49 protein-coding genes, 1 tRNA gene and 1 riboswitch (1 of these 51 running past the window's edge) are annotated in these 57,671 nt (G+C 63.8%); of the genes, 30 read left to right on the top strand and 20 right to left on the bottom strand.

The window, feature by feature from the left end:
• The 3 genes in view from IHE39_RS23995 to IHE39_RS23985 are tightly spaced (each overlapping or abutting the next) and all read right to left on the bottom strand, a layout consistent with a single transcriptional unit that may run on beyond the window.
• A protein-coding gene (locus tag IHE39_RS23995) for an HlyC/CorC family transporter (RefSeq protein ID WP_192568214.1) crosses the window boundary here: on the bottom strand, positions 1-94 show its beginning. It extends 815 nt beyond the left edge of the window; the window shows 94 of its 909 coding nt (coding positions 1-94); the start codon lies at positions 92-94; its stop codon lies beyond the left edge, outside the window.
• Positions 91-1,203, bottom strand: a complete 1,113-nt coding sequence (gene aroB / locus IHE39_RS23990; protein ID WP_192568213.1) for a 3-dehydroquinate synthase — start codon at positions 1,201-1,203, stop codon at positions 91-93. The genes IHE39_RS23995 and aroB overlap by 4 nt, the downstream gene beginning before the upstream one ends.
• A complete protein-coding gene (locus IHE39_RS23985; protein ID WP_184774498.1) occupies positions 1,200-1,823 on the bottom strand; it encodes a shikimate kinase in 624 nt (207 codons plus the stop codon). Before IHE39_RS23985 ends, aroB begins: the two co-directional genes overlap by 4 nt.
• A gap of 132 nt (positions 1,824-1,955) precedes the next feature.
• On the opposite strand from IHE39_RS23985, the gene IHE39_RS23980 reads away from it, so the two are divergent.
• The 5 genes from IHE39_RS23980 (at position 1,956) to IHE39_RS23960 (ending at position 5,853) form a co-directional block, all read left to right on the top strand.
• Positions 1,956-2,105 (top strand): histidine kinase, encoded by a 150-nt coding sequence (locus IHE39_RS23980; protein WP_115730645.1) that lies wholly within the window; start codon positions 1,956-1,958, stop codon positions 2,103-2,105.
• The gene (locus IHE39_RS23975; RefSeq protein WP_192568212.1) at positions 2,102-3,013 is read left to right on the top strand and encodes a site-specific tyrosine recombinase XerD; all 912 of its coding nucleotides are present in this window, start codon (positions 2,102-2,104) and stop codon (positions 3,011-3,013) included. Before IHE39_RS23980 ends, IHE39_RS23975 begins: the two co-directional genes overlap by 4 nt.
• 98 nt (positions 3,014-3,111) lie before the next feature.
• Positions 3,112-4,062 carry an acetyl-CoA carboxylase carboxyltransferase subunit alpha gene (locus tag IHE39_RS23970; protein ID WP_184774494.1) on the top strand — a complete coding sequence of 317 codons (951 nt, stop codon included), beginning with the start codon at positions 3,112-3,114 and terminating at the stop codon, positions 4,060-4,062.
• A gap of 280 nt (positions 4,063-4,342) precedes the next feature.
• A complete protein-coding gene (locus IHE39_RS23965; RefSeq protein ID WP_192568211.1) occupies positions 4,343-5,614 on the top strand; it encodes a L,D-transpeptidase family protein in 1,272 nt (423 codons plus the stop codon).
• A 5-nt stretch (positions 5,615-5,619) separates the two neighbouring features.
• A complete protein-coding gene (locus IHE39_RS23960) occupies positions 5,620-5,853 on the top strand; it encodes a sulfurtransferase TusA family protein (RefSeq protein ID WP_184774490.1) in 234 nt (77 codons plus the stop codon).
• 21 nt (positions 5,854-5,874) lie between these two features.
• Here IHE39_RS23960 and IHE39_RS23955 read toward each other — a convergent pair whose 3' ends face one another.
• Both IHE39_RS23955 and IHE39_RS23950 read right to left on the bottom strand, forming a co-directional pair.
• Entirely contained in the window at positions 5,875-7,008 is a 1,134-nt protein-coding gene (locus IHE39_RS23955) for a GTP-binding protein (protein WP_192568210.1), read from the bottom strand.
• Positions 7,005-8,153, bottom strand: coding sequence for a D-alanyl-D-alanine carboxypeptidase family protein (locus IHE39_RS23950; RefSeq protein WP_192568209.1), 1,149 nt, complete (start codon positions 8,151-8,153; stop codon positions 7,005-7,007). The genes IHE39_RS23955 and IHE39_RS23950 overlap by 4 nt, the downstream gene beginning before the upstream one ends.
• A 226-nt stretch (positions 8,154-8,379) precedes the next feature.
• Between IHE39_RS23950 and IHE39_RS23945 the strand changes: the two genes are divergently transcribed.
• The 8 genes from IHE39_RS23945 to IHE39_RS23910 all read left to right on the top strand — a co-directional run bounded on the left by IHE39_RS23945 (position 8,380) and on the right by IHE39_RS23910 (position 23,376).
• Positions 8,380-9,543: a M20 aminoacylase family protein gene (locus IHE39_RS23945; RefSeq protein WP_192568208.1), complete on the top strand. Its 1,164-nt coding sequence runs from the start codon at positions 8,380-8,382 to the stop codon at positions 9,541-9,543.
• A gap of 151 nt (positions 9,544-9,694) precedes the next feature.
• Positions 9,695-9,771 (top strand) — tRNA-Arg (locus tag IHE39_RS23940).
• A 339-nt stretch (positions 9,772-10,110) separates the two neighbouring features.
• Positions 10,111-11,436, top strand: coding sequence for a DNA cytosine methyltransferase (locus IHE39_RS23935; RefSeq protein WP_192568207.1), 1,326 nt, complete (start codon positions 10,111-10,113; stop codon positions 11,434-11,436).
• Positions 11,437-11,649: 213 nt separating this feature from the next.
• Entirely contained in the window at positions 11,650-13,557 is a 1,908-nt protein-coding gene (locus tag IHE39_RS23930) for a hypothetical protein (RefSeq protein WP_246485611.1), read from the top strand.
• Positions 13,554-15,059 carry a hypothetical protein gene (locus IHE39_RS23925; protein ID WP_192568205.1) on the top strand — a complete coding sequence of 502 codons (1,506 nt, stop codon included), beginning with the start codon at positions 13,554-13,556 and terminating at the stop codon, positions 15,057-15,059. The genes IHE39_RS23930 and IHE39_RS23925 overlap by 4 nt, the downstream gene beginning before the upstream one ends.
• Positions 15,056-20,494 carry an ATP-binding protein gene (locus tag IHE39_RS23920; RefSeq protein WP_192568204.1) on the top strand — a complete coding sequence of 1,813 codons (5,439 nt, stop codon included), beginning with the start codon at positions 15,056-15,058 and terminating at the stop codon, positions 20,492-20,494. The genes IHE39_RS23925 and IHE39_RS23920 overlap by 4 nt, the downstream gene beginning before the upstream one ends.
• Before the next feature lie 9 nt (positions 20,495-20,503).
• Positions 20,504-20,935: a very short patch repair endonuclease gene (locus tag IHE39_RS23915; protein ID WP_192568203.1), complete on the top strand. Its 432-nt coding sequence runs from the start codon at positions 20,504-20,506 to the stop codon at positions 20,933-20,935.
• A gap of 704 nt (positions 20,936-21,639) precedes the next feature.
• Positions 21,640-23,376 carry an LVIVD repeat-containing protein gene (locus IHE39_RS23910; RefSeq protein ID WP_192568202.1) on the top strand — a complete coding sequence of 579 codons (1,737 nt, stop codon included), beginning with the start codon at positions 21,640-21,642 and terminating at the stop codon, positions 23,374-23,376.
• Positions 23,377-23,450: 74 nt separating this feature from the next.
• On the opposite strand, the gene IHE39_RS23905 is transcribed toward IHE39_RS23910, so the two are convergent.
• From IHE39_RS23905 to IHE39_RS23885, 5 genes are all read right to left on the bottom strand, one after another.
• Positions 23,451-24,200, bottom strand: a complete 750-nt coding sequence (locus IHE39_RS23905; RefSeq protein ID WP_192568201.1) for a F0F1 ATP synthase subunit A — start codon at positions 24,198-24,200, stop codon at positions 23,451-23,453.
• Positions 24,201-24,498: 298 nt separating this feature from the next.
• Complete coding sequence (gene lpdA / locus IHE39_RS23900; RefSeq protein WP_192568200.1) at positions 24,499-25,896, bottom strand: dihydrolipoyl dehydrogenase; 1,398 nt, start codon at positions 25,894-25,896, stop codon at positions 24,499-24,501.
• Positions 25,897-25,900: 4 nt separating this feature from the next.
• Entirely contained in the window at positions 25,901-27,187 is a 1,287-nt protein-coding gene (locus tag IHE39_RS23895; protein WP_192568199.1) for a dihydrolipoamide acetyltransferase family protein, read from the bottom strand.
• Positions 27,188-27,189: 2 nt separating this feature from the next.
• Positions 27,190-28,203, bottom strand: a complete 1,014-nt coding sequence (locus tag IHE39_RS23890) for an alpha-ketoacid dehydrogenase subunit beta (RefSeq protein WP_192568198.1) — start codon at positions 28,201-28,203, stop codon at positions 27,190-27,192.
• A gap of 3 nt (positions 28,204-28,206) precedes the next feature.
• Positions 28,207-29,442, bottom strand: a complete 1,236-nt coding sequence (locus IHE39_RS23885; protein ID WP_115730631.1) for a 3-methyl-2-oxobutanoate dehydrogenase (2-methylpropanoyl-transferring) subunit alpha — start codon at positions 29,440-29,442, stop codon at positions 28,207-28,209.
• A 186-nt stretch (positions 29,443-29,628) separates the two neighbouring features.
• A riboswitch (TPP riboswitch) is annotated at positions 29,629-29,745 on the top strand.
• A 217-nt stretch (positions 29,746-29,962) separates the two neighbouring features.
• Here IHE39_RS23885 and thiC point away from each other — a divergent pair.
• The 6 genes from thiC to thiD are packed head-to-tail and all read left to right on the top strand — an operon-like array spanning position 29,963 to position 35,087.
• Positions 29,963-31,789 carry a phosphomethylpyrimidine synthase ThiC gene (thiC, locus tag IHE39_RS23880; RefSeq protein WP_192568197.1) on the top strand — a complete coding sequence of 609 codons (1,827 nt, stop codon included), beginning with the start codon at positions 29,963-29,965 and terminating at the stop codon, positions 31,787-31,789.
• Entirely contained in the window at positions 31,786-32,772 is a 987-nt protein-coding gene (gene thiO / locus IHE39_RS23875; RefSeq protein WP_192568196.1) for a glycine oxidase ThiO, read from the top strand. Before thiC ends, thiO begins: the two co-directional genes overlap by 4 nt.
• On the top strand, positions 32,756-32,953 hold the full coding sequence (gene thiS / locus IHE39_RS23870) for a sulfur carrier protein ThiS (RefSeq protein WP_192568195.1): 198 nt from the start codon (positions 32,756-32,758) through the stop codon (positions 32,951-32,953). Before thiO ends, thiS begins: the two co-directional genes overlap by 17 nt.
• Positions 32,954-32,956: 3 nt before the next feature.
• The gene (locus IHE39_RS23865) at positions 32,957-33,730 is read left to right on the top strand and encodes a thiazole synthase (RefSeq protein WP_192568194.1); all 774 of its coding nucleotides are present in this window, start codon (positions 32,957-32,959) and stop codon (positions 33,728-33,730) included.
• A complete protein-coding gene (locus tag IHE39_RS23860) occupies positions 33,727-34,332 on the top strand; it encodes a thiamine phosphate synthase (RefSeq protein WP_192568193.1) in 606 nt (201 codons plus the stop codon). Before IHE39_RS23865 ends, IHE39_RS23860 begins: the two co-directional genes overlap by 4 nt.
• Entirely contained in the window at positions 34,329-35,087 is a 759-nt protein-coding gene (thiD, locus tag IHE39_RS23855) for a bifunctional hydroxymethylpyrimidine kinase/phosphomethylpyrimidine kinase (RefSeq protein WP_192568192.1), read from the top strand. Before IHE39_RS23860 ends, thiD begins: the two co-directional genes overlap by 4 nt.
• Positions 35,088-35,103: 16 nt before the next feature.
• Here thiD and fghA read toward each other — a convergent pair whose 3' ends face one another.
• From fghA to IHE39_RS23825, 6 genes are all read right to left on the bottom strand, one after another.
• Positions 35,104-35,937: an S-formylglutathione hydrolase gene (fghA, locus tag IHE39_RS23850; protein ID WP_192568191.1), complete on the bottom strand. Its 834-nt coding sequence runs from the start codon at positions 35,935-35,937 to the stop codon at positions 35,104-35,106.
• Positions 35,938-36,188: 251 nt separating this feature from the next.
• Positions 36,189-37,316 carry an S-(hydroxymethyl)glutathione dehydrogenase/class III alcohol dehydrogenase gene (locus IHE39_RS23845; RefSeq protein WP_192568190.1) on the bottom strand — a complete coding sequence of 376 codons (1,128 nt, stop codon included), beginning with the start codon at positions 37,314-37,316 and terminating at the stop codon, positions 36,189-36,191.
• Positions 37,317-37,371: 55 nt separating this feature from the next.
• The gene (locus IHE39_RS23840; RefSeq protein WP_192568189.1) at positions 37,372-38,019 is read right to left on the bottom strand and encodes a glutathione S-transferase family protein; all 648 of its coding nucleotides are present in this window, start codon (positions 38,017-38,019) and stop codon (positions 37,372-37,374) included.
• Positions 38,020-38,028: 9 nt separating this feature from the next.
• Positions 38,029-39,795, bottom strand: coding sequence for a Rieske 2Fe-2S domain-containing protein (locus tag IHE39_RS23835; protein ID WP_192568188.1), 1,767 nt, complete (start codon positions 39,793-39,795; stop codon positions 38,029-38,031).
• Between the two features lie 41 nt (positions 39,796-39,836).
• A complete protein-coding gene (locus IHE39_RS23830; RefSeq protein WP_184774105.1) occupies positions 39,837-40,742 on the bottom strand; it encodes an aromatic ring-hydroxylating oxygenase subunit alpha in 906 nt (301 codons plus the stop codon).
• Between the two features lie 26 nt (positions 40,743-40,768).
• Positions 40,769-41,635 carry an aromatic ring-hydroxylating oxygenase subunit alpha gene (locus IHE39_RS23825; protein WP_192568187.1) on the bottom strand — a complete coding sequence of 289 codons (867 nt, stop codon included), beginning with the start codon at positions 41,633-41,635 and terminating at the stop codon, positions 40,769-40,771.
• Positions 41,636-41,878: 243 nt separating this feature from the next.
• Between IHE39_RS23825 and IHE39_RS23820 the strand changes: the two genes are divergently transcribed.
• From IHE39_RS23820 to IHE39_RS23800, 5 genes are all read left to right on the top strand, one after another.
• Positions 41,879-42,649, top strand: a complete 771-nt coding sequence (locus tag IHE39_RS23820) for a GntR family transcriptional regulator (RefSeq protein ID WP_192568186.1) — start codon at positions 41,879-41,881, stop codon at positions 42,647-42,649.
• Between the two features lie 46 nt (positions 42,650-42,695).
• Positions 42,696-43,790, top strand: coding sequence for a BMP family ABC transporter substrate-binding protein (locus IHE39_RS23815; RefSeq protein ID WP_184774108.1), 1,095 nt, complete (start codon positions 42,696-42,698; stop codon positions 43,788-43,790).
• A gap of 128 nt (positions 43,791-43,918) precedes the next feature.
• Positions 43,919-45,460, top strand: a complete 1,542-nt coding sequence (locus IHE39_RS23810) for an ABC transporter ATP-binding protein (protein ID WP_184774110.1) — start codon at positions 43,919-43,921, stop codon at positions 45,458-45,460.
• On the top strand, positions 45,444-46,511 hold the full coding sequence (locus tag IHE39_RS23805) for an ABC transporter permease (RefSeq protein ID WP_184774111.1): 1,068 nt from the start codon (positions 45,444-45,446) through the stop codon (positions 46,509-46,511). Before IHE39_RS23810 ends, IHE39_RS23805 begins: the two co-directional genes overlap by 17 nt.
• Entirely contained in the window at positions 46,511-47,431 is a 921-nt protein-coding gene (locus IHE39_RS23800) for an ABC transporter permease (protein ID WP_192568185.1), read from the top strand. Before IHE39_RS23805 ends, IHE39_RS23800 begins: the two co-directional genes overlap by 1 nt.
• A gap of 33 nt (positions 47,432-47,464) precedes the next feature.
• Here the strand turns inward: IHE39_RS23800 and IHE39_RS23795 are convergent, their stop codons facing one another.
• The 4 genes from IHE39_RS23795 to IHE39_RS23780 form a co-directional block, all read right to left on the bottom strand.
• Positions 47,465-48,937 (bottom strand): M81 family metallopeptidase, encoded by a 1,473-nt coding sequence (locus IHE39_RS23795; protein WP_192568184.1) that lies wholly within the window; start codon positions 48,935-48,937, stop codon positions 47,465-47,467.
• Positions 48,938-48,978: 41 nt separating this feature from the next.
• Positions 48,979-49,806, bottom strand: a complete 828-nt coding sequence (locus IHE39_RS23790) for a carbohydrate ABC transporter permease (protein WP_192568183.1) — start codon at positions 49,804-49,806, stop codon at positions 48,979-48,981.
• Positions 49,803-50,672, bottom strand: a complete 870-nt coding sequence (locus IHE39_RS23785; protein WP_192568182.1) for a carbohydrate ABC transporter permease — start codon at positions 50,670-50,672, stop codon at positions 49,803-49,805. The genes IHE39_RS23790 and IHE39_RS23785 overlap by 4 nt, the downstream gene beginning before the upstream one ends.
• 76 nt (positions 50,673-50,748) lie before the next feature.
• On the bottom strand, positions 50,749-51,984 hold the full coding sequence (locus tag IHE39_RS23780) for an ABC transporter substrate-binding protein (protein WP_115730611.1): 1,236 nt from the start codon (positions 51,982-51,984) through the stop codon (positions 50,749-50,751).
• Between the two features lie 191 nt (positions 51,985-52,175).
• Between IHE39_RS23780 and IHE39_RS23775 the strand changes: the two genes are divergently transcribed.
• From IHE39_RS23775 to IHE39_RS23750, 6 genes are all read left to right on the top strand, one after another.
• Positions 52,176-52,946: an SDR family oxidoreductase gene (locus IHE39_RS23775; RefSeq protein ID WP_192568181.1), complete on the top strand. Its 771-nt coding sequence runs from the start codon at positions 52,176-52,178 to the stop codon at positions 52,944-52,946.
• Positions 52,947-52,950: 4 nt separating this feature from the next.
• A complete protein-coding gene (locus tag IHE39_RS23770; protein WP_192568180.1) occupies positions 52,951-54,021 on the top strand; it encodes an ABC transporter ATP-binding protein in 1,071 nt (356 codons plus the stop codon).
• Positions 54,018-54,899 carry a MurR/RpiR family transcriptional regulator gene (locus IHE39_RS23765; protein ID WP_184774123.1) on the top strand — a complete coding sequence of 294 codons (882 nt, stop codon included), beginning with the start codon at positions 54,018-54,020 and terminating at the stop codon, positions 54,897-54,899. Before IHE39_RS23770 ends, IHE39_RS23765 begins: the two co-directional genes overlap by 4 nt.
• A 1-nt stretch (position 54,900) precedes the next feature.
• On the top strand, positions 54,901-55,374 hold the full coding sequence (locus IHE39_RS23760; protein ID WP_192568179.1) for a nuclear transport factor 2 family protein: 474 nt from the start codon (positions 54,901-54,903) through the stop codon (positions 55,372-55,374).
• Positions 55,375-55,545: 171 nt separating this feature from the next.
• Positions 55,546-56,385: a MurR/RpiR family transcriptional regulator gene (locus tag IHE39_RS23755; protein ID WP_210322527.1), complete on the top strand. Its 840-nt coding sequence runs from the start codon at positions 55,546-55,548 to the stop codon at positions 56,383-56,385.
• A gap of 34 nt (positions 56,386-56,419) precedes the next feature.
• Entirely contained in the window at positions 56,420-57,529 is a 1,110-nt protein-coding gene (locus tag IHE39_RS23750) for an ABC transporter substrate-binding protein (RefSeq protein WP_434781339.1), read from the top strand.
• The last annotated feature ends 142 nt before the right edge of the window (positions 57,530-57,671 follow it).

Raw genomic sequence — 57,671 nt, 5'->3', positions numbered from 1 at the left:
CGTAGCCCAGCGATGCGAGCAGACGGTCGCGAAACACCAGGGCCAACAAGATCAGCCCCGCCAGAATGCCTGCGACGATCCAGCCAGCGCTCATCCCGGATGGTTCTCCTTGAGAAACGACACGACCTCCGAGGCCGGCACGTCCTTGGCGATGAAGGACTGGCCGATGCCGCGCGTCAGGATGAAGGTCAAGGCGCCGCGCGACACCTTCTTGTCCTGGGTGATGTAGCCAAACAGTGCCTCGGCATCGGGCAGCGCGCCGGGAATGTCGGCCATGCGCCATGGCAGGCCGACGGCGCGCAGATGCGCCTCGACACGCGCCGCATCGTCGGGGCTTGCCAGGTTGAGCCGGGCCGAGAAGCGATGCGCCAGCGCCATGCCGATGGCAACGCCCTCGCCATGCACCAGCCGCGCGCCGTCATAGGCTGTGGCGGCTTCGAGCGCATGACCGAAGGTGTGGCCGAGATTGAGCAAGGCGCGGTCGCCGGTTTCGAACTCGTCGCGGGCAACGACATCGGCCTTGGCACGGCAGGACTGGGCAATGGCCTCGATGCGGGCCGGACCGCCTGAAAACACCTCCTGCCAGTTGTTTTCCAGCCAGGAAAAGAAGTCGGGGCGGTCGATCAGGCCATATTTGGCGACCTCGGCATAACCGGCGCGGAACTCGCGCAATGGCAGCGTGTCGAGCGCTGCGGTATCGGCCAGCACCAGCCTGGGCTGGTGGAAGACGCCGATCAGGTTCTTGCCGCGCGGGCTGTTGATGCCGGTCTTGCCGCCGACCGACGAATCGACCTGGGCCAGAAGCGAGGTCGGCATCTGCACGAAATGCATGCCGCGCCTGACGATGCCGGCGGCAAAGCCGGTGAGATCGCCGATGACACCGCCGCCAAGCGCGATCACCGCATCGCCGCGTTCGAGCCGGGCGGCGATGATCTGGTCGACGACGGTTTCGAGCGAAGCAAAGCTCTTGGTCTTTTCGCCTGCCGGCAAGGTGATCACCGCAGGCGCATTGCCGGCAGCGCTCAGGCTTTCGACCAAAGGTTCAAGATGGGCGGCAGCGACGTTTTCGTCGGTGACAACAGCCGCACGCGCCTTGGGCAGGCGCTTGTGGATCAGCTCGCCGCCACGTCCGATCAGGCCGGGACCGATCAAAATGTCATAGGCGCGCTCGCCAAGTCCGACTTCGACAGTGACGACGCTCATTCGTGATCCTCCGAGCCTTCCGAAACGTGAATCCTGCCGGGCACGCCGAAATGGCTGCACAGCGCTTCGATGACCTCGCTGGCGATCGCTTCCTTGCGGTCGTCGCGCGTCGCCACCATGAGGTCTGCAAGGCCATAGACCGGGTAGCGCTCGTCCATCAGCTTGGAAAGCACGGCGCGCGGATCGGCGTTCTGCAGCAGCGGCCGGTTCTGCTTTTTGGAAACCCGTTCCATCAGCAGGTCGAGCTCGGCCTTGAGCCAGATCGACACGCCGTGGCCTGAGATCGCCGCGCGGGTCTGCGCGTTCATGAAGGCGCCGCCGCCGGTCGACAGCACCTGCGGACCGTTCTCCAAAACGCGGCCGATGACGCGCTGCTCGAGCGCGCGGAACTCGACCTCGCCATAACGTTCGAACAGTTCGGGAATGCTCATCCGCGACACGCTTTCGATCTCGTGGTCGCTGTCGATGAAGCCGAGCCCGAGTGCCTGCGCGACCTTGCGGCCGATGGCGGTCTTGCCGGCCCCCATCAGGCCGACAAAGACGATCGAGCGCGTGCCCAGCCGTTCAAGCAGGGCAGCGACGGAGCCTTCGGGAAATGGTGTCTGCGCGTCGGGTGTCATGGCGTGCCTTTCGCCGGCGTATCGACATGAAAAGCCCCGTTGCGTCAAGCGCATGAGGCCAAACGCGCCCTTGAATTGCCTGAAGCGGCGTCCCATAAGGGCACAGGATAGGACAGACGGGCAAACACATCGATGCCGACACTTTTCCGGTTCCTTGTCACGCTCGCTGTTCTGGCGGGCATCGCTTACGGCGCCATGTTTGCGCTGGTGATGTTCGTCGAGCCGAAGAAGGCCGAAATCACCGTGCGCATTCCACCGGAAAAGCTCGCGCCCAAAAAATGAAAAGCGGCGCGCGCATCGAGGCCTTCCTTGAAATGATGAGCGCCGAGCGCGGGGCTGCCGACAACACGCTTTCGAGCTATCGCCGCGACCTCGAAGACGCCTCGGAATTTCTGGGCGGCCGCCTCGCCGAGGCCGACGCCGCAGCGATCCGCAGCTATCTCGACGACATTGCCGGGCGCGGCTTCGCGGCGACCTCGCAGGCGCGCAAGCTCTCGGCGCTCAGGCAGTTCTTCCGCTTCCTTTATGCCGAAGGGCTGCGCAGCGACGATCCGACCGGCATCCTCGACAGCCCGAAAAAGGATCGGCCGCTGCCCAAGACGATGAGCGAGGCTGAAACAGGCCGGCTGCTCGACCGCGCAGCGACCGAGGCAAGTGAAACAGCCGATGGCGACAGCCTGGCAGCGACCCGGATGCACGCGCTTGTCGAGGTGCTCTACGCCACCGGCTTGCGCGTCTCCGAGCTGGTCAGCCTGCCGCTGACGGTTGCCATGCGCGACGAACGCTTTTTCGTCGTGCGCGGCAAGGGCGACAAGGACCGCATGGTGCCGTTGTCATCCAAGGCGCGCACAGCGATGCGGGCCTGGCTCGACCAGCGCAATCGTGATCCAAGGCAAGCCGACAGTGTGTTTTTGTTTCCCGCTTCATCACAAAGCGGCCACCTGCCGCGCCAGGTTTTTGCCCGCGACCTCAAGGGCCTTGCGGCGCGGGCCGGCATCGCTTCGGCGAAAATCTCACCGCACGTGCTGCGCCATGCCTTTGCCAGCCACCTGCTGCAAAATGGTGCCGACCTGCGCGCCGTGCAGCAATTGCTCGGCCATTCCGACATTTCGACCACCCAGATCTACACCCATGTTCTGGAAGAACGGCTGCTGAAACTGGTCAACGAGCATCATCCGCTTGCCGATTAGAGCCCATATCGCTATGTGAGTGCCACGTTCCACTGGCGCGGTGCCACATTCCCCGGCCCCCGGTGCCTCAAATTTTCAGCGTGGTAGTCCGCTCGCCAATGTACAATTACCTCGATTTCGAAAAACCGGTCCAAGATCTCGAAGGCAAGATCCTCGAGCTCAAGAAGCTTGCCGAAAATGGCGAGGCCGTCGATGTCGGCGACGAGATCAAGCGGCTGGAGAAGCGCTCGCGCGATGCGCTGCGCGACGCCTACAAGGCGCTGACGCCGTGGCAGAAGGTCCAGGTGGCGCGCCACCCCGACCGTCCGCATTGCCTCGACTACATCAACGGCCTGTTCACCGACTTCACGCTTCTGGCCGGCGACCGCAATTTCGGCGAAGACAACGCCATGGTCGGCGGCTTCGCCCGCTTCCGCGGCGAGCCGGTGCTGGTGCTCGGCCAGGAAAAGGGCAACGACACCAAGAGCCGCCTCAAGCACAATTTCGGCTCGGTCCGCCCCGAAGGCTACCGCAAGGCGGTGCGCCTGCTTGAAATGGCCGACCGTTTCAACATCCCTGTCGTCATGCTGGTCGACACCGCCGGTGCTTATCCCGGCGTCGGCGCCGAAGAGCGCGGCCAGGCCGAGGCCATCGCACGCTCGACCTCGACCTGCCTTGGCCTCAAGGTGCCGTCGATTGCCATCGTCATCGGCGAAGGCGGCTCGGGCGGCGCCATCGCCATTGCCGCGGCCAACCGCGTCTTCATGCTCGAACATGCGATCTATTCGGTGATCTCGCCGGAAGGTGCAGCCTCGATCCTGTGGCGCGACACGACGCGCTCCAAGGACGCGGCGACCAATATGAAGATCACCGCGCAGGACCTGCTCTCGCTCAAGATCATCGACAAGATCATCGAAGAGCCGCTCGGTGGCGCGCACCGCAACGCCGAAGCCGTCATTTCGGCCACCGGCGACCTGATCGCCAGGACGTTTGGCGAATTCAACGGCTCCAACATCGACTTCCGCGAGCAGCGGCGCGAGAAATATCTCGCCATCGGCCGCAGCCTCTGAGCATCGGCCCGAGGATCGCCAACGATTTTTCCGAAAAGGCGCGATACGCAGCCAGTGATTGCATAAACTGTGGCCTCGACGGGCCACGGCACGGTTTCGCCACAAAATTGCCGCCTCGCCCGGTTCAATGAACTTGCCGTGATTTTTCGCGCGTGGGACGGGCCAGGAACTTGCGGTAAGGATTTTTCAAGGTTAACGACCCTAAGGTCGAGGCAGTACCAGGACGGGCCGGTCGTTGGCGCATGTGCCATGACTGCAATCAGAGACGACATTTAGACCGATGATCGCCAATATCGCACGCGCCGGATTGCTTCTCGCTGCCCTTGCGGTAGCCGGCTGTTCGGAATCTTCCGTGACCGACTTCGTGCCGCAGCACGCCAACAGGCAGCTGCCGGCCAAGATCGTGGCCGAAATGAAGGCCAAGGGCATGACACGCACCTCGCCGGTCTTGGCGCGCGTGTTCAAGGAAGAGGCCAAGCTGGAAGTCTGGAAACAAAAGACCAACGGCCGCTACGACCTGATCGCCACCTACGACATCTGCAAGATGTCGGGCAAGCTCGGCCCCAAATTCACCGAAGGCGACCGCCAGTCGCCGGAAGGTTTCTACACCGTGCGTCCGGGCCAGATGAACCCGAACTCCAGCTACCACCTCGCCTTCAACATCGGCTATCCCAACAGCTATGACCGCGCCAACGGCCGCACCGGCTCGAACCTGATGGTGCACGGCGCCTGCTCGTCGTCGGGCTGTTTTTCGATGACCGATGCGCAGATCGAAGAGATCTATGCCTTCGCCCGCGACGCCTTCAAGGGCGGCCAGACCGAGTTCCAGGTCCAGTCCTATCCGTTCCGCATGACCCCAGCCAACATGGCGCGTTACCGCAAGGACCCGAACTACCAGTTCTGGGCGATGCTGAAGGAAGGCTACGACCACTTCGAAATCACCAAGGTGCCGCCGAAGGTCGACGTCTGCGAAAAGCGCTATGTCTTCAACCAGATCCCCGAAGCCGGCACAGCGTTCAATCCGACCGGCGCCTGCCCTGCGGTGACCCAGCCGCAGGCGCTGCAGACCGCCTACCAGGCCTATAAGAGCAAGTATGACGCGGCCTTTGCCAGCGCCACCGGCGCTGACATTCCAGCACCCAAGCCGACGATTGCCGGCCTCAAGGAAGCGGCCATCGTTTCCGACTGGACCAAGCGCCGCGCCCGTGGCGAGCGCGTGACCATCGAACCGCCTGCCATGGCCCAGGACGGCAGCATCGTCCAGACCACCGCACGCATGGGCCGCATCGATTCGGCCGAAGGCCGCCGCATGGCAGCGGCTGACGCCGCAGCGGACGCCAAGAAGAAGGCGGCCGAAGAAAAGGCCCAGGCCGTCGCTGCCGCCAAGGCTGCCAAGCTTGCCGCCCAGCAGGAAGTCGTGACCGCCACCGTGCCGCAGCAACAGCCTGTGGTAACAGAAGCGCCGACGCAGGCCGCCCAGGTCGCCCCTGTCGAAGAGGCAGGTGCCGCCACCAAGCTCAAGAAGAAGCTGCTCGGCCTGTTCGGCAGCTGACCAGCGTGAGCGAAACCACCGACATTTACGATCTCAGGGGGCTCAACTGCCCCCTGCCCGTGCTCAAGGCGAGGCGCCGCCTCGCCGACATGGCATCGGGCGAGCTGTTGTGGCTCGAAACCACCGACCCGCTCGCCGTCATCGACATCCCGGCCTTCTGCCAGGAGGCCGGCCATAAGCTGGTCGAAACGGCGCCGGTCACCGGCGGCCACCGCTTTCTCGTCGAACGCGGCAGCTGATTTTCGGCAAAATCTGGGAAACTACAGCCCGGCGATCGCCAGCGGGTTGTTTTCCATCGCCTGACGGTCCGGCGTGTCGATGGCAGGCTTGTTGACGAAGGCTGCAAACAGCCGTTCGACATAGTCGCGCGGCAGGTCGATGCCGATCAGCACCAGCCTTGTGCCGCGCACGGCATCGGGCCAGGACGGCAGGCGTGCCGGCGGATGCAGAAGCTTCTGCACGCCATGGATGACCAGCGGCCGCTCCCGGTCCTCCATCAGCTCGACGATGCCCTTGATGCGCAACAGCCTGTCGCCCTGGGTCGACAGCAAAAGGTCGAGGAACATCTCGACCGTCGAAAACGGCAGCGGCCCGGCATGGGTCAGCGAAAACGAGCCGATGCGGGCATCATGGCCGTGAGCGTGCTGATGATCGTGATCATGGCCGTGGTCGTGGTCGTGGTGGTGATGATGGTGATCGTGCTCGCCGTGATGGTCATGCGCATGCGCCTCGCCGAGCCAGCGGCGCACATCGGCGGTCTTGCTTTCGGGGTCGTAGAGCCCGCATTGCAAAAGCCTGGCCACAGCGGTGTCGACCGCGCGGATTTCGGCGCCCGGATTGATGCGCAGCAGCCGCGCCTCAAGCGCATCGAGCCATTCGGCATCGTCGACGAGATCGGCCTTGGTCAACACGATGCGGTCGGCCACCGCCACCTGCTTGACCGCCTCGACATGGGCGTCGAGTGTCGCTGAACCATTGACCGCATCGACGACGGTGATGACGCCGTCGAGCCGGAAGGCATGGAGAAGGGCCGGATGGCCCATGATCGACTGCAGCACCGGCACCGGATCGGCAAGCCCGGTGGTTTCGATCACCACCCGCGAAAGCCTGGCGATGCGGCCGGTCTGCAGCCGGTCGACGAGATCGGCCAGCGTGTCCAAGAGTTCGCCGCGTACCGTGCAGCACAGGCAGCCGTCGGACAGTTCGATGACCCCGTCGGAGGCCTTTTCGACCAGCAGGTGGTCGATGGCGACGTCGCCGAACTCATTGATGATGACGGCGGTGTCGGTGAGCTCGGGATCCTTGAGCAGGCGGTTGAGCAGCGTCGTCTTGCCGGCGCCGAGAAAGCCGGTCAGCACCGATACCGGGATCGGAAACGCGGCTAGCGAATTCACGAGCGCGCCTGGACGTTGGCAGCGAGAGGTGCTGCACCGACCGGGGCCGGCCGGTCGGGACGCCAGGTCGGCAGCGGCACGCCGGTGTCGACAACAATATCGCCGCCGCCCAACGCCTTGGGTTTCGGCCCGGTGGCGCCGCCGAGGCTGACGGTGACCCAGTTACGCTGGCGCGTCATTTCGGGAATGATCGAGACCTTGTCGGGCGCAGCTCCCGCTTCGGTCGGTGCCGGACCGTCTGAAGCCGCATGCTTGGCCTTGGGCGAGCAGACCTCCTCGCGCATGCTGGTCGCCACGTCGCGGCTGTCGCCATAAGGCGCAAGCCCTGTAACACTGACCGAGGCGCCGTTGCGGACAAAACCGGTCTGCAGCATCTTTGCCGCTTCTTCGGCGCGCTTGTCGGGTGAATCGGCACCAAGCACGATGGCCGCAAGCGTCCTGCCGTCGCGGGTGGCGGTGGCGATCAGGTTGAAGCCGGATTCGCAGACGAACCCTGTCTTCATGCCGTCGGTGCCGGGGAAGCGGCCGACCAGCGGGTTGAAATTCTTGAGCTTCGCCTTGCCGGCAATGATGCCTTCGATGTCGAAATAGGCGGCATATTCAGGATATTCGAGGCGGATCGCCCTGACCAGCACCGCGAGGTCGCGCGCCGTGGTGTATTGCTCGGGGTCATGCAGGCCGTTGGCGTTGACCCAGTGGCTGCCCGACATGCCCAGGCGCTGCGCCTCGGCGTTCATCCTGGCAGCAAACGCCTCTGGGGTGCCGCCGACATTTTCGCCGATCGCCGCTGCCACGTCATTGGCCGACTTGACCATGATGATCTTGAGCGCGTTGTCGAGCGTCAGCACCGAACCCGGCTTGTAGCCCATCTTGGCCGGCGGGAAAGCCGCCGCCTTCCTGGAGATCTTGATCGGCGAATTGAGCGCCAGCTCGCCGGCCTTAACGGCGCGGAAAGTGGTGTAGGCGGTCATCAGCTTGGTCAGCGAGGCCGGATGCCAGCGCTTGAACGCCTCCTGGTGCTCGATGACGGCACCCGAATTGACGTCGAACAGCATCGCCGGATTGGCCGACACGGGCGCAGCGCTGAGCACGGTTGCGGCCGCCAGGCCAAGGAGCATGCTTTTGACGAACCTAATCTTCATCATCAAATCCGAAATCGCCTCTTGCCGATCATAGCCGGCCGTCCATAAGATTTCCGTAAACCGGGATGGCAACGCGCTGGCCGGTACGAAAGACCATGGCCACGGCGTCGCCGCCGCTGCTAAATAACCTATGTGACGCCAAGATGGCAGAGCTTGGACGATCACAATTGCGAATCCGGACCCTGGTTCCACACCCAGTGGGTCCACCACACAGGAAGTCGAGACAACCATGCCGATCCTGAACCGAGCCGCCGAACTGCAGGACGAGATCGCCGGCTGGCGCCGTCACCTGCACCAGAAGCCGGAGCTCAATTTCGACGTCTTCGAAACCGCCGCTTTCGTCAAAGCCAGGCTGGAAGAATTCGGCTGCGACGAAATCGTCACCGGCCTGGGCAAGACAGGCGTCGTCGGCATCATCAAGGGCAGCCTCGGCGCCGGCGGCGTTGTCGGCCTGCGCGCCGACATGGACGCGCTGCCGATCGAAGAGATCACCGGCAAGCCTTACGCTTCAACCGTACCTGGCAAGATGCATGCCTGCGGCCATGACGGCCACACCGCCATGCTTTTGGGCGCTGCCAAATATCTCGCCGAAACCCGCAATTTCGCCGGCTCCGTCGCGGTCATCTTCCAGCCCGCCGAAGAGGGCGGCGGCGGCGGCAACGAAATGGTCAAGGACGGCATGATGGAGCGTTTCGGCATCCAGAAGGTGTTTGGCATGCACAACATGCCGAGCCTGCCGGTCGGCCAGTTCGCCATCCGTCCGGGCGCGATCATGGCGGCGACCGCCGAGTTCACCATCACCGTCAAGGGCAAGGGCGGCCATGCCGCCATGCCGCACCGCGCCATCGACCCGATCGTCGCCGGCAGCCAGCTGGTGACCGCACTTCAGGCGATCGCCTCGCGCAGCACCGACCCGGCCGAGGCGATCGTCGTTTCGGTGACCAAGTTCAACGCCGGCACCGCCTACAACATCATCCCCGAACAGGCGATCATCGCCGGCACCGTGCGCACGCTGAAAAAGGAGATCGCCAAGCTCGCCGAAGAGCGCATGAATGCCATCTGCCGCGGCATTGCCGAAGCCACCGGCACGGCGATCCATCTCGACTATGACGCCAACTATCCCGTCACCTTCAACCATGAAAACGAGACGGTGTTTGCCGGCGATATCGCCGCATCCGTCGCCGGCGAGCCGCAGGTCCACCGGGCGATCCAGCCCCTGATGGGCGGCGAGGACTTTTCCTACATGCTCGAAGCCCGCCCCGGCGCCTTCATCTTCATCGGCAATGGCGACACCGCCAACCTCCACCACCCCGCCTACGACTTCAACGACGAAGCCATCCCCCACGGCGTCAGCTACTGGGTCCGCCTCGCCGAAACCGCCCTGGCGGCCTGACCGTCGCCGCCCAAACACATCCATGGCCGCCTGCCGGCCCTGGACGCGGCAACAGCATTTGGCTAGGCCGGCCGCCGCCAAAACGTTTCACAACCGGCCCGCCAAAAACCGTTGGCGAATCCGCTCGAAGCCGCTATGTGTGCAGCCGAGTGGTCCCGTAGCTCAGTAGGATAGAGCGGCAGATTCCTAATCTGTAGGTCACAGGTTCGATTCCTGTCGGGATCACCACTCGAAAATCAAGAGCGCAGCGAATTTTTAGCCTGGTGATTTTCCGGGACGGCTACCAAGGCAATGCCATACGGTCTGATTGACCGACTTGGAATCGAACCGCTCGTAGCGCCGCAATGTCAGCAAGACCCGGCAAAAGCCTTGGAACAATCCAAGAACAGCCTTCCTAATCTTGGGCGGGAAGTGTATTCTGTCGGCGGCACGGTTGTGCTCGAGCGCTAACTGGCTTTACCCTGCGATTCGTTTGCCTGGGAAGCCGCTGCCGATCGAGGAAGACAATACTCGCGAGGCTGTATAGCGTGTGCAAATACATGAAGGCGCGTGGGGATATTGCCGGGAATGAGCCAATTTAGTTTTGCCGATTTATTCTCCGGTTGCGGCGGCCTTTCACTGGGACTGTCGCTTGCAGGATTGTCCGGGCGCTTCGCAATCGAGCGCGATCCAATGGCATTTGGTACGTTCTCGGCGAATTTTCTTTCGGGGCTCGGTAAGGCGGGCGACTTCGACTGGCCTGCGTGGCTCGAGCAGAAGGCCTGGGACATCGAGGAACTGCTCACCCTGCACAGAAGCGAGCTCATCTCATTGCGCGGTACGATCGACGTCCTTGCAGGCGGGCCGCCTTGCCAGGGATTTAGCTTTGCGGGCCGCCGTCAGGAGGAAGATCCTCGCAACCTCCTGTTCGAGAAATATGTGGAGGTCGTTCGCGCTATCAGGCCACAGGTCCTTGTGCTGGAAAACGTACCCGGCATGAAGGTCATCCATAGCCGGCGAAATGTCGTTGACCTTGTTCCTCACGCCGAGGAACCGGCGCGGCAGTCGTTCTTCGAGCGCCTTGTCGAGAGCCTCGACGGCGCTGGCTATGTCGTCGAGGGCGAATTGGTCGACGCCTCGCACTTTGGGGTACCACAGCGACGCAACCGGCTCATTGCAATCGGCATCCGCAAGGATCTCCTGGCCTGGGTTGATGGCGGCGTCCAGCGAGCCTTCGACTTGCTCGAGGCGGCTGGTGCGGCCCAACTCGCGGAGCTTGGACTCAGGGCGCCCGTGACCGCTGAGGAGGCGATTTCAGACCTTGAGCTCGCGCGGACGAGCATCTTGCCGTGCGACGATCCGGAATCCCCGCGCCACTTCAGCGAGGGGGCCTATCTCGCACCGCGCACCCGATTTCAAGAGCTGATGCACAAGGATGCGCCACGAAAGATGAACAGCATGCGCCTTGCGCGGCATCGCGATGACGTCCGCGATCGATTTGCAAGGATCATCTCGGAATGCCGGAAGGGCGTCCGCATGGATGACGCCAGCCGCAAGACCTACGGGCTGAGGAAGCACCGTATCTACCCAATGGCTGCCGGTGACGCTGCGCCGACCATCACAACGCTGCCCGACGACATCCTGCATTACTCCGAGCCGCGCATCCTCACCGTCCGCGAATGTGCTCGCCTACAGTCATTTCCTGACTGGTTCCGTTTCACCGGCAAGTTCACCACGGGCGGTGCCCGGAGGACCAAGGAATGCCCGCGCTACACCCAGGTGGGCAATGCAGTTCCACCCTACCTCGCCCGCGCACTAGGCATTGCGTTGAGTGCGCTGCTGCAGGAAATGTCCGAGCGCAGGCTAGCGTTCGAATGCGCGAGCACGAGACTGCCACTCGCGGCAACAGCGTAGCCAGGGGGTGGCATGACGGACGGGGAAGCAAGGGGGGAGTTCCCTGCAAAGCTAGTAAACTGGGCTGGCCATCGGGCAGGTGGTGTCCGGCGCCTGTTTGACGACGACAGTGGCCGGCCTGGCGACATCATATTCGAGACAAACCTCCTGCATCGCCTCGAGGCGTGGGCAGGCGCCTTCGGTAGGAAGGAGCCCGGTGTACCGCGAGTCCTGTTGCTCGTCGGTGGCCCAGGCAACGGAAAGACCGAGGCCATAGAGTCGACGATCCGCTGGCTCGATGCGTCGCTTGGCGCCGGGTCGAGACTGGTCGACGCCTTGCGGCTCGCCTTCTCCCCGCCGGATGGTATCGTTCCAAGAGTGGTCGACTTCAAGCTCGGCAACCTGCCTGGCCTCGATGGTCGCGGAAACCTGATCGTCGTACAAGATGCATCGGTCGTGACAGGCCGGGAAACACGCACGGCAGCGCAAATGCTCCTCGCGGAATTGAAGGCGACGATGTCGGACGATACGGGCGGCGTATATTTGTGTTGCGTCAACCGTGGTGTCCTCGACGATGCCTTGATCGAGGCGATCGACGCGGGAGCCGATTCTGTGCGTGACCTGCTGGAGGCCGTGTCGAGAGCGGTGGGCTTGTTCCCGGACGCCCCGCCATGCTGGCCCTTGCCGTCGTACCCCACCGTGGCGGTCTGGCCGATGGACGCCGAGTCTCTGCTCGTCAACCCTGTTGCGGGTGGCCCGGCACCCGCCAGTGCCTTGCTGCAGGTCGCGCTGGACGAGCGGAAATGGGCGCCCCTTGGCAGTTGCGAAGCTGGCCCGTCTTGCCCTTTTTGCTCGAGCCGGGAGCAGCTGTCTCGCGACCGCGAGCTTTCCGCGCTACTGAAGATGTTGCGGTGGTACGAGGTCGCGAGTGGCAAGCGATGGAGCTTCCGCGATCTCTTCTCGTTAGCATCATACCTCCTGGCAGGGCATCAGGCATCATCCCGGAATAGCGGGCTCGCGCCATGTAGCTGGGCCGCACGGCTCGTGCAGCTGGACGACCTTTCCCGGCGAAAGGGCAAGCCATCGAAGGATACCTCGTCCGCCTTGTTCCATCTGGTCGCAGCCCAGTACCAGCACGCGCTATTTCATCGATGGGACCGTGAGGCTGGTCCATCACTGCTGCGGGATATCAAGGAGCTGGGCCTCGAGGATGACAACACGGCGATGGGCCTGCACTGGTTCTTAATGTCACGGCGCGTGCAATATCTTCCGGCAACGATCGGCGTGTCGCTGGAGGGCATGGTTGACATCATGGATCCTGCTCTGACGGATCCCGACACTGAGGTCCAGGCAACCCAGCGAACGACATGGTGGCTGCGCGATATCGATGTGCGGTTCAGCCGGTCAGTCAGCGAAGGGCTGGAATATGTGAGGAAGTCCCAGGTAATGTCGAAGGTCGAGCTGGAGCTGCTGGACCGAATTGCCGCTCTGGACGCCGTCCTGTCCAACAGCGCGATCCGCAGGAAGCGCCCGCAGGCGGCGAGCCGGGTGCAACGGATCTGTCGTGACTTTGCATGCCGCATGGTCAGGCGCACCCTAGGAGCTCGGACTTCGTCAGTCCTCGACGCAGGTATCCTCGCCGACTTCCAGGCGGTCATCGAGGACGTTGGTGGGAACGACCTCTACGACGTTGCCCGGGAGGTGGAGCGGCTACTCAACACCAACCAGGATTTTGAGATTTCCCTCACGACGACGTTCGGCCAACCACTTCCCTCGCCGATGCAGCGCGCAGTGCTCGTTGTGCCCGCGCGACCAGTGAAGCCGCTGGACGAGGACCCTGTGGACCGACCACGCAATCCGATCTCTTTCCTCAAGGTCGGTGCCGGCAGGTCATCACGGCCGATCGCCCTGACTTACGACCTGTTCAAGGCGGTCAAGGAGCTTGAGCGCGGCATGTCGATCGCGTCGCTGCCGAGGACCGTGCTCGCCTTGCTCGACACGACGCGGGCGCGACTGTCTGGTTCGATCGTCCGAGACCGCGAGATTCTCGACCGGGCGCGCATCCGCATCGGATCCGGTGGCGTCGTGATCGAGGAACGGCGACTTGGCTTCGCCTCCCACCGAGAGGGGGCAAGCCGATGACGCTTGCCAAGTTTCGCGAAGAGCCGTGGAAGACGTCGCATCGCGTCTATTCCTCCTCGGCGCTGGCGATGACGCCAGCACCCGAATACGCTAGCTCGGAAGTCATCCTCTCGTCCCTGTACCGCGTCGTCGGCTTTCCCGGATTGTCCGAGGGTGCAGTGCCGCAAGCTGGCCGGGACGTTGACAAAGACATCCAGAAGTTCCGGAACAATCGCAAGGAGCGCAAGGGCGCGGCGCTCGATGCAGATTCCTTCCATATGATGCTGCACTCGGCGCTCGAGAGCCCTAAGTTGCCGAACCAGTCGTCGAAGCGGTTCCTGCAGGTGACGCCCCTGGTCCCCCAGGCAACGGCATTCTCGGGTTCTGCCCGCCTTGCGGGCAATCCCTGGTCTGCAGGTACGCTTGTGCGCCGGATGGTATGGCTCGGCGCCGCGAGCCCCGAAGACGCCCAGGCAATCTGGAGCGAGCTGTTCGCGGCACTGTCGGTCGATGCGGACGATGATGTGTTTGCGCGGTTCCTCCAGCAGGAGATAGCCGTCTGGACGTCAGGCTCGACATGGCGCGCGGCAGAGCCAGAAGAAAACGCGTCACTGGTCGACGCCGATCGCGACGGCCTGTCCTATCCGGCACGGCAATTTGCCAAGGACCTCGTTGCCGTGCTGCGAGCGAAAGGCGCAATGACGCGCCGGCAATGGACCAGCCTCCTCGAGGCGGTCCTCCGCATCGGCGCCGTGTCCCATGTCGTGTGGTTGTGCGAGCTACATGATCGCACTTGGTCGTGCCTTCGTGCATCGGCCGCCGGCAATGGGCCGCGCACGGTTGAAGAGGCACGCGTAGCCATGTTCCCGGGCGCATTTTCCTATCTCTCCTACGGCGACCGTGCCCTGCCGACCATCAAGGACTGGGCATCGTCGTTCCTTCAGGCTCGTGTTGGGATGAACGCGACCCTCTGGGGTATCCAGGAGGTCAGCGGCGATGTCGCAGGCGGCCTAGGATCGGCTGAGCAGTTGCTGGCTCTTTGCGATGCTGCCCGGAGCGCCGCAGGGGGGCTAGCCGCCCTTGGTATAGTCGACATCGTCGCGGAAATCCAAGAGCGGGAGAATCGGGCAATCCTTTGCCGGAAAGGCATCGGCTCGAACATCATGGAGTTCGCACGGCACGTCCTCGGACAGCGCCAAGCCGCTAGCGAGATCCTGCGGGGTTACGATCAGGGCTATGTCCTTCGGAAGAAGAACTCCAGCAAGTCGAGCCCCTGGATCGTCGGGCTTGGGCCGGTCGCCGTCCTGACGCTTGTACATTGCTCGCTCGCAGGAACGGCAGGACCGCGCTCGGTCCGGCGGCTTGCACAGCACCTTGCTGAATATGGCATTTCCATTGACCACCGCGACATCGCGTTCAACGACCTGGGCCACCAGCTTCGCATGCTGGGCCTTGTGCTCGACAGCCCCGACGCCGAGAGCGGGATGCTGCTCGTGCCCCCGTTCGTGGAGCAAAACGCATGAACCGCCTTGCCATGGCGTTGGCGGATATCATCCGCGGCAGGATAAACCGCGCAGCGGTCGAGGCGGGCGCCGAGGTCCGGTTTATCTTCCACGGACCGCCGCTCGAGATCTTGAGCCCGGCGTTCGACTTGCTTGTGGACGGGACGCTCGACGGCCGCCTACCTGTCCCGATCCTCCTGCAGGTCCCGTCACTTGCGCCGGACCAGGCGAATCCCGCGGTTGGGTCTGCAGGCCGCTGTGATGAGACGCACCTCCTCAACCTGCGGAATTCGCCGTCCAAGCCTACCTATATCGCGCTCGTTCCGCCCGGGCAGCATAGCAACAAGTCGGTTTCGAGCACGACCGACGAGTTCGGGATGCTCGCCTCGAACAACTCTGGCAACGTTCCCTTCGAGGACTGGTGGTCGGACGAGTTCCTCCAGGAGCTGGTTGGCATAGGCATCGCGCAAGCGGGCGTGCCAGAGGTGGATCGCGAAGGCGCCCGCGCGGTAGTCGAGCATGCCTCAGGGGCTGGCGACGAAGTCGACATCGACCGCACCCAGCGGGCCGCTGCCTGGCGTGTCGTATCGCGTCTTTTCTCGGCCAATCCCATTGGCGATGGCCTATCACCGGCTTCGCGCGTCAGCCTTGCTGTCGGCGTGCCACCGATGCGGGACGGCAGTCTTTCGTCCAAGGAGCAGTTAGCAACCCTCGACAAGATCGCGGATGCCCTTGGCGACGGCTTCAATGCGGGAATAGCGCGCGCGCAAGAAGGCGCAAGCGACGAAGACGCGGCAAACCTCGGTGAGTTCCTTGCGCATCTCAAGGCAATATGCGACCGCCCGACGGCGTTCGAGCGCGCCGCCGCTGCATATTATGCACCAGTTGGAGGCCTTGAGGTTGGCCCGGCACCGGACTGGTGGACCGCGCTGACTGTGGAGAAATGGTCCGAGCTGCTAGCCGAGGACGCCACGGCAACCGGTGACATCAACATGATTTGCTCGAATGGGATCATCCCGCTCGGCAAGGGTATGCCGGTGCTGGTCGAGTCCGAGGTTGCCCTTGAGTTCGAGACCGTAGGTCCCGATGCGTCAGACGCGGTCGTCACGATCGAGCGAACGCCAGGGGGGACGGCCGGCAAGCAAATCGGCCAAGTTCGCGCTGACAGCGGCAAGGCATTCCTCGACGCCGCCCCGCCGGTCCACCGAACCCCAATGCGCTATGTCGCGTCAGCGGAGCATTTCAAGCCTGGCGCGATCAAGGTCGTTTCCCTGGCAACCTGGGCTCCCGGGATCTTCGTGACATGCCGCCTTGCCCGCAAACTCACGCCCCCGAAGCGACGCAAGGGACGCGCCGGGCCCGAGTTCGAGGCGGGCTTGCTGCTCCCAGGCGCAGGGCGATACGAATTGCTCGTGTTCGCCTCGCCAGGTGTAGAGCTCGAGGATTCAGCCGCCGGCAACCCCGATGATGCTGCCGAACGCGGTGACGCGGCAACGGTGCTCGCGGTCCGCACGGTCAAGCCACGGCAGTTTCAGGTCGAAGTAGAGCTAGACGGTAATTATCAGGTCGATCTTCGATTCGACCGGGAGTTGGCCGACGGGAGGGTCTCGCGAGAAACCTGTCGCGTGTCCCTCTCGATCGAGGAGATCCAGCAACAGGGTTGTCGGAGCGAGTTCGAGCGACTAATCCGTGCCAACCGGCGCACGATCCAGCCTACCGAGGCGCGTGCAATCGTGCAGCTCAATCGTAATGCGCGTTGCTCGAGCCTCCAGGACTGGATGCTTTCGGCCGAGCTTGCCGACAGGTCGTATATGCCGATCATCATGGCCGACGACTATGTTGAGTCCTGGGTCCAGCCCAGCTGGACCGAGCCAGCAGGGCCAATCTTCTCGGGCGGCCGCTTCCTCAAGGATCCCCGGCCGGCGCCATCGGATTTCCACCCCCCCGCAGGGTTTGTCGAGGCACGGGTGGCGATCGCCGCACGGATCCGAGGTGGGGATGACGAAACAGGGCTTGTTGAATCTGCCCAGCTCGGCAAATGGCTGAATACGGACACCGAGTTCAGCAGGCTTGTCGAGCAATACCTGGGCGCCTATCAGTCCTGGCTGGCGGCCGAGCCCGATGTCGCGTGCTGGGTGGACGTCGTGGCGATCACGTCGCTCCAACAAGACGGTCGCACCTTGTCGCGCGTCCCGGATGCCATCTTGCTGTCGCCGCTCCATCCCGTGAGGATTGCTTGGCAAGCCATCGCACAACAGGTGCTGGTCGAAGCCGACGAGGCGGAGAAGCCTTGCCCGGCTGCAAGCGTGCTGGACCCAGACTGCGTCCCCGACATCCTCTCGATGGCCTTGCGTTCGCCCAGCGGGATCGACCATGTCGACTTCGTAGCGGTCGAGAACGGCACCGACTATTGGTCGGTCCTCTGGAATGGCCAGCAACTACGCGGCCTTCCCAAGCGGTCTCAGATGGCGCCGTTCGGCGACGGGTTTGGGATCTCGGTGGGCGGCATCTCGGTTGGCTTCAGTGCTGCCCAGGTAGGTCGCGCGCTTGATGACGTGTCGGATCTCCTGGCTGCCAAGCCAGTGATAGGAGTCGCGGTGACTAGCGCCGGTGGCACCACGGATGCCTGCAACGAAGGCCTTATCGGATGGTGTGGCGCCCGATACCAGCAGGACGAGCGACGTCCGGTGCGACAATCCGTCGGTCCTCGCCTGGTCAACATCTTCGATGATCGCGACTTGGCTTCCCGGCCAGACGACGCCCGCATCGCCAACCTCTCGGAAGACACTGGGAACAAGGTCCGATGGTTCGATGGCCAGCCGCCCGACATCGTGCCCGACCTCGGGATCATCGCCCAGCTCGATATGTCCGAGCCCGGCACCACAAAGGTCCAGAACCGCACTCCGCTCGGCCACGCGGCGCTGATCCGCCATCGTATCCGACGCCAGTTGCGCGGTGCCTTCATCAGTGAATCCCGCCAGGGGCAGCAACCTGGCATGTCCGGCGATCCGCTCGCTGACAAGCTCGCTGCTTGCGTAGCTGCGATGGAAAACCTGGGCCAAGAACGGACTGGGCTGAGTTTTGCGCCCAACGTGAACGCCATCCACGACATGCTGGAGACCCGCAAGACAGACTTCGTCGCAGTGTCTTCCTCGGCCATTGACCCGGCATGCTTCCTTGGCGGATGGCTTGAGGGAAGCTATCTCTGGGACTACGACCTGCCTTCCTATTCACACCGGGCGGGTGACACGAACGGATACTATCTGCTGTCGCGAGTGAAAGATGCCGACCGCGAGGCGCTCGCGAAGGCCTTGTCCCGGCTGCCCGGATGTGGGGATATGCCGCCTGGCAAGGTTCAGGACGTGCTCCTTGAGGTCGCGCGCCGTGGCATTCCGACCATCCGGGGGCTGGCAGGCGACGATTCAGGGGCGACCGGCGACCTAGGGCTCTTTCTCGCCGTCCGCCTGTTGCAGGACCGCTTCCGCGCAACGAGCGAGGTCGAAAGCCTTCTGCCCGTCATTGGCGGCACCGGCGACGATGCGCAAATCGCGATCATCGTGCCGGTCGATCCGTTTCGCGGCTACATCTCGGACATCGCACGGACATTGCGTAAGGGGAGGGAGACGAGTCTTGCGCGCCCGGACTTGCTTGTCATCGGCGTTCGCCTTTCCGGCGACAAGGTTCGCATCCACCTGACCCCGGTCGAGGTAAAGTGCCGCCCTGGATCCAGCTTCCCTGCGGCCGAGGTCGCCGATGCACTCGACCAGGCCAAGACCATGTCGCGGCTATTGTCATCGATGCTGCCGCATGAGGGGCAGCCGCGTGCGTGGTCCCTGGCGTTCCAGCACCTGCTCCTCTCGGTCGTTGGCTTTGGTATGCGCGTCTACAGCCAGCATCCCGATGTCGTGGATCAGGAGCTGTGGTCGATGTTCCACGAACGGATTGCCGCAGCCATTCTTGCAGAGGATTGCCCTGTCACGGTCGACCAGCGCGGTAGGCTCGTGGTCATCGATGACAACCCGCGTAGCAGCGCGCGAGACCGGGATGGCGACGGGTTCGACGAGACGATTACGATCGGCCTGGAGGACGGCGGCTGCATGGTCGCCGGCGCCCCGGCTGCCTTCTATGATAGTGTAAGGGCGAAGGTCGGCGAATGGGGCCTCTTGCCTTCGGTTGACAATCCCATTCCCCCGACCGCCAAGCTCGAGCAGACAGCCGCGCGCGATGCCCCGCAGGCGTCGTCACCAGCGGCCAAGCAGGTTCCGCCTAGCACCGGCGACGATGCTGTCACTGAAAACGTGGAGCCTACGCCAGCTGGGGATGCGAGGGGCATCGCGGTGGAGGTCGGCCGGACGGTCGACGGGTTCCAGCCGCGCGATATCGATCTGAATATCACAGACACCCGGCTGAACCATCTCAACATGGGGGTGGTCGGCGATCTCGGGACCGGGAAGACGCAACTCCTGAAGTCGCTAATCTTGCAGATATCGGCGGCGACGGAGGCAAACCGCGGCATCCGGCCGCGCTTCCTGATCTTCGACTACAAGCGAGACTATAGCAGTCCAGAGTTCGTGGCTGCCACCGGTGCGCGTGTAGTCCGGCCGGAACGCCTGCCAATTAATCTCTTCGACACGAGCATGATGGAAGAGACGACTGCGCCTTGGCTGCATCGCTATCGTTTCTTTGCGGACGTGCTCGACAAGATCTACTCGGGCATCGGCCCGGTCCAGCGCGACAAGCTCAAGAAGGCGGTTCGGGCCGCTTATGACTCGGCGCTGCCCGGACAGCAGCCAACACTGTACGACGTTCACGCCATCTACGGGGAGATGCTGGACGGCAAGTCGGACTCGATCATGGCGATCATCGACGACCTTGTAGACATGGAGGTATTCGCGCCAAATACGCGTGAGACGATCCCGTTCAACGACTTTCTCAACGGCGTAGTGGTGATATCGCTTGATGCGCTCGGCCAGGACGACCGCAGCAAGAACATGCTCGTCGCAGTTATGCTCAACTTGTTTTATGAAAACATGCTCCGAACGCCGAAGCGCCCCTTCCTCGGCACCGATCCGCAGCTACGTGCCATCGATTCCTACATGCTCGTCGACGAGGCAGACAATATAATGTGCTACGAGTTCGACGTGTTGCGGAAGCTCCTTCTTCAGGGTCGCGAGTTCGGCACCGGCATCATCCTCGCCTCGCAATACCTGCGGCACTTCAAGGTGAATGCGACCGATTATCGTGAGCCGCTGCTGACGTGGTTTATCCACAAGGTGCCGAACGTCACGCCAGGCGAGCTTTCCGCCCTCGGGTTGACAGGTTCGCTGGCGGACCTCGCCGAGCGGGTGAAATCCCTCCAGAATCACCAGTGCCTCTACAAGTCCTTCGACGTGCCAGGCGAGATCATACGAGGGCTGCCGTTCTTCGAGCTCGTCCAGCGACACGACAAGGGCTGAGGGGTGTGGATGGCCGACTTCCTCACACCTGCCGATCGATCGACCCGGATGTCGCGCATCAAATCGCGAGACACCTCGCCGGAAATCTCGTTGCGCAAGGCGCTGCATGCCTCTGGCCTTCGCTTCCGGCTCGATAATTGCAAGCTGCCCGGCAAACCAGACTTGGTGCTGCCTCGATACAAGGCCGCCGTCTTCGTCCATGGGTGTTTCTGGCACCGCCACGAGGCCTGCAAGGTCGCGACGACGCCCAAGTCGAATACGGAATTTTGGGTCCAGAAGTTCGAGCGGAACGTAGCCCGGGATAATCGAGTCATCGACGAGCTGCGAGCGCTCGGGTGGCGCGTGTTCGTGGCATGGGAATGCGAGCTCGATTCCGGCCGCAAGGCATCGGCCAAGGCGCTGGAGCTTGCCAGCACCATCCGTGCCTGCAGCCCAGGCTAGGGAATGGCACGGCCACTGGCCACTAGGTCTGTACTTCCTTTCGTGGATCCCACGCCTCGCGCGGCGTTGACATTCATCGACCTTTTTGCGCGCTGGCTGGGAATGTCTTGTGCGATCGAGCAGGATCCGCTTGCCTTCGCGACCAGCTTTTGCAAGGCCGCTTTCGTTGCATGCGACAGGCAAGCAGCGAAACGCTGACCACTTGCTGTAGAAATGAGGACTACGGTTGAGACGAAGAGCCAGGCTGGTAGACGACACAGTCGCTGGCGCATCCCGCGCTTACACGATCATCACGTAAGCCAACCGGACCGGCAGGTTTTGTGGCTTTGAGCAGGACTGTTCGACGACCAACTTGGGGCGCACAGCAGCCGCCAATCAGGCCTGACAAGACTGGAACTGGCCAGAAAGCCGACTGCTTCGTCGCCGAAGTGAACAGATCCGTAGGCGCGCCGACGCTGATCAGCCGTGACAGGTTCGAATCCTGTCGGGATCACAACTTTATTTGCCCCCGACGGATGCGGCGTGGCCCTAGCAGCCTCTTTCTGCATGCAATTTACCCTCCGTGCATGCAATCCCGCCTCCACCTATGCCAACCCCTCATACCCACCTGCCAAAAATTCACTTTTCTGACTGACCGAACTTTCCTCAACTGGCCAGGCTGGCCCGATGCGAGGGACCGGCGGCCAACCGTCGGGAGGGACGTCATGACACCTAGGATTATCGCGATCGGCTGTTCGGTGCTGGCGTTGACGGCCGGCGTGGCTGAGGCCGCCGACTGGGGCAGCAAGGTGCCGAGCGAGATCAACATCACCGACCCCGCCCTCAAGCAGTGGAACGCCTTGACCTATGACAAGGCGCCGCCGGCGCTGGAGCCGGGCAAGGATTATGGCATGGCGGAGGACGGCACGTTTCGCGCGCCGCGCGCCACGCCTTTGGGCGAAAGCCCAGCCTTTCCCGGCCAGCTCGAGACCTGGGACGACAACAGCTATAGCCACAATGTCGAGGAGATCGCGTTTTACCCTGGAGTAAGCTCGCCCTGGCATGCCTGGCCCGATGTCGCCGATTTCGACGGCAAGCGCTACATGTATGTGCACGACCGCGACTATATGCGCGTGCTCGACATCACCGACCCGGCCAAGGCGAAGGTCGTCTATTCCAAGGGCGGTGTGTGGGGGCCGGAGGGCTCGAGCGAGGACTGGGACGCCAAGACAGTCCAGGACTATTTCGGCGGCATCACCATCGCCTGGAGCGCGAAGCTTCAAAAGAATGTCGTCGTCGCCTCCTACGAGATCGGCCGCTTCGGCATTCTCGACAACAAGCGCACCCAGCCCGACATCGTCGCGAGCCTGCGCAACTACAATTCGCTCAAGGGCTTCAAGGTCTATGAGATGAACGGGCCGACGCCCGACGACTGGAAGCTGATCGCCACCCGCACCACCGACACCAAAAATCCCGATGCGCCGATCGGTCAGCAGCAGGGCTCGGGTTCGCTCGACGCGCCGGCCTGGTTCGGCGGCAAATACATGTATCTGTCGGCGGCTCCAGACGATTCCTACGCGCTGACCGAATATCCTGATTATCTGCACTCGCCCGGCTATCAGGTCTGGGACATGTCGGATCCGGCCAATCCGGTCTTTGTCAGCCAGGTCACGGTGCCCGGCCAGGTGGTCGGCGACAAGGCAAGCGAGGACGCGTATCTCAAGAACCCGCGCGCCGGCAATCGCACGTCGTGGATGGGTTCGCGCATGCCGCCGTTCCTGCCGACCCCTGTTGAAAAGGGCGGCAAGGTGGCCTTCGGCGCGATGGGCGGGCTCGGCCTCTACACCTTCGATCTTTCCAATCCCGACAGGCCGGAGATCAAGGGCCATGTGAGCACAGCGCCGAGCTTTGCCGGCACCGAGTTCGACAATGTCGACACCTCGCAATATGCCCGCACCGGCTATGTCTTTGCCAATGGCTATCCGATGAACTCGAACTGCTACGAGCCCTACAAGGACGTGCTGGTGATCGACGCCAAGGATGTGGCGGCCCCCAAGGTGGTGGCGACCTTGCCGCGCCCGACGCCGCCGAAGGAAGCGAAGTTCAGCGATTTCTGCCAGCGCAAGGGCAGCTTCGGGCCCAAGCGCTCCGGCACCACCCACCAGCCCGGCCATGGCCGCGACGGCATCGTGCCTTACGCCTTCTACAATGCCGGGCTGCAGATCTTCGACGTCAAGGACCCGGCACAGCCGAAGATTACTGGCTATTTCGTGCCGCGTTTCCCCACGACATCTGAAATGCCCGACTACACTTTCGACAATGCCAGCTTTGCCGTGTTCACCGAATATGACCGCAACATTATCTGGCTGTTTTCGGTCGGCGGCGTGCACGCGCTGAAGACGCCGCTGCTCGGCGAGCCCAAGATGGGCAAAAGCGACGAGGCCTGGCCGCCGCGCGACTGAGCCGATCGATCCGCTTTGGACTCAAACCCCGGCTTTATGCCGGGGTTTTTGTTTTGTCGTGCAAGCGCGCCCGGTCAGTGCCCGGGGTGGAGCGCGTCGTTGAGATACATGCAGGTCAGCATGGTGAAGATGTAGGCCTGGATCACCGCCATCAAAAGTTCGAGCGCGGTCAGCGCGACCGTCATGGCAAGCGGCAGCACGGCGGCGAAGATGCCGAGCGTGCCCATGCTGCCGAGGCTTGCGACGAAACCGGCAAAGACCTTGAGCGTGATGTGGCCGGCCAGCATGACGGCAAACAGGCGCACCGAATGGCTGATCGGCCGCGAGATGTAGGAGACGATCTCGATCGGCACGATGATCGGCGCCAGTGCCAGCGGCACGCCGGATGGCAGAAACAACCTGAAAAAACCGAGGCCGTTTTTCCAGATGCCGTAGAGCGTGACGGTGCCGAACACGATCATGGCGAAAGAGAAGGTGACGATGATGTGGCTGGTGACAGTGAAGGCATAAGGAAACATGCCGGCGAGGTTGGCGATCAGGATGAAGACGAACAGCGAAAACACCAGCGGGAAAAATGTCATGCCGCCCTCGCCGGCATTTTCGCGCAAGGTCTTCGACACGAACTCATAGATCAGCTCGGTGATCGACTGCAGCCGGGTTGGCACGAGCGCACGCGCGCTTGTCGACAAAAGCAGGAACAGCCCACCGAACACGGCGACGCCGACCATGTAAGCGGCGGAGTTGGTGAAGGCGATCTCCTGGCCGGCAAACTCGAACAGGGTGACGATCGGCTTGATTTCAAATTGTTCTATCGGTCCGGCCATGGCGCCTCTCCGGTCTGGGTGATGCGAATGCGAAAGCGCGCGCCCCGGAACCGAATCCGGAAGCCTGACAGGGTCGAGCGCACAGCGCAGTCCGCCGCGCGGCGGCTGCATGTTCTCGCGGTTTCAAGGGGTGAACAGGTTCGGGTGACAAGTCTGCGGCGCCATCTCTTGGATGGGGCCGTCCCCGAACGTACTAGACACTGGTCGTCCAGTGCGTGGGCTTGTTAGCCCAGCTCAGCTGATTGGGCAAGACAGTAAGGGACGCGGCGCAAGGCCGCGTCCAAATCGGGATAGGGCATCAGATGTGCAGCGCGTGGCCGAGCGTGCGCAGTGCTGCCTCGAGGAAAGCCTCGCTTTGGGTCGGATGGGCATGGATGGTGCCGGCGATGTCCTCCAGCCGCGCCCCCATCTCGATCGCCAGGCTGAAGGCCGAGGAAAGCTCGGAGACACCGGTGCCGACGGCCTGGATGCCGAGCACCAGATGGTTGTCCGCGCGGGCAACGATGCGCACAAAGCCGTCTTCGCCGAGCAAGGTCATCGCCCGGCCATTGGCCGAGAACGGGAATGACGACGACTTGATCTCGATGCCGAGCGCCTTGGCTTCGTCGGGCGAAAGACCCGCGGTGACGACCTCCGGATCGGTGAAGCAGACGGCGGGGATCGAACGTTTGTCCCAGCTGCGCTTGTGGCCGGCAACGATCTCGGCGACCATTTCGCCCTGGGCCATGGCGCGGTGCGCCAGCATCGGCTCGCCGGTAACGTCGCCGATGGCGTAGATGCCGCGCATCGAGGTGCGGCACTGCTCGTCGATGCGGATGAAACGGCCGTCGCGGTCGAGGTCGATCTCTTCGAGGCCCCAGCCTTCGACCAGCGGCTTGCGCCCGACAGTCACCAGCACCTTGTCGGCCGCAATCTTCTGCTCGCTGCCGTCGGCGGCCTCGACCAGAAGGGCATCGCCCTTGGCGGAAAGCCCCTTGGCCTTGGCGCCTGTCAGCACCTTGACGCCGAGCGCTTCAAGCCTTTTGGCGACGGGCCGGGTCAGCTCGGCATCATATTGCGGCAGGATGCGCGGCAAGGCTTCGATCACCGTCACCTTGGCGCCGAGCTTGGCAAAGGCGGTGCCGAGCTCAAGGCCGATATAACCGCCGCCGACGACGGCCAGCGCCTGCGGCACCTGCTTCAGCGCCAGCGCCCCGGTCGACGAGATCACCGATCCGCCAAAGGGCAGGAACGGCAGTTCGACAGGCACAGAGCCGGTGGCAATGACGATGGTTTCGGCGCGGATCACCTGCAGGCCGGTCTCGGTGTCGACCTCGACGGTCTTGCCGTCGCGGAAGCGTGCCCAGCCCTGCACCGACTTGACCCTTGCCTTCTTGAGCAGGCCGGCGACGCCTGTGGTCAGGCGGCCAACGATGCGGTCTTTCCAGGCGACGGTCCTGGCGAGATCGAGTGCCGGTGCCGACAAGGAGATGCCGAGCGGGCTTGTGCCCGACGCCATTTCCGAAACCTTGAGATATTCGTCGGCGGCATGGATCATCGCCTTGGAGGGGATGCAGCCGACATTGAGGCAGGTGCCGCCGGGCTTGACCGCTTCGACGATGACGGTGTCGATGCCGAGCTGGCCGGCGCGGATGGCGCAGATATAGCCGCCGGGACCGGCACCGATGATCAGAAGCTTGCAGGAGATTTCCTTCACAGCCTCAGCCCTCCACGAAGATCATTGCCGGTGCTTCGAGCAGCGCCTTGAGGCGCTGGACAAAGACCGCCGCGTCCCAGCCGTCGATGACGCGATGGTCGAAGCTGGACGACAGGTTCATCATCTTGCGCGGCACGAACTGGGAGCCGTCCCACATCGGCCGGATCATGATCTTGTTGACGCCGACGATCGCCACTTCCGGGTAGTTGATGACAGGCGTTGTGGCGACACCGCCCATCGCACCGAGCGAGGTGATGGTGATGGTCGAGCCGGTCAGCTCCTCGCGTGTCGCGGTGCCGGCCTTGGCGGCTTCGGCAAGACGGTTGACCTCGACAGCACAGTCCCACAGGTCGCGCGCCTCGGCATGCTTGACCACAGGCACCATCAGCCCGCCCGGCGTCTGGGCGGCCATGCCGATATGCACGCCGGCATGGCGATGGATGATGCCGGCATCGTCGTCATAGATCGCATTGAGCTGCGGCTGTTCGGCCACCGCCTTGACCAGCGCCCGCATCAGGAACGGCAGAAGCGTCAGCTTCGGCCTCTCCGGCTTCTTCGTGGCGTTGAGCCTGGCGCGCAACTCCTCGAGTGCTGTGACATCGATCTCTTCGACATAGGTGATGTGGGGGATGCGCGACTTGGCCAGCGCCATCTTTTCGGCGATGCGCCGGCGCAGGCCGATGACCTTGATCTCCTCGACCCCTGTCCTGGCCTGCAATCCGGCCACCGGGACCGCCGCACCGCGCGCGGCAAAACCGTCGAGATCTTCATGGGTGACACGGCCGGCCGGACCGGTGCCGGGGATCTGGCGCAGGTCGATGCCGGCTTCCTTGGCGCGCAAGCGCACGGCAGGCGAGGCAACAGGGCGTTCGCCTTCCGGCCTGGGCAGGCCGAGCGTTGTCGCACGTGGCACAGGCTTGAGTGCTGCCGCAGGTGCTGGTGGCTTTGCCGCAGGTTCGGCTTTCTTAGCCGGCGCGGGAGCTGCTTCCACAGCTGCCGGGGCCGGCTGCCTGGCCTCGCTTTTCGGCTCGACGGGTGCCGGTCCGTCGCCGGCAATCTTGATGCGCACGATCGGCGAGCCGACGGCGACGGTTTCGCCGATCTCGGCCCCGAGCCAGATGATTTCGCCATCGACCGGCGAGGGGATTTCGACCGTCGCCTTGTCGGTCATGACGGCGGCGATCACCGTATCCTCGCGCACGAGGTCGCCGATCTTGACGTGCCATTCGACCAGTTCGGCCTCGGCCACGCCTTCGCCGACGTCGGGAAGCTTGATGACATGTTCGCCCATGTTCAGGCCCCCATCGTTTCGATCAAAGCTTCGCCGACCCGCTTGGGGCCGGGGAAATAGTCCCATTCCTGGGCATGCGGATACGGCGTGTCCCAGCCGGTGACACGCGCGACCGGTGCTTCGAGATGGTAGAAGCAGTGCTCCTGCACCAGTGCCGCAAGCTCGGCACCGAAGCCCGAGGTCAGCGTCGCCTCATGCACGACGACACAGCGGCCGGTCTTCTTGACCGAGGCGATGATGGTGTCGAGGTCGAGCGGCAGCAGCGTCCTGAGATCGATGATTTCGGCATCGATGCCGGTCTCCTCAACCGCCGCCTGGGCGACATAAACCATGGTGCCGTAAGCAAGCACGGTGACGGCTGAACCGGCCCTGCGGATCTCCGCCTTGCCGAGCGGGGTGGTGTAATGCCCCTCCGGCACCTCGCCGAGCTCATGCTTCGACCAGGCCGTGACAGGCCGGTCGTGATGGCCGTCGAAGGGGCCGTTGTACAATCGTTTCGGCTCCAGAAAGATCACCGGATCGGGGTCTTCGATCGAGGCGATCAGCAGGCCCTTGGCGTCGAGCGGGTTCGACGGCACGACGACTTTCAGGCCCGAAACATGGGTGAACAGCGCTTCCGGGCTCTGGCTGTGGGTCTGGCCGCCAAAGATGCCGCCGCCGGTCGGCATGCGCACGACGATCGGGCAGGTAAATTCGCCATTGGAGCGGTAGCGCAATCGTGCCGCTTCCGAAACGATCTGGTCATAGGCTGGATAGACATAGTCGGCGAACTGCACTTCGACACAAGGCTTGAGCCCGTAGGCGGCCATGCCGATGGCAGCACCAACGATGCCGAGTTCGCTGATCGGCGCGTCGAAACAGCGCGAGCGGCCGTATTTCTGCTGCAGCCCCTGGGTGCAGCGGAAGACGCCGCCGAAATAGCCGACGTCCTCGCCAAAGACGACGACATCGTCGTCACGCCCCATGGCAACGTCCATGGCGCTGCGGATGGCTTCGATCATGGTCATGCGCGGCATGGTCTATACCCCCGCCTTCTGGCGCTGGCGCCTGAGATGCGGCGGCATCTCGGCATAGACGCCCTCGAACATGTCGCGCGTCGACGGCTTGCCGCCGGCATGCAGCGTGCCGTGGCTTTCGGCTTCCTTCTGCGCGGCGATGACGGTTTCGAGGATTTCGGCCTCGGCCTGCTTGTGGCGTTCGTCCGACCACAGGCCACGCTTGATCAGGTGGTTCTTGAGCCGGATCACCGGGTCGCCGAGCGGCCAGGCATCCGATTCGGTCTTGGGCCGATAGGCGGAGGGATCGTCCGAGGTCGAGTGCGCGCCGACGCGGTAGGTAACGTATTCGACAAGCGTCGGGCCGAGATTGCGCCGGGCGCGTTCGGTCGCCCATTTGGCCACCGCATGCACGGCGAGATAATCGTTGCCGTCGACACGCAGGGCCGCGATGCCAAAGCCAAGCCCACGCGCCGCAAACGTGCCGGAGCCGCCGCGGGCGATGCCCTGGAAGGTCGAGATCGCCCACTGGTTGTTGACGATGTTGAGCACCACGGGCGCCTTGTAGGTCGAGGCGAAGACGAGGGCGGCGTGGAAGTCGCTCTCGGCGGTGGCGCCGTCGCCGACCCAGCCGACGGCGATCTTGGTGTCGCCCTTGATCGCCGATGCCATCGCCCAGCCGACCGCCTGGATATACTGCGTCGTCAGATTGCCGGAGATCGAAAAGAAGCCGTGCTCCTTGGAGGCATACATCACCGGCAGCTGGCGGCCCTTCAGCGGGTCGCGCTCGTTGGAATAGATCTGGTTCATCATCTCGACCATCGGATAGCCGCCGGCGATCAGCAGGCCGGCCTGGCGGTAGGTCGGGAAATTCATGTCGCCTGGGATGAGCGCCTTGCGGAAGGCGCAGCTCACCGCCTCCTCGCCCATATGCTGCATGTAAAACGAGGTCTTGCCCTGGCGCTGCGCCATCTGCATGCGCGCATCGAAGGTGCGCAGCGTCATCATGTGGCGCAGGCCCTCGAGCTGCTCCTCGTCGCTCAGCGTGCCGGCCCAGGGGCCGACGGCATCGCCCTCGCGGTTGAGCACGCGGATGATCGAATAGGCCAGATCGCGGATGTTGCGCGGGTCGACATCGACCTCGGGTCGCGCCACCGATCCAGCCTTGGGTATAGGCACATTGGAGAAGTCGGGCGTCCCGCCCGGCCGAACCTCGGGTTCGGGCACGTGAAACTTGAGTGGCGAGGGATTGTCCGTCACGGATGTTCCTCCTGTCTCGCGCGCAGGCCAATCGGTCCTCCCTGCGCGGCAGACAATTTATGTCAGCAACGCTGACCTATTATCCCAACGCTTTCGAAACCGCAATGGCTGCTGAGGCGAGTTTGGCATTGTCGCGACAATATCGAAAGCCCGGTTGACAGCACCGGCCTTCCTCCCTCATGTTGCCGGCCTCACCAGGGGGGTCCCGACAAGGGGCTGAGATACTGCTCGCTAACGCAGCGCAGTGACCCGTTGAACCTGATCCAGTTCACACTGGCGTAGGGACGGTGCGAGGCGTTGCGGGTCGGGCATTCCGGCTTTGGCATTCGGGCTCATGCCCGGAGTCCCCCAGGCAAAACCTCACCTCCTCCTCATCGCACGAACTGGGTCTCCATGCGGCGCATCGCGTCCGAAAACCGGTTCTCGGTTTTCGGCAAGCACGATGCGCAAACCCAAGGACCCGGCGCGTCCTTGTGCGTCCTGCCGGACGCATGGCGCGCCGAAGCAAGGAGGCTCACTCATGAATGCCCACACCCCGACAGTTACATCAGGCGAACTTCCCGCATCGAGGAAGGTCCACAAAGCTGGAAAGCTCCATCCCGCCATCCGCGTGCCGATGCGCGAGATCTCGGTCCACCCGACATCGGGCGAGCCGCCCGTCACCGTCTATGACCCCTCCGGCCCCTACACCGATACCGCGGTCAAGACAGACATCGAGCGTGGCCTGGCCCGGCTGCGCGAGGACTGGATCGTGGCGCGCGGCGACGTCGAGCGTTACGAGGGCCGCGCCGTCAAGGCCGCAGACAACGGCTTTGTCTCGGGCGAAAGGCTGACGCCGGAATTCCCGGTCCGCAACGCACCGCTGCGCGCCACCGGCGGCCGTGCCGTCACCCAGCTCGCTTATGCCCGCGCCGGCATCATCACGCCCGAGATGGAGTTCGTCGCCATCCGCGAAAACCTCGGCCGCGAGCAGTTGCACACCAAGCTTGTGCGCGACGGCGAAAGCTTCGGCGCTGTCGTTCCCGACTTCGTCACACCCGAATTCGTCCGCGACGAGGTGGCGCGCGGCCGCGCCATCATCCCTTCCAACATCAACCATCCCGAAAGCGAGCCGATGATCATCGGCCGCAATTTCCTGGTCAAGATCAACGCCAATATCGGCAACTCGGCCGTCACCTCGTCGATGGCCGAAGAGGTCGAAAAGATGGTCTGGGCGACGCGCTGGGGCGCCGACACGGTGATGGACCTGTCGACCGGCCGCAACATCCACAACATCCGCGACTGGATCGTCCGCAATTCGCCGGTGCCGATCGGCACGGTGCCGCTCTACCAGGCGCTGGAAAAGGTCAACGGCATCGCCGAGGACCTGACCTGGGAGGTGTTCCGCGACACGCTGATCGAACAGGCCGAACAGGGCGTCGACTACTTCACCATCCATGCCGGCGTGCGCCTGGCCTATATCCACCTGACCGTCGATCGCGTCACCGGCATCGTCTCGCGCGGCGGCTCGATCATGGCCAAATGGTGCCTGCATCACCACAAGGAGAGCTTCCTCTACGAGCATTTCGACGAGATCTGCGACATCTGCCGGACCTATGACGTCGCCTTTTCGCTCGGCGACGGCCTGCGCCCCGGCTCGATCGCCGACGCCAACGACGCCGCCCAGTTCGCCGAACTGGAAACGCTCGGCGAGCTGACCAAGATCGCCTGGGCCAAGGATTGCCAGGTGATGATCGAGGGCCCCGGCCATGTGCCGATGCACAAGATCAAGGAAAACATGGACAAGCAGCTCGAGGTCTGCGGCGAAGCGCCTTTCTACACGCTCGGGCCTTTGACCACCGACATCGCACCCGGCTACGACCACATCACCTCGGGCATTGGTGCGGCGATGATCGGCTGGTTCGGCACGGCGATGCTCTGCTACGTCACGCCCAAGGAACATCTCGGCCTGCCCGACCGCGACGACGTCAAGGTCGGCGTCATCACCTACAAGATCGCAGCCCACGCCGCCGATCTCGCCAAGGGCCATCCGGCGGCCAAGGTCAGGGACGACGCGCTGTCGCGGGCGCGTTTCGAGTTCCGCTGGGAGGACCAGTTCAACCTGTCGCTCGACCCGGAGACGGCGCGCTCCTATCACGACCAGACCTTGCCCAAGGAAGCGCACAAGGTGGCGCATTTCTGCTCGATGTGCGGCCCGAAATTCTGCTCGATGCGCATCTCCCACGACATCCGCGCCGAGGCACAGAAGGAAGGGCTGGCGGCCATGGCGGCGAAATACCGCGACGGCGGCGACCTCTATATGGCGGTGGAGAGCGTCGAGCCGGTGGAGCCAGCGAGCCAGCCATGAAGGTGCTGATCCGCGGCGCGGGCGTCACGGGATTGACGCTCGCCCACGAGCTTTCATCGCGCGGCGCCGACGTCACCGTCGTCGACTCCAGAAGGCAGATCGCCGGCAATGCCTCATGGCAGGCCGGCGGCATGCTGGCGCCGTGGTGCGAACGCGAGAGCGCCGAAGAGGCGGTGCTGACGCTCGGACGCGGTGCCGCCGACTGGTGGGACGCCGCCCTGCCCGGCCATGTCATGCGCAACGGCACGCTTGTCGTGGCCGCCGCCCGCGATGTGGCCGAGCTCGACCGCTTCGGCCGCCGCACCTCTGGTTACCGCGCCATCGACGCCGGGGCGATCGCGGCGCTTGAACCCGACCTCGACGGCAGCTTCGTCAGCGCGCTGTTTTTTAATGAGGAAGCCCATCTCGACCCGCGCCAGGCGCTGCTTGGGCTGCAGCAAAAGCTTGCCCGGATGGGCGTGCGTTTCGAGTTCGGTTATGGCGCGGTGCACAGTCCGTCGGCCGATGTCGAGGCCGACTGCACCGGCATCACAGGCCAGCTTACAGGCCTGCGCGGCGTGCGCGGCGAGATGCTGATCCTCAGGACGTCGGAGGTGACGTTGGCGCGGCCGGTGCGGCTGCTGCATCCGCGCATTCCGGTCTATGTCGTGCCGCGCTCCGGCAATCTGTTCATGGTCGGCGCAACGATGATCGAAAGCGATGCCGCCGGTCCCATCACCGCGCGTTCGGTGATGGAGCTGCTCAACGCCGCCTATGCGCTGCATCCGGCCTTCGGCGAGGCCGAGCTTGTCGAGACCGGCACCGGCATCCGCCCGGCCTTTACCGACAATTTGCCGCGCGTCGAACGCGAAGGAAACACCATCCGCATCAACGGCCTTTACCGCCACGGCTTCCTGCTCGCACCCGCCATGGCGGTAAAGGCCGCCGCCATGATCCTGGGCACGGAGACGGAGAAGGAGCGCGCCGATGAAGCTCACCATTAACGGCGAACAGTGCGAGGTGACGGCCGCCACGCTCGCAGCGCTGCTCACTGAGCTCGACTATGAAGGCGGCTGGCTCGCCACAGCACTCAATGGCGAGGTCGTGCCGGCCAGGCAGCGCGACGGCTGCGCGCTCGCCGATGGCGACCGCATCGAAATCCTCGCACCGATGAAGGGAGGGTAAGCCATGCTCGAACTCTACGGACAACAAATCCCGTCCCGCCTGCTGCTCGGCACCGCGCTTTACCCCTCGCCCGCCATCATGGCCGAGGCGATCAAGGCGTCGGGCGCCGACATCGTCACTGTCTCGCTGCGCCGCGAGACTTCCGGCGGCAAGACGGGCGGAAAATTCTGGTCGCTGATCCAGTCGCTCGGGGTGCGCGTGTTGCCCAACACCGCCGGCTGCCACTCGGTCAAGGAAGCGGTGACCACGGCGAAGATGGCGCGCGAGGTCTTTGCCACCATCTGGATCAAGCTTGAGGTCATCGGCAATCACGACACGCTGCAGCCCGACGTGTTCGGCCTCGTCGAGGCGGCCAGGATTCTCGCTGCCGACGGCTTCGAGGTCTTCCCCTACACGACAGACGATCTGGTCGTCGCCGGGCGGCTGCTCGATGCCGGCTGCAAGGTGCTGATGCCGTGGTGCGCGCCGATCGGCTCTGCCCGCGGGCCGCAGAACCTCGACGCCTTGCGCAGCCTGCGCGGCCATTTCCCCGACGTGCCGCTGATCGTCGATGCCGGCATCGGCCGTCCCTCGCATGCCGCCACCGTCATGGAACTCGGCTACGACGCCGTGCTGCTCAACACGGCTGTTGCCAAGGCCAGCGACCCCGTCGCCATGGCTTGTGCTTTCGGCAAGGCGGTTGAAGCCGGACGGCAGGCGTTCCGCGCCGGCCCGCTCGAACCGCGCGACATGGCCGTTCCCTCCACCCCCGTCATCGGCATGGCAGCATTTTCATGAAGCTCGACCCGTTCTACCTGATTGTCGATTCCGCCGCCTGGATCGAGCGGCTGGTGCCGTTGGGCGTCAAGCTGGTGCAACTGCGCATCAAGGACATGGACGAGGCCGGCCTGCGCCGCGAAATCCGCGTGGCGAAAACCATCTGCGCGCGCCATGGCTGCCAGCTCGTCGTCAACGATTACTGGCGCCTCGCCATCGACGCGGGCTGCGACTACGTCCATCTCGGCCAGGAGGATCTGGCCGAGGCTGATGTGGCAGCGATCCGCCATGCCGGCCTGAAGCTCGGCCTCAGCACCCATGACGATGCCGAACTCGACACCGCACTTGCCGCCGCACCCGACTATGTCGCGCTAGGCCCTGTCTATCCGACCATCCTCAAGGCGATGAAGTGGGCGCCGCAAGGGCTCGACCGCATCGTCGAATGGAAAAAGCGTGTTGGCACCACACCGCTGGTTGCCATTGGCGGGCTCAATGTCGAGCGTATATCAGGCGTCTTTGCCCACGGCGCCGACATTGCTGCCGTCGTCACCGACATCACGCTCAACGCCGATCCCGAGGCGCGCACGCGTCAATGGCTGGCAGCGACGGCTGAGTGGCGATGAGCCCGCATGTGCCCCCGCATGTGCTTGTTGTCGCCGGCTCGGATTCGAGCGGCGGCGCCGGCATCGTCCGCGATATCGAGACGGTGTCGGCCTTCGGCCTGCGCTGCAGCCTCGCCATCACGGCGGTGACGGTGCAGACGCATCAGCGCGTCGAGCGTATCGAACAGATGCCGCCCGACCTTGTCGCCGACCAGATGCGCGCCGCCTTCGCCGCCGACCCTGTCGCTGCGGTCAAGATCGGCATGCTCGGAACGGCGGCTGTTATCGACACCGTCGCTTCGGTGCTGGCGAGCAGCCTGCCGGTGCCTGTCGTGCTCGACCCTGTGCTCGCCTCGAGCTCGGGGGGGCAGCTGCTCGACGACGAGGCCATCGACACGCTGAAGCGCAAGCTGTTTCCGCTGTGCACGCTTGTCACGCCCAACCTGCCCGAACTGGCGCTGCTGAGCGGCCGGCCGCTCGCCAGCGGCGAAACAGAGATCGTCGAACAAGCCGAAAAACTGTTCGCCGCCGGCGCATCCGCCATCCTGGTCAAAGGCGGCCACGCAACCGGCGCCACCGCGACGGACCTGCTGATCCAGCCGGGGCGCGAACCCGTCCGCTTCGACGCATCGCGCATCGCTGTCGCCATGCGCGGCACCGGCTGCATGCTGGCCAGCGCGATCGCGGCACATCTGGCACAATATGAAACGCTGGAGATCAGCATCGGCAAGGCGAAGCGCCATGTCTTCACCAAGCTGCTGGCGGCGAGGCCGTGACGGCGAGTTTCGCCGCTCAGCCAAGCCGGGCGGCGTGCCACCTCAGGTGATCGTCCATGAAGGTCGAGATGAAGTTGTAGGAATGATCGTAGCCATCCTGCATGCGCAAGGTCAGGCCGATGCCTGATTTCGTGCAGGCCTCTTCGAGCAGCCAGGGGCGCAGGCCCTCGTCGAGGAAGCTGTCGGATGAACCCTGGTCGACGAGGAATTCCGGGAAACGCTTGCCGTCCTCGATCAGCAACGTCGTGTCATAGGCGCGCCAGGCGGCCTCATCGGAACCGAGATATTTCTCCAGCGCCGGCTTCGACCAGCCCGCCGTCGAAGGCTGGGCGATGGGCGCGAAGGCCGAGCAGCTCTTGAAGCGCTCGGGGTGCTTGAGCGCGATGGTCAGCGCACCATGGCCGCCCATCGAATGGCCTGTAATCGCCTGGCGCGACATGTCGGCGGGGAAGTTTGCCGCGATCAGCGCCGGCAGTTCCTCGGTGACATAGGAATACATCAGATAGTTTTTCGCGAACGGCGCCTCGGTCGCGTCGACATAAAAGCCGGCACCCGAACCGAACTGCCAGTTGTCCTTCTCGTCGGCGATACCTTCGCCGCGCGGGCTGGTATCCGGGCAGACGATCATCAGGCCAAGCTCGGCGGCAAGGCGGCGGTATTCACCCTTGTCCATGACATTGGCATGGGTGCAGGTCAGGCCAGAGAGATACCACAGCACCGGCACCGGGCCGTCCTTGGCCTGCGGCGGCACGAAGACGGCAAAGGTCATGTCGCAGGCGCAGGCCGCGGATGCGTGCGCATAGACGCCCTGGATGCCGCCATGCGACTTCGACGTGGAAATGGTCTTCATCTGCTTAGCCTTCTCGTCAAACAATCCCGACCCGGCATAACGTCGGGATGCGGGACCTGCAACCGCTCAAAAAGAGATGCCGGCGGTGCGGACGAGGGTTGCAGACACCTCGGACGCACCGCCGGTCAACGCCATGACTTTGGGAACACGCGGGCCAAGCTGGGAGGCTTGAGGGCCGGCGAAAAGCCACAGCGTTTAGAGGACCGGCCATGGGAGCCTGGCCGGTCTTGGGAGCTCAGTAGACGGGGAGCTCAGTAGACCACGACGCTGCGGATGCTTTCGCCCGAGTGCATCAGGTCAAAACCCTTGTTGATGTCTTCGAGCTTGAGCGTATGCGTGATCATCGGGTCGATCAGGATCTTGCCTTCCATGTACCAGTCGACGATCTTCGGAACGTCAGTACGGCCACGCGCGCCACCAAAGGCAGTGCCCTTCCAGGTCCGGCCGGTGACCAGCTGGAACGGCCGCGTTGCGATCTCCTGGCCGGCACCGGCGACACCGATGACGATGCTTTCGCCCCAGCCGCGATGGCTGGCTTCGAGCGCCTGGCGCATCACTTTGACGTTGCCGGTGCAGTCGAAGGTGTAGTCGGCACCGCCGATCTGGTCGGCACCACGCTTGGTCATGTTGACGAGGTAAGGCACGATGTCGCCCTCGACCTCCTTCGGATTGACGAAATGCGTCATGCCGAACTTTTCGCCCCAGGCCTTGCGGTCATTGTTGATGTCGACGCCGATGATCATGTCGGCACCGGCAAGACGAAGACCCTGCAGCACGTTGAGGCCGATGCCGCCGAGGCCAAAGACGATCGCCGTCGAACCGATCTCGACCTTGGCGGTATTGATGACCGCGCCGATGCCTGTCGTTACCCCGCAACCGATGTAGCAGATCTTGTCGAACGGGGCGTCCGGGTTGACCTTGGCCAGCGCGATCTCGGGCAGCACGGTGAAGTTCGAAAAGGTCGAGCAGCCCATATAGTGAAAAATCTTGTCCTTGCCGATCGAAAACCGGCTCGAGCCATCCGGCATCAGACCTTGGCCTTGGGTCGAGCGGATCGCGGTGCACAGATTGGTCTTGCGGCTGAGGCAGGACGGGCAGGAGCGGCATTCCGGCGTGTAGAGCGGGATGACGTGGTCGCCCTTCTTGAGCGAGGTCACACCCTTGCCGACATCGACGACGACACCGGCACCTTCATGGCCCAAAATGGCAGGGAAGATGCCTTCGGGATCGGCACCCGACAAAGTGAACTCGTCGGTGTGGCAGATGCCGGTCGCCTTGATCTCGACAAGCACCTCGCCCTCGCGCGGCCCCTCGAGGTCGACCTCCATGATCTCGAGCGGCTTTCCAGCTCCGACGGCGACTGCAGCGCGGGTTTTCATTTTTTTCTCCCAGTATCAGGTAAATGTCGGGCGCTCGCCCGGCGAACTATCGAATTCAGGCAGCCTTGGCTGGTCCGGCCGGGAACACGCCCGACATCACGGCAAAACCCTTGATGCGCTTTAAACGGTCACACCAGCGACGGATCGCCGGATAGTCCTGTCTTGGTATGCCGCCTTCTTCCGACAGCATGATGTAAGGGAAGCAGGCGATGTCGGCGATCGTCGGCTGAGCCGCCGAGCAGATCCAGTTGCGCCCTTCCTGTTCGCCGAACCACAGATGTTCGTCGAGGATGCGAAACAGCCGATGCGCACCGGCCCGCGCCGCCTCGACGTCGAAGTCGTAAAACAGTGCATCATGTAGGCGCGCTGCCGAAGCCGTGCCGGTGATGCCGTCGGCAAAGGCCAGCCACTGGCTGATCTCGCCGAGCAGAGCTGGATTGTCGCGTGGGTACCACGTGCCGGACGCATCGTATTTAGAAGCGAGATAGACAAGGATCGCCTGGGCGTCGCGCAGGATGAGCCCGTCGTCGTCGATGACAGGCAGCTGGCCGAGCGGATTGATCTTGAGGAACCAGTCCGACTTGTGCTCGCGGCCGGGATAGAAGTCGACGGGAACGGTCTTCCACTCGACACCGAGCATGCCCATCAGCAGGCGCAGCTTGTAGCAGTTGCCCGACAGTTCGTAGTCGTAAAGCGTAATCATCGGTAACTCCTAGAGGTCGAGCACAAGCCGCGCCGACTTGGCACGCGACACGCAGGTCATGATCTTGGTGCCGGACTTGCGCTCGGCATCGTTGAGATAGACGTCCTGATGGTCGGGCTCGCCTTCGATGACGGTGGCCAGGCAGGTACCGCAGGCGCCCTGCTCGCAGGACGACGGCATGTCGATGCCGGCGTCGCGCATCACTTCGAGGATCGTCTTGCCGGCCGGCACCGTCAGCGTCATGCAGGAGCGCGCCAGCGCCACTTCGAAGCTGGTGGAGTCGTCGATGACATTGGTGTTCTTGAAATATTCGAAATGCACCGCCGTTTCCGGCCAGCCCATCTCGGCGGCGATGGCGCGCGCCGCTTCCAGCATCGGGCCGGGTCCGCAGAGATAGACATGCTTGTCGGGGCCATAGCCTGACAGGATCTCGCGCAGCTTCGCGCCGGTCTGGTCTGGCGAAAGCCCAAGATGCGGCTTGAGCGAGGCGCCAAGCGTCTTGGTCTTTTCGGGGAAAGCGAGCTGGGCTTGGTTCTGGGCGAAGTAGTGCAGCTCGTGGCCGAGGCTCTGGTTGTTGAGCGCCTGGGCCATGGCGAGCAGCGGGGTGATGCCGATGCCGCCGGCGATGAACAATGTCTGGATCGCATCGCGGCGCAGCGGGAAGTTGTTGCGCGGCTCGGAGATCGCCAGCACGTCGCCTTCGCGCACCGTCTCGTGCAGGCAGGTCGAGCCGCCCTTGGAGTCGCGTTCGAGCTTGACGCCGATGACGTAGCTGTCGCTTTCGCCCGGACCGTTGGTGATTGAATATTGCCGGATCAACCCGTTGGGCAGATGCACGTCGATATGGGCGCCGGGCTGGAAGGTCGGCAACAGGCCCTTGAGCGGCCTGAGTTCGAAGCCGGCAATGCCATCGGCGGCCGACCACTTCCTCGTAACCTGGACGCGGATCGTCGCCTTGCGGCCATGTGTCGTCTCTTCCGGCATCTCGGCCAGTTCTGGCGAGACCCGTTCGATGATCGGCTCCAGCGGGGCCGGTGCAGGTTCCCGCGCGGCCTCGGCTTCGACGGCGACCCGCAGGCGCGACAGAAGTTCATTGTGGTGGCGCAGCACGGCAAGACGGGCAGCGCCTTCGACCTCGCTGTCGAGCACGCCGCGGATCACCGAGCGGTTGGAATCGACCGGCTGGACGAACAACACGGCGAGTGTGCTGGCATCGCCCTCGCTCGAACGCAGCGCCACCGAAAAGGCGTTGGACGCTTCGACCGCGACCTTGGCTGCAGAGCCGTCGATGTTGCCGCTTGGCTGGAAGCGGTAGCCCGTAAGCTGCGCCGCCACCACGTCGGCGGGCGCGTTGACCGGAATGGCGCGCAGCGCCAGAAGCTTGCCTTCGGCAAACCCTGACACCTCGGGCACCTCGCCTTGCGGCTCTTCTGCCGACCACACCAGGCCGTAACGCTCGACGGCGGCAAAGGTGCGGTTGGTGATGGTGCGGGCCGGCGCATCGGCCGGGTGTGCCGGGATATAGGTGCAGCCGGCGGTGCGGTTCGAATAGCGCCAGCCATGGTACTGGCACTTCAGCTCGCGGCCGTCATTGATGCCGATCGACAGGCGCACGCCGCGATGCAGGCAGCGGTTCTCCCAGATGTTGACGTAGCCGTCGTCGGCGCGCCAGACGGCGAATTCGCGGCCAAGCAGCTGGCCATGAAAGACATGACGCAACGGAAGGTCGTGCGCCGCGGCGATGGGATGCCATCTGGATTTGGCTAGGTCGAGCATAGGTTCCTCGCTGATATCTTGTCGTTGGCGCCTTCAGGCGCTCAGGTGGCGGCCGGGATGACCCCGTAGGTCACGCCCTTCTGGCTCAGCCACCGGCGGTAGGCGATCGCCGACTTGTCGGCTCTGATGGGGGTCTCGGCGCGCGGATCGAGCGGCAGGCGCTTGGGGAACTGGTTCTCCAGGATCGGCTTGTCCTGGCCGAAGATCGTCTGCTGGAAACGCTTGATCACCTTGTCTTCATTGTCCTCGTCGAGCACGCACAGCAACATGTGCGCCCGGACATGTTCCTGGTCGACCGGCTGCAGGAACACGGCAATGACGTCGAGCCGCGTCTCGTCCATCGGGCTCGATTTGTAGAGCACCGAGCAATAGGGATGCGGCACGCGGTAGATATAATCGACATCGGCGCCGCCATCCGAAGTGGTCGATGCCATCGGCTGGAAAAAGCGGCAGCGTGTGGCCAGGATCTCGTCGCGGTCGACCGAGATCTCGACGTCGTATTCCTTCACTTCCGTGTGCGGTTCAGCACCGAGGATATCGGTGTGGACATAAGGGAAATGGCCCATGTCGAGGAAGTTCTCGATCGCCCGCGGCGCCGAGACATTGACCCCGAAGGTGGCGGCGTTGAGCTTGCGTCGGTCAGCTTCGGCATATTCGGGGATCGGGAAGATGTCGGCCGGCGGATTGCCGAGCGACGTCCAGACATAGCCATAGGCAAGCTTGACCGGCAGCGTGCCTGCGACCGCTGAAATGTCGACCGGCCCGTCGACAGGCAGATCGCGTCGCGAACGCCAGACGGCAACCTTGCCGGTGCCGTCGCAGGCCAGGCTGAGGCGCTCTTCGAGCAGGATGGTGCCGACCACCACGCCGGCCGGCACTTCGGAAAGTGCGGCAAGCGGGTGCCAAAGGTCGAGGATCACCTGATCCTTGCATCTCGTCTCGGTCATCTGAGGTTCCTCCTGAGGGCGCGGGTTCACATCCGCGCCGGTATCGCGCCGTAAGTGACTGATTTGTCGCGCAGCCAGCGCCGGTACAAGACAGCGACCGCATCGGCGCGGATCGGCGTTTCAGCACGCGGGTCGAGCGGCAGGCGTTTCGGCAGCTGGTTTTCCAGGATCGGTTTGTCCTGGGCAAAGATCAGCTGCATGAAGTTGCGGATTCCGGCCTCGTCGCTGCCGTCCTTGAGATAGCAAAGGAAGGGATGGGCGACGCAATTTTCCTCGTCGACGGGTTGGACGAACAAGGTGATGACGTCGAGCCGCTCTTTCTGCACCGGATTGCTCTTGTAGAGCGCCACCGTGTAGGGGCGGATCACCTTGTAGATATAGTCGACGACAAAGCCTTCCTTGGCCGTCGGCGACGCCACCGGCTGGTAGAATTTGCATTCGGTCGCGACCAGTTCGTCGGCAGCGGTCAGCTCGACCTTGTAGGGCGCGACTTCGGTATGCGGCTCCTCGCCGAGCCAGCCGGTGTGGACGAACGGGAAATGGCCCATGTCGAGGAAATTCTCGACCGTTCGCAGGCCTGAAACCTTGACCGCGATCGACCCGCCGGTGAGCAGGTAACGGTCTTCCTCCTCGGCCTCCGGCACGAACACGATGTCGCGCTCCGGCTTGCCGAGGCAGGCCCACAGGAAGCCATAACGCTTGGTCGCATTGACCAGCGCCCCGGTGTCGTTTCGCAACACTTCCTTGTTGTATCGGCCACGGCAATAGACGGTCAGGTCGACGCCAAGCAGCCGGGTCTGGAACGGCTCGTGCGCCGACAGGTTGGTCAGGTCGGCGATCACATGCCAATCGTTAAGAAGGACTCTGTCGCTACAAAGGGCAGCTATGCTCATCGCACCCTCCCTGGCTAGCACTTCCCCGTGAACCTAGCTCTGTTATGCCCATATTGGAACCACAGGATTGGATATCAATCAATGACAATTTGCATGTCAATGAAAGAATTTTGGTTGACAGCTTGATTTGATTGACTACCGATATGGGAAACGCAACTCGGGATATGCGGCACATCAGCTGTTGCCAACGCCGGTCGTGACCGCTGAGCAAGCCAAAGTGCGCAGGCGGGGGAGGAAGATGCCATGAGCAGTCGCTCGCAGGCCATTGCCGACATACTGACGCGGGCGATCATCGATCACCGGCTGGTGCCCGGCTGCAAGCTCGGCGAACGCGAACTGGCCGAGATTTTCGACGTCAGCCGCATCGTCGTGCGCCAGTCGCTGATCCGCCTCGCCGACGACGGCCTTGCCCAGATCGAGCGCAACCGCGGTGCCTTCGTCGCCCGTCCCAGCATGCAGGAAGCGCTCGAGATCTACGACGCGCTGACGCTTGTCGAGCAAGGTGTCGCCGCCCAGTTGAGCGACCGCCTCGGACCCGCCGGCTGGGCCGAACTGCGCCAGCATGTCGAACGCCAGCGCCAGGCGGTGGCATCAGGCAACGATGCGCTGGCTGACGTACTCGGCCAGGAATTCCACACCGTCTTCGTCCGGCTCAGCCGCAACAAGGTGATGCAGGAAATCCATGCCCAGCTGGTCCGCCGCACGACCTTGCTGCGTTCGCTGATCACCGCCGATTTCGACTACTGCAACCTGCTCGACGACCATGCGCGGGTCATCGACCTGCTCGAAAAGGGCCGGCTGAAGCAGGCGATGGAGCTGATCGACATGCATCACCGTTCAGTCGTGCGCGGCTACATCATGGACCGGCAGGTGTTTCCCGAGCTGACGCCGCGCGAAGCGCTCGAACCCTATCTCGACGGCAAGTCAGGCGAGCCGCCGAAACCGGCACCACGAAAAAAGGCCGGAGAAAACGGCGCGGCACGGGCACATGCCCATGTCCACGCCTCAAAATAGACCCGGCAACAAGCCGGGCGCATCCAACCAACAGAGGGTTACCACCATGTTCAATCTGACCAGACGGCAATTTCTGCAATATTCCGGCGCCGCGGGCGCCGCTCTCGGCACCACGGGCCTTGCCGGCATCGCCAGCGCCCAGGAGCCGCTCAAGATCGGTGTCGTCTATGTCTCGCCGATCGCCGACATCGGCTGGACCAAGCAGCACAGCCTCGGCGTCGACGCCATCAAGGCGGAATTCGGCGACAAGGTCGCGCTGACCGTCATCGACAACATCTTCATGCCGCAGGATGCCGAACGCGTGTTCCGCGAACTCGCCGCCTCCGGCAACCAGCTGGTCTTCGGCACCTCGTTCTCGCATGGCACGCCGATGCAGAAGGTGGCCCCGCGCTTCCCCAAGGTCGCCTTCGAGCATTGCTCCGGCATTGTCCATCTCGCCAATCTCGGCACCTTCGAAGCCAAATATTATGAAGGCACTTTCGTCGCCGGTGCCGCCGGCGCGCATATGAGCAAGGCCGGCAAGATCGGCTTCATCGGCGGCTTCCCGATCCCCGATATCGTCGGCCCGGCCAATGCGCTGCTGCTCGGCGCGCAAAGCGTCAATCCCGACGCCACCTGCAACGCCATCTTCCTCAATTCCTGGTTCGATCCGGGCAAGGAAAAGGAAGCCGCCAACACGCTTCTGTCGCAGGGCTGCGATGTCATCTGCTCGATGACCGACACCGCGACCGGTGTCCAGGTCGCCGGCGAAGGCGGCGCATGGTCGATCGGTTATGCCAGCGACATGGCCAAGTTCGGCTCGGGCAAGCAGCTCACCGCCTTCACGCTCGACTGGTCGAGCGACTATGTCGGCGCCGCCAAGGGCGTGGCAGCAGGCACCTGGAAGCCCGAAGCGCGCTGGGACGGCCTGGCCGGTGGCGTCGTCAAGATGGCGCCCTACAATGAGGCGATCCCGGCCGACGTCATCACCAAGCTCAAGCAGCTCGAGGCCGACATCGGCTCCGGCAAGATCCACCCCTATGCCGGCGAACTCAAGGACCAGGACGGCAACGTCAAGGTTGCGGCAGGCAGCGTGCTGGCCGATGCCGACATCCGCGGCATGAACTGGTTCGTCAAGGGAATGATCGGCAAGCTCGGCTGATCTTCGCTTACCCGCTAGCAAGGCCACCGGGGCTCTACAGCGCCGCATGATTCCGATCTCGGGGTCATGCGGCTCGCTCCGGTGGACTATGGCTGCGCACCGTCCAACCCTCACGGCAGGACCCGGCTATGCCCCCACGCCTCGAATTGCGCAACATCACCAAAAGTTACCCAGGCATCATCGCCAATGACGACATCTCGATGTCGATCATGCCAGGCGAAATCCACGCCGTGCTCGGCGAAAACGGCGCCGGCAAATCGACATTGATGAAGATCATCTATGGCGCGGCCCAGGCCGATTCCGGCGAGATCTTCTGCGACGGCAAACCCGTCGCCGCCCACACGCCAGCGACATCGCGGGCGCTTGGCATCGAGATGGTCTACCAGCATTTCGCGCTGTTTGAATCCGTCACCGTGGTCGAAAACATCGCGCTCGCCGTTTCGAGCACCTTCGACCTCGATGCGCTGGCCCGCCAGATCACCGAGCTGTCGAACCGCTACGGCATGCCGATCGACCCGCATCGCCGCGTCCACGACCTGTCGGTCGGTGAACGCCAGCGCGTCGAGATCGTGCGTTGCCTGCTGCAGGCGCCGAAGCTTCTGATCCTCGACGAGCCGACATCGGTGCTGACACCCCAGGCCGTGGTCAAGCTGTTCGAGACCTTGCGCCAGCTGGCCAGCGAAGGCTGCTCGATCGTCTATATCAGCCACAAGCTCGACGAGGTGCAGGAGCTTTGCGACACGGCAACCGTGCTGCGCAACGGCAAGGTGACGGGCACCGCAAGGCCCAAGGAAAGCACCTCGGCCCAGCTCGCCCGCATGATGGTCGGCGCCGAACTGCCCGAAATGCACGTCAGCCCCTCCGTGCCGAGCGACAAGCCGGTGCTCGAGGTGCGCGGGCTGACCGCCCCTGCCCGCGACCAATATGGCGTCGAGCTCAAGAACGTCTCGTTTGAAGTGCGCGGCGGCGAGATCGTCGGGCTTGCCGGCGTTTCCGGCAACGGCCAGGCCGAGCTGATCTCGCTGCTCAGCGGCGAACGCACCCATCCCAATGCGCTGGCGATCCAGATCGACGGCAAGGCCGCCGCCCATCTCAATGCCAGCGAAAGGCGCAAGCTCGGCATGGCCTTCGTGCCGGAAGAGCGGCTTGGCCGCGGTGCCGTGCCGCCGCATGCCTTGTGGCAGAATGCCGTTTTGACCGCCCACCGCGCTGGCCTGGTGCGCAACGGCCTCGTCGACCGCAAGCAGGCGAGCAGTTTCGCCGCTGGGATCATCGAGCGCTTCAAGGTCAAGGCCAACGGCCCGCAATCGATCGCCCAAAGCCTGTCGGGCGGCAATCTGCAGAAGTTCATCGTTGGTCGCGAGATCGCGCTCGAGCCCAAGCTGTTCCTCGTGGCACAGCCGACCTGGGGCGTCGACGTCGGCGCTGCCGCCTTCATTCGCCAGACAATTGTCGACCTGAGCCGCTCGGGTGCCGCGGTGCTGGTGATCTCGGAGGAGCTCGACGAATTGTTCGAGATCTGCGACCGGCTGCTCGTCATCTGCCAGGGCCAGGTCTCGCCGCCACTGATCAGGACAAAAACCAACCGCGAAGAAATCGGCCTGCTGATGACAAGGGTCGACCGCGGCAACGGTAGCAATGGGAGAGCCGAAGTTGCGATTCAGGATTGAACAAAGACCGGAACCATCCGCCAGGATGCGGGTGGCGGCACCGGTCATCGCGACCGGGTTAACACTTCTCGTCGGCTCGCTGCTGTTTGCCGTGCTCGGCTATGACCCGCTGGCGACGCTACAGGCCTTCTTCATCGCCCCGCTCAATTCGTTGAACGGTCTGTCGGAGTGGCTGCTCAAGGCCTCGCCGCTGATCCTCATCGCCTGCGGCCTCGCCGTCGGCTTCCGCGCCAATGTCTGGAACATCGGCGCCGAAGGCCAGCTGATCATCGGCGCCATCGCTGCCTGCGGCGTCGGCCTGTTTTACCCCGACCCCGACAGCATTCTGCTGTTGCCGCTGATGTTTTTTGCCGGCGCCATCGCCGGCATGGCCTGGGCTGCCATCCCCGCCTTCCTCAGGGCGCGGATGAACACCAACGAGATCCTGGTCACGCTGATGCTGACCTATATCGCCACGCTGCTGTTGTCGTGGCTGGTGCACGGCCCCTGGCGCGACCCGGCCGGCTTCAACTATCCGCAGACGGCCCTTTTGTCGGCGGCGGCGATGTTCGAGCCGTTCGACTATGCCTACCGGCTCAACGCCTCGGTGTTCATCACCGTGGTCGCGGTGTTTTTGATGTGGCTGTTCACCGACCGCAGCTTCCTTGGCTACAAGATGTCGGTCAGTGGTGCCGCACCTCTGGCCGCGCGTTACGCCGGCTTCCGCGAATCCGCTGCGGTGTGGACCGGCCTGCTTGCCGGTGGCGCTGCCGCCGGTATTGCCGGCATGGCCGAGGTCTCGGGCCCGCTCGGACAGCTGTCGCCGCAGATCTCGCCCGGCTACGGCTTCGCTGCCATCATCGTTGCCTTCATCGGCCGCCTCAACGCCTTCGGCATCGTCCTCGGTGGATTGCTGATGTCGCTACTTTTCCTCGGCGGCGAAGCAGTGCAAATGAATCTTGGCCTGTCGGCTGCGCTGACCCGCATCTTCCAGGGCATCTTGTTGTTCTTTTTGCTTGCCGCCGACTTCTTCATCTTCTACCGGCTTCGCCGCATTCCGGAGCATGCCTGATGGACTTGTTCATTGCCATTTTCACCGGCACCATCATTGCCGCAACACCTCTGATCTTCGCTGCGCTCGGCGAACTCGTCGTCGAAAAATCGGGCGTTCTCAACCTTGGCATCGAAGGCATGATGCTGATGGGGGCGGCCTTCGCCTTCTGGGCTGTCATCGCCGGCCTGCCGATGCCGGTCGCAATCCTCGCCGGCGCGCTTGGCGGGGCAGCCGCCTCGCTTTTGTTCGGCGTGCTGGCGCTGACCTTTTTGACCAACCAGTATGCCGCCGGCCTGGCGCTCGCCATCTTCGGCTCCGGCGTCTCGGCCTTTTTGGGCCGCAACTTCGGCTCGGCACCGATCGATGCGCTGAAGAAGATCTACATCCCCTATCTCTCCGACATTCCCGTCGTCGGGCCGATGCTGTTCCGCTTCGATCCGATGGTCTATTTCGCCATCGTCATGTTCTTCGTCATCAGCTGGTTCCTCTACCGCACCAAGGGCGGGCTGGTGCTGCGCACCATCGGCGAGTCGCCGGAGACCGCACATGCCATCGGCTATCCGGTGATCCGCATCCGCTATCTCGCCGTGCTGTTCGGCGGGCTGATGGCTGGTCTTGCCGGTGCTTATCTGTCGGTCGCCTACACCCCGCTCTGGGTCGAGAACATGACCGCCGGCAAGGGCTGGATTTCGCTGGCGCTGGTGGTCTTTGCGACATGGCGGCCGCTGCGTGTGCTGCTCGGCGCCTGGCTGTTCGGCGGCATGACCATCCTGCAGCTGCAGGGCCAGGCACTCGGCATCGCGGTTCCCTCGGAACTGCTTTCCGCCCTGCCTTATCTCGCCACCATCATCGTGCTGGTCATCATCTCGCAGAACCGCCAGATGCTGGCGCTGCATTTCCCGGCGTCGCTGGCCAAGCCGTTCCGGCCCGCGACCTGACCGGCAAAAGGCGAGGCCTTGCGGCCTCGCCCCTCACGCCCAGGGATCGCTGACCCGCGGCCAGACCGGACGGACAAGCTTGGTGTAGTTGGTGACGCGCGGATTGCTTGGATACGAGCTCGGCGCGTCGACATAGATGATCTCGGCCGCCACCGGCGCGAAACCGGCATAAAAATGGTTGGTCGACTTGACCAGCAAAATGTCCTTGCTGGCCAGCTCGATGCCGAGATTGGAAAAGATGTCGGGCTCGAAGGTCTGGGTCCGGTTGGTGTTGAGGATGACGTCGACCTCGGTGCCCAGGATGCGCACCAGCGCCGTCAGCCCGAGCGTGACGCGGCTTGGCCCGAAACTCTGCCAGCCTTCCTCGACCGCCTTCAGCACCTGCACTTTGGCATCGATCGGCTCGCCGGCCTGCGGCCCGGCCTTGCCGCCGAAACGCAGGTCGATCACCGCGCCCTCGCCCGCCGCATGGCAGAAGGTCACCGCGATCGGGTCCCAGATCGTCGCGACGCCAACCTTGTCGAGGCCACGCTCCAGCATCCGCCGCAGCATGAAGGTGCCGTCACCGGCGACGCCGCCGCCGGGATTGTCCCAGACGTCGGCGACAACAGCGGGCTTTGCCGGATTGGCCTTGCGCGCGGCGAGCGCCTGGTCGATGCCGGCGTCGGTGTCGACCATGGTCATCGCCGTCTTTTCGCGCATGGCATAGAGCTCGCGGCCGAGCTTTTCGGCGAGCGCATCGCCCTTGGCCTTGTCGTTGTCGCTGACGACGACGATGCGCGTTCCCATTTCGGGCACGTCGGAGGCCATGAAGCCATGGATCACCGACACCGACAGGATGCCGTCCTTGCCATGCAGTGCCTTGATGCGGTCGACGAAGCTCCGCATCGGCTCGCGGCTGGTCGGCAGCACGGTGATCATGCGGCAGTCGAAGGTCGAGATGACCGGCTTGATCTCGCCGCGCGCTGCCGCCAGGCCAAGCGCAACGACATGCTCGCCGCGCTCGTAGAAATCGGTGTGCGGAAATTCGAGGAAGGCCGCCAGCACGTTGCAGGCCGCGACACGCTTCGGCGTCAGGTGGCTGTGCGGGTCGAATTCCGCAGCAATCACGACATCGGGCCCGACGATCTCGCGCACCCGCGCCAACAGATCGCCTTCGCAATCGTCATAGCCTTGCGCCACCATCGCGCCGTGCAGGCCAAGCATGACGGCGTCGACCGGCATGGCCGCCTTGAGCTGGTCGAGAATTTCGTCGCGCAGCGCCTCGAAGGTCTGGCGTTGCACCAGCCCGCCCGGCTCGGCCCAGGTGGCGGTGCCTTCGATGACGGTCAGTGCGTCGGCAGCGGCGCGGCGGCGCAGCGCCACCATCGGCGACGAGCACAAGGTCGGTGTCTCAGGATGCTGGCCCGGCCCGGCGTAGAATGCCATCTCGAACGAGGCGCGGTCGGTCGGCACCGGCGAGAAGGTGTTGGTCTCGGTCGCCAGCGAGGCGGTGAAGATGCGCATGTCGGGTTCGTTTCTTTATCGTTGACGTCAGCGGGTTAGGGTCACTTGACGGCGCCGAGCGCCAGCCCGCGGACGAGGTAGCGCTGCAGCCAGACAAACAGGATGGCGACCGGCACGGTGGCGACGAGCGTGGCCGCCATGACGTAGTGCCATTCGACACTGTAGCGCCCGGCAACAAGTGAAAACACCTGGATCGGCAGCGTATAGCTTTCCTGGCTGCGCAGCATGGTCAGTGCGACGACGAATTCGTTCCAGGCATTGATGAAGGTGAAGATGGCGGTGACGGCAATGGCCGGCACGCACAGAGGCAAGAACACCTTGCGCAAGGTCAGCCAGCGGCTGCCGCCTTCCATCCACGAGGCTTCCTCGAGGTCGCGCGGGATGGTGTCGAAATAGCTCTGCAGCATCCACACGGTGAAGGCGATGTTGAAGGCCATGTAGACGCCGCCGACGGCATTCAGGCTTTCGACAAGGCCGAAGGAGGCGAGCAGCCGGAACAGGCCGAGCACCAGCACGATCGGCGAGATCATCTGCGAGACCAGCAGGAACTGCCGGAAGGCGCCATGGCCGGCAAAGCGGAAGCGCGACATCGCATAGGCGGCCGGGATCGAGATGACGATGGCGCCGACTGTGGCGATCACCGACACGTAAAGCGAATTGAACAGCGCCCGGCCGAAGCCGGCCTGCACCCACATGTCGTAGAAATTGCGCCAGCGAAACTCGCTCGGCCACCAGCTCGGCGTCAGCACTTCCTGCGCCGGCTTGACCGCGGTCAGAAACATCACCGCGAAGGGAAACAGCGTGACGACGACAAGCGGCGCAAGCAGGCTCCAGGCGATGATGGTGCGCTTGAGTTTGGGCGCGATCATGCGCGTTCTCCCCGCATGGCGAGCCTGATGTAGATGGCGGTGAACACCAAAAGGATCGCCAGCATGACCAGCGACACCGCCGACGCCTCGCCGAGTTTGCCGATGCGGAAAGCCAGCTTGTAGAGATGGGTGACGAGGATGTCGGTCGAGTTGGCCGGACCGCCCTGCGTCATCACCCAGATGATCGGGAACGAGTTGAAGACATAGATCGTGTTTAGCACGATGGCGATGTTGACGAAGGGCTTCAGCAGCGGAAAGGTGATGCGCCGGAATTGCTGCACCGGTCCCGCCCCTTCCAGTGCCGCCGCCTCGTAGAGGTCGTCGGGGATCGACGACAGGCCGCCCAGAAAGATGGTGGTGGTGAACGGCACCGTCACCAGGATGCCGATCATGATCTGCATCGGAAATGCGGTCGCCGCACTCGCCAGCCACTGGATGTTGTGGTCGGCAAGGCCGAGCCCGCGCAGGGCGGAATTCAGCATGCCGCTTTCGCCGTTCAGCGCCCAGCGCCAGACGATCGCCGTCATGGTCAGCGACACCGCCCAGGGCAGCATGACGATGACACGGGCGAGCGAACGGCCGTAGAAATCGGTGTTGAGGATCACCGCCACCGGGATCGACACCAACAGCGCGCCGCCGACGACGGCTGCCGTCCACACGCCGGTACGCACAAGCGCCTTGATGAAATCGGGATCGGCCACCAGCGCTGCGAAATTGTCGAGGCCGCTGAAATCGCGCAGCTGGCCGAAACGGCTGACCTCATGCGTCGAGATCTGGATCAGGTCGACGACCGGCCAGAAGATCACCACCGCCGCCAGGATCAGGCTCGGCAGCGTCAGCAGATATGGCAGGGCGCGATTGTGCATGGGAGCCGTGGCCTGGAGCGCGGGGCAAGGTGAAGGGGCGGCAGCGCAGCCTTGGATGCGCCGCCGCCTGAAAAAGCTACTTCTTCAGGATGCCGTCGGCCTTGGCAGCGGCTTCCTTGAGCAGGGCCTCGGGGTCGCCTTCGCCGAGATAGACCTTCTGGATGGCGTCAGAGGTGATCTGCGCGACCTCTTCCCAGCCCGGAATGATCGGCGCGAAACGGGCGTCGGGCAAAAGGGCGGTGAAGGCGGCCAGGTCGGCATTGTTGACGTAGTAGTCCATCTTGGCCTCTTCCTTGTTCACCGGCAGGAAGCCTTCGCCCTGGGTGAACTTGGCGCGCCAGTCGGTCTGAAACAGGAAGTCGAGCAGCTTCCAGGCCTCGTCCTTGTTTTTCGAATTGGAGAACATGACGATGGAATCGGTGACGCCATAGGTGCCGCGCGCACCGGTCGGGCCGGCGGGGATGGCGGCGACGCCATATTTCAGGTTCGGCGCTTCTTCCTTGATCTGGTTGGACAGGAAGGGCGCGGTGATCATCATGCCGACCTTGCCCTGCTTGAACAGGTTCTGCACGTCCTCACGCGCATAGGAGGTGACGCCCGGCTGGGTCAGGCCCTCGTCGATCAGCGACTTGTAGAGCTTGGCCGCCTCGATGGCGCCGGGGCTGTCGAGACCCGAGGTGCCGTCCTTGTCGAGGATCTCGGAGCCTTGCGACCACATCGCGTAATAATAATAGACGTCGGTCTCGATCTCCTTGCCCTGCAGGCCGAAGCCGTAATTCTCGCCGCCCAGCGCCTTGATCTTGGCGGCCGCATCCTTGAGCTCGGCCCAGGTCGCCGGCGGGTTGGCGACGCCGGCCTTTTCGAGCAGTTCCTTGTTGTAATACATCGCCCGCGCCGAAGCGGCGATCGGCAGGCCGTAGGTCTTTCCGTCCATCACCGAAGGCGACATGAAGGTGTCGATGAAGCGGCCCTTGAACTCGTCATTGATGTAGCCGTCGAGCGGCTCGGCGACGCCCTGCTGGACGAAGTCGATCAGCCAGCGCGTGCCGATGATCGACAGGTCGGCATTGGTGCCGGCGGTGATGTCGGTGGTCAGCTTCTGCAGCAGCACGTCCCACGGCACGACCTCGAACTTGACGTCGACACCTGGATTGGCCGCCTCGAATGCCTTTTCCACTTCCTGGAAATAGGGGCCGGTCTTTGCGCTGTATTCCGCGACCGTGACCCTGACTTCGCCGGCATTCGCCTGGGCGGCCAGTGCCAGCACGCTCAACCCGGCCAGAAGGCCAGTCTTCAACTTCGAAATCGCCATGTCGGTGTTCCCTTGCTCCCACGGGCCAAGGCCCGGTCCTCCGGCGCTTTAACGCGCCTCTTTGATTAAGTGACTTTCTTACATTATCCAGCAATTTCGCCATATCAAGCGATTTTCTTTGTTGCTTAATTACATTTTCGGCCATAGTCCTGAACACAGAAAGCGGCCAAGATCGCTATGGGAGCACATCGTTGAGCAGTGACAGCGAATTCAGCGGAAAGTCCGTCCTGATTACCGGCGCCGGTGGCGGCCTCGGCCGGGCGCTGGTGGCGATCTTCAATGAAGGCGGCGCCCGCGTCATCGGCTGCGACCAGTATATCGAGGCGATGGACGGTCTCGATCTCGCCGGGCGCCACAGCTTCGACCTGACCGATCGCCCCGGTCTTGCAACAGCGGCACGCAAGCTCATCGAAGCCGACGGCGTGCCCGACATCGTCATCAACAATGCCGGCTGGACCCGCGCCGAAACCCTGCCGGCGCTGACCCAGGAGCGGGTCGAGACCGAGATCGACCTCAACCTGACCGGCGTCGCCAGCCTGACCAACGCGCTGCTCAAGCCGATGGTGACGCGCGGCGCGGGCTGCTTCGTCTTCATCTCCTCGGTCAACGCGCTGTCGCATTTCGGCAATCCGGCCTATGCCGCGGCCAAGGCCGGCATCAACGCCTTGTCGCGCGCCATTGCTGTCGAGCATGGCCGCCAGGGCATCCGCGCCAACGTCGTCTGCCCCGGCTCGATCCGCACCCCGGCCTGGGACCATCGCCTGGCCAAGGATCCGGCCATTCTGGGCAAGCTGCAGCGGCTTTATCCGCTTGGCCGCATCGTCAACGCGCGCGAAGTGGCCGAGGCGGTCGCCTTCCTTGCCTCGCCACGCGCCTCCGGCATCACCGGCACTGTGCTGCCGGTCGACGCCGGGCTGACCGCCGGCTGCCTGCCATTCATCGACGACATATTGGGAGCGTGAAGACATGACCGGCGTAGCCTTCCGCAACCTCTCCAAGTCGTTTGGCCAGCACAAGGTGCTCGACGACATCAACCTCGACATTCCAAGCGGCGAGTTCGTCGTCCTGGTCGGCCCCTCCGGCTGCGGCAAGTCGACCTTGCTGCGCATGCTGGCCGGGCTCGAGCCGATCAGTCACGGCGATCTTGTGATCGGCGGCATGCGCGCCAACGAGCTGCCGCCGCAAAAGCGCAACATCGCCATGGTGTTCCAGTCCTACGCGCTGTTTCCGCATCTCACCGCGGCCGAAAACATCGGCTTCGGCCCCAAGATCAGGGGCGAGGCGCCCGAGGTCATCGACAACAAGATCAACAACGCCGCGGCGATCCTCAACCTGCACGCCTATCTCGACCGCTATCCGCGCCAGCTCTCCGGCGGCCAGCGCCAGCGTGTCGCCATGGGTCGCGCCATCGTGCGCGAACCCTCGGTGTTCCTGTTCGACGAGCCGCTGTCAAATCTCGACGCGCAACTGCGCGTGCAGATGCGCACCGAGATCAAGGCGCTGCATCAGCGCTTGAAATCGACGGTGGTTTACGTGACACACGACCAGATCGAGGCCATGACCATGGCCGACCGCATCGTTGTCATGAACCAGGGAAAGATCCTGCAGGTGGGTGCACCGCTCGAACTCTACGACAAGCCGGCCAACAAGTTCGTCGCGAGCTTCATCGGCTCGCCGTCGATGAGCTTTGTCTCGGGCAACCTTGGCAGTTCAACGTCGGGTACGCATTTCGAGACGGCGACCGGCGAGAAGCTGTCGCTCAACGGCGGCCGTGCCTCGGCCTTCGCAGGCGCTGTCGAGGCTGGCATCAGGCCGGAGCATTTCATCATCAGCGCCAGCGCGGGCGCGCTGCCGTTCAAGGTCGACGTCATCGAGCCGACGGGCTCGGAAACCCATATCTACGGCGCCATCGGCAACGAGCAGGTGCGCGCCGTGTTCCGCGACCGCGTTTCGGTGCGGCCGGGCGAGACACTGCCGGTCAGCGCCGATCCGAAAAACATCCACCTGTTCGACAAGGCGACCGGCCTGCCCGTATGAGCAACATCGCCGACATCATCACCCGGCTTCAGGTCATGGCGCAGGACGGCTCGAAGTCCGACAAGCGCCTGGCGAGCCTGGTGCTGTCGGATCTCGACTTCGCTTCCAAGGCCGCCATTTCGGAGATCGCCGCGCGCGTCGGCGTCAGCGAACCGACAGTCACCCGCTTCTGCCGCAACCTCGGCTGCGACGGGGTGCGCGATTTCAAGTTCTTCCTGGCCCAGGCCATCGCCATCGGCGGCCAATATCTCAAGCCCGAACCGCTCAGCCGCGACGCGCGCGAGCAGCGCATCGCTTCCGCCGTCACCGAAGCGGCGATCGTGGCGATCCAGCGCGCCTCGGACAATCTCGACATGGCGACTTTGGTGTCGGTGGCCGAGCGGCTGTCGGCCTCGCAGCACATATTGTGCTTCGGCTCCGGCGGCATCTCCTCGATGATGGCGACGGAGCTGCAGAACCGGCTGTTCCGGCTCGGCCTGTCGGTCGTCGCCCAGGTCGACGGCCAGTTGCAGCGCATGTATGCGGCGGTCGCCAGGCCCGAGACGACTGTCGTTGCCTTCTCCGTTTCCGGCCACGCCAAGTCGGTTGTCGATGCGGTCCAGGTCGCCCGGCAATATGGCGCCCGTACCGTTGCGGTGACAGCGCCGGGCTCGGCTTTGGCCAAGGTCGCCGACATCGTCATCCCGTTCCAGCCGATCGAAGACGGCAACATCTACAAGCCGACCTCGTCGCGTTTTGCGCTGCTTGCCATCCTCGACATGATCGCCACCGCCACCGCCGAGACCCGCGGCACCAACGTGCTCGAAGGCCTGCGACGCATCAAGCAGAGCCTCAGCATGCTCAAGATCGACGACCCCAGACTGCCTCTAGGTGACTGACATGACGATTGCCGAAAACCCGTTCCCTGGAGATGCCGACCGCGCCGCCATCTGGGAGATGCTGGTCGAGCGCGACATCGCTGCCTTCGTCGGTCAGGACTGGGCCATGGTGTCAGGCGACTTCGACGAGCAGCGCTTCCTCGGCATCCACGCCCACAATTCGGCCAATCCCGACGCGTGGGACGCCGCTTTCCCGACGCTTTCGGTCTATCGCAACGAGTGGCTGCGCCAGGCAGCCGAAACGGCCGCCACCCAATATGCCGAGCCGCTTGCCCAAGGCATCCACCGCGCGACACGGCTGACCGAGATCGACATATCAGGCGATGTCGCTGTGGCGCGCAAGAAGTTCGACGGCACCATCAAACGCGCCGACGGCAGCGACGACGTCCTGAACTGGCAGACGCTGTATTTCTGCCGCAAGACGGATGGGCGCTGGAAGATCACCGGTTTTGTCGGCTACATGAAATACATCTGAGGTTTTCGGCCACGGCCGTGCCCTGCCCTGACCGACACCCCGGCGCTCCCCGGAGCGCCTTTTTCATGTCCAACCCCGGCGCTGCAAGACAGAAAAGCCAATCTTGCACACGTTTGCACTTGACTGCAAGACATCTTGCATCATAAGAGTCGAGTGCAAAATGGATGCAAGATGATGACGCTGCTGGATCGCATCAAGAGCCATTCGACCCGCCTCACCGAGGCCGACCAGCGACTCGTCTCCGCCCTGCTCGAAAACGCCGCCGAAGCCGCTTTCCTGTCGAGCGCCAGGCTTGCCGAACGTGCCAGCGTGCATGAGGCGGCAACCACCCGGCTGGCCCAGAAGCTTGGTTTCAAGGGCTATCCCGAGCTGCGTTCGCAGCTGCAGCGCGAACTGGTCGAAAGCCAGGACGCCGCCGAACGCATGCGCCGCTCCGTCGCCAAGGTCGAGCACGGCGATTTCCTGCTCGACCTGATCGGCAGCGAGATCGCCGCACTCGAACATCTGCGCCTTGCCGTTTCGCAGGACAGCATCAACCGCGCCGCCGACATGATCGTCGATGCCAGGCGCATCTTCCTGTTCGGCCAGGGCCATGCCCAGTCGATCACCCAGTTCCTGCGCCGCCGGCTCGACCGCTTCGGCATGACCACCATCGTGCTCGAAGGCCGTGGCCGCGACATTGCCGAGCGTGTCGTCGGCATGGACAAGGGCGACCTCGTGCTGGCGCTGGCCTTCCGCAAGCAGCCGACAAGCTATGCCCCGCTTGTCGAGCACTGCCATGCGCAGGGCGCCAAAGCGATGCTGGTCACCGACCTCGCCGGCACCATGATGCAGCCCGAAGCCGACCTTGTGCTGGCCGCACCGCGCGGCCGCTCGGGCAGCGAGTTCCAGACGCCGACGGTGCCGTTCGCCATCGTCAACGCCATTTTGCTGACCATTGCCGGCCGGCACCAGAGCCGCGTCATGGGCGCGCTCGAACGCCTGTCGGGCCTGTTCGACGAATTCGATTGAGAAAAACCTGGGAGGGAAAAATATGCTCAAGTCGATGAAATGGACACTTTTCGCAGCAGTCGCCTTGCTGCCCCTGGCAGCCGGCGCTGCCGAACTCGACGCGATGAGCGTCAAGGAGCTGCTGCCACTGGCGCAGAAGGAAGGCAAGGTCACCGTCTTCTCGCTGTCGAGCCGCATCGCCAAGGTCGAAAAGGCCTTCGAGGAGACCTATCCAGGCATCGACTTCGTCGGCATCGACATGAGCTCGGTCAAGCAGATCGCCCGTGTCGTCGCCGAGCAGACCGCCGGCGTCAACGCCGTCGACGTGCTCTACATCGCCGACACGCCGGTGGTCTATGAAGACCTGGTCAAGACCAACCGCGTCGTGCCCTACATCCCGCCGCGCGTGGCGGGCGAACTTGCCGACGAGCACAAGACCCCGCTTCTGACCCAGCGCCTGTCGACCAAGGTGCTGATGTACAACGAAGCTGCCAATCCCAACGGCGCGCCGGTCAAGAACCTGTGGCAGCTGACGACGCCGGACTGGAAAGGCCGTGTCCTGATGGTCGACCCGCTGCAGCGTGGCGAATTGCTCGACCTGCTGGTCGAATTCTCGCTGCGCCCCGACGAGATGGCCAAGGCCTACGAGGCGCAGTTCGGCAAGCCGATCGCTGTCGACAGCGACCTGCAGGGTGCCGGCGAACAGTTCGTCCGCGACCTCTTTGCCAACGACCTCGTGCTGGTCCCCAACTCAGACGTCATCAACAAGGCCATCGGCGACAAGACCTCGGTCAATCCCCCTGTCGGCTTCGCCACCTATTCCGACCGCCGCGACAACGACAAGGAAGGCTGGGCGCTGCAGGTCGCCAACGACGTCGAGCCTTCCAATGGCATCCTGTTTCCTGCAGTCCTTGCACTTGTCGACAAGGCGCCGAGCCCAGCTGCGGCCCGGTTGCTGATCGACTTCATGATGGGCGACGATTCTGCCACCGGCGGACCGGCCTTCGAGCCCTTCAACGTGCCGGGCGACTACGCCGTGCGACCGACTGTCAAGGACAGCCCGGATTCCGTGCCGCTCAAGGAGCTCAAGGCCTGGCGCATCGATCCGGTGAAGACAGCCGCTGCCCGCAAGCGGATCGCCGACCTGGTGCTGACGCTGCAATGACTGCGGCCAGACCGGCGCCTTTGGGGAGGCGCCGGTCCCCACTCGCAGCCCGCCCGGCGCCTCGGGGAGGCTCCGGTCCACACTCTCAGCCCGCCCAGCCGCCTCGCCGCGGCCTGGTTGCCCCCGGTCTCTCCCCCCGGTC

Source organism: Aminobacter carboxidus, from assembly GCF_014863355.1.
Taxonomy (GTDB): Bacteria; Pseudomonadota; Alphaproteobacteria; order Rhizobiales; family Rhizobiaceae; genus Aminobacter; species Aminobacter carboxidus.
Note: the sequence above shows the minus strand (reverse complement) of the source record. Positions and strands in the feature narration are given on the sequence as shown.

Bases quoted from the DNA above. Each gene is read 5' to 3' on its own strand.
- IHE39_RS23925 (WP_192568205.1), top strand. From the start codon at position 13,554: ATGACGCTTGCCAAGTTTCGCGAAGAGCCGTGGAAGACGTCGCATCGC.
- IHE39_RS23750 (WP_434781339.1), top strand. From the start codon at position 56,420: ATGAAATGGACACTTTTCGCAGCAGTCGCCTTGCTGCCCCTGGCAGCC.
- IHE39_RS23965 (WP_192568211.1), top strand. From the start codon at position 4,343: ATGATCGCCAATATCGCACGCGCCGGATTGCTTCTCGCTGCCCTTGCG.
- IHE39_RS23910 (WP_192568202.1), top strand. From the start codon at position 21,640: ATGACACCTAGGATTATCGCGATCGGCTGTTCGGTGCTGGCGTTGACG.
- IHE39_RS23865 (WP_192568194.1), top strand. From the start codon at position 32,957: ATGCTCGAACTCTACGGACAACAAATCCCGTCCCGCCTGCTGCTCGGC.
- IHE39_RS23755 (WP_210322527.1), top strand. From the start codon at position 55,546: ATGATGACGCTGCTGGATCGCATCAAGAGCCATTCGACCCGCCTCACC.
- IHE39_RS23840 (WP_192568189.1), bottom strand. From the start codon at position 38,019: ATGATTACGCTTTACGACTACGAACTGTCGGGCAACTGCTACAAGCTG.
- IHE39_RS23780 (WP_115730611.1), bottom strand. From the start codon at position 51,984: ATGGCGATTTCGAAGTTGAAGACTGGCCTTCTGGCCGGGTTGAGCGTG.
- aroB (WP_192568213.1), bottom strand. From the start codon at position 1,203: ATGAGCGTCGTCACTGTCGAAGTCGGACTTGGCGAGCGCGCCTATGAC.
- IHE39_RS23810 (WP_184774110.1), top strand. From the start codon at position 43,919: ATGCCCCCACGCCTCGAATTGCGCAACATCACCAAAAGTTACCCAGGC.
- IHE39_RS23845 (WP_192568190.1), bottom strand. From the start codon at position 37,316: ATGAAAACCCGCGCTGCAGTCGCCGTCGGAGCTGGAAAGCCGCTCGAG.
- IHE39_RS23770 (WP_192568180.1), top strand. From the start codon at position 52,951: ATGACCGGCGTAGCCTTCCGCAACCTCTCCAAGTCGTTTGGCCAGCAC.
- IHE39_RS23830 (WP_184774105.1), bottom strand. From the start codon at position 40,742: ATGACCGAGACGAGATGCAAGGATCAGGTGATCCTCGACCTTTGGCAC.
- thiS (WP_192568195.1), top strand. From the start codon at position 32,756: ATGAAGCTCACCATTAACGGCGAACAGTGCGAGGTGACGGCCGCCACG.
- IHE39_RS23800 (WP_192568185.1), top strand. From the start codon at position 46,511: ATGGACTTGTTCATTGCCATTTTCACCGGCACCATCATTGCCGCAACA.
- IHE39_RS23895 (WP_192568199.1), bottom strand. From the start codon at position 27,187: ATGGGCGAACATGTCATCAAGCTTCCCGACGTCGGCGAAGGCGTGGCC.
- thiC (WP_192568197.1), top strand. From the start codon at position 29,963: ATGAATGCCCACACCCCGACAGTTACATCAGGCGAACTTCCCGCATCG.
- IHE39_RS23935 (WP_192568207.1), top strand. From the start codon at position 10,111: ATGAGCCAATTTAGTTTTGCCGATTTATTCTCCGGTTGCGGCGGCCTT.
- IHE39_RS23890 (WP_192568198.1), bottom strand. From the start codon at position 28,203: ATGCCGCGCATGACCATGATCGAAGCCATCCGCAGCGCCATGGACGTT.
- IHE39_RS23790 (WP_192568183.1), bottom strand. From the start codon at position 49,806: ATGATCGCGCCCAAACTCAAGCGCACCATCATCGCCTGGAGCCTGCTT.
- IHE39_RS23825 (WP_192568187.1), bottom strand. From the start codon at position 41,635: ATGAGCATAGCTGCCCTTTGTAGCGACAGAGTCCTTCTTAACGATTGG.
- IHE39_RS23980 (WP_115730645.1), top strand. From the start codon at position 1,956: ATGCCGACACTTTTCCGGTTCCTTGTCACGCTCGCTGTTCTGGCGGGC.
- IHE39_RS23820 (WP_192568186.1), top strand. From the start codon at position 41,879: ATGAGCAGTCGCTCGCAGGCCATTGCCGACATACTGACGCGGGCGATC.
- IHE39_RS23970 (WP_184774494.1), top strand. From the start codon at position 3,112: ATGTACAATTACCTCGATTTCGAAAAACCGGTCCAAGATCTCGAAGGC.
- IHE39_RS23945 (WP_192568208.1), top strand. From the start codon at position 8,380: ATGCCGATCCTGAACCGAGCCGCCGAACTGCAGGACGAGATCGCCGGC.
- IHE39_RS23920 (WP_192568204.1), top strand. From the start codon at position 15,056: ATGAACCGCCTTGCCATGGCGTTGGCGGATATCATCCGCGGCAGGATA.
- IHE39_RS23905 (WP_192568201.1), bottom strand. From the start codon at position 24,200: ATGGCCGGACCGATAGAACAATTTGAAATCAAGCCGATCGTCACCCTG.
- IHE39_RS23815 (WP_184774108.1), top strand. From the start codon at position 42,696: ATGTTCAATCTGACCAGACGGCAATTTCTGCAATATTCCGGCGCCGCG.
- IHE39_RS23975 (WP_192568212.1), top strand. From the start codon at position 2,102: ATGAAAAGCGGCGCGCGCATCGAGGCCTTCCTTGAAATGATGAGCGCC.
- thiO (WP_192568196.1), top strand. From the start codon at position 31,786: ATGAAGGTGCTGATCCGCGGCGCGGGCGTCACGGGATTGACGCTCGCC.
- thiD (WP_192568192.1), top strand. From the start codon at position 34,329: ATGAGCCCGCATGTGCCCCCGCATGTGCTTGTTGTCGCCGGCTCGGAT.
- IHE39_RS23765 (WP_184774123.1), top strand. From the start codon at position 54,018: ATGAGCAACATCGCCGACATCATCACCCGGCTTCAGGTCATGGCGCAG.
- IHE39_RS23915 (WP_192568203.1), top strand. From the start codon at position 20,504: ATGGCCGACTTCCTCACACCTGCCGATCGATCGACCCGGATGTCGCGC.
- IHE39_RS23795 (WP_192568184.1), bottom strand. From the start codon at position 48,937: ATGCGCATCTTCACCGCCTCGCTGGCGACCGAGACCAACACCTTCTCG.
- IHE39_RS23950 (WP_192568209.1), bottom strand. From the start codon at position 8,153: ATGATGAAGATTAGGTTCGTCAAAAGCATGCTCCTTGGCCTGGCGGCC.
- IHE39_RS23835 (WP_192568188.1), bottom strand. From the start codon at position 39,795: ATGCTCGACCTAGCCAAATCCAGATGGCATCCCATCGCCGCGGCGCAC.
- IHE39_RS23785 (WP_192568182.1), bottom strand. From the start codon at position 50,672: ATGCACAATCGCGCCCTGCCATATCTGCTGACGCTGCCGAGCCTGATC.
- IHE39_RS23760 (WP_192568179.1), top strand. From the start codon at position 54,901: ATGACGATTGCCGAAAACCCGTTCCCTGGAGATGCCGACCGCGCCGCC.
- fghA (WP_192568191.1), bottom strand. From the start codon at position 35,937: ATGAAGACCATTTCCACGTCGAAGTCGCATGGCGGCATCCAGGGCGTC.
- IHE39_RS23860 (WP_192568193.1), top strand. From the start codon at position 33,727: ATGAAGCTCGACCCGTTCTACCTGATTGTCGATTCCGCCGCCTGGATC.
- IHE39_RS23985 (WP_184774498.1), bottom strand. From the start codon at position 1,823: ATGACACCCGACGCGCAGACACCATTTCCCGAAGGCTCCGTCGCTGCC.